45 protein-coding genes (2 of these 45 only partly in view) are annotated in these 57,671 nt (G+C 42.1%); 25 read left to right on the top strand and 20 right to left on the bottom strand.

Annotated features, from left to right (window positions below; all coding sequences use genetic code 11):
- Positions 1 to 140: the end of a nucleoside deaminase gene (locus ACUNWA_RS03430; protein ID WP_445590481.1), read on the top strand. The gene continues 301 nt to the left of window position 1, outside the view; 140 of the gene's 441 nt are visible here — the last part of the coding sequence; its start codon lies beyond the left edge, outside the window; it ends in the stop codon at positions 138 to 140.
- A 215-nt stretch (positions 141 to 355) separates the two neighbouring features.
- Here the strand turns inward: ACUNWA_RS03430 and ACUNWA_RS03435 are convergent, their stop codons facing one another.
- Positions 356 to 4,627: a two-component regulator propeller domain-containing protein gene (locus tag ACUNWA_RS03435; RefSeq protein ID WP_445590482.1), complete on the bottom strand. Its 4,272-nt coding sequence runs from the start codon at positions 4,625 to 4,627 to the stop codon at positions 356 to 358.
- Between the two features lie 458 nt (positions 4,628 to 5,085).
- Here ACUNWA_RS03435 and ACUNWA_RS03440 point away from each other — a divergent pair, with 458 nt between their 5' ends.
- From ACUNWA_RS03440 to ACUNWA_RS03465, 6 genes are all read left to right on the top strand, one after another.
- Complete coding sequence (locus tag ACUNWA_RS03440; RefSeq protein WP_445590483.1) at positions 5,086 to 8,277, top strand: SusC/RagA family TonB-linked outer membrane protein; 3,192 nt, start codon at positions 5,086 to 5,088, stop codon at positions 8,275 to 8,277.
- A gap of 13 nt (positions 8,278 to 8,290) precedes the next feature.
- Positions 8,291 to 9,838 (top strand): RagB/SusD family nutrient uptake outer membrane protein, encoded by a 1,548-nt coding sequence (locus tag ACUNWA_RS03445; RefSeq protein WP_445590484.1) that lies wholly within the window; start codon positions 8,291 to 8,293, stop codon positions 9,836 to 9,838.
- A 31-nt stretch (positions 9,839 to 9,869) separates the two neighbouring features.
- Positions 9,870 to 10,523, top strand: a complete 654-nt coding sequence (locus ACUNWA_RS03450; RefSeq protein ID WP_445590485.1) for a fasciclin domain-containing protein — start codon at positions 9,870 to 9,872, stop codon at positions 10,521 to 10,523.
- 80 nt (positions 10,524 to 10,603) lie between these two features.
- The gene (locus ACUNWA_RS03455; protein ID WP_445590486.1) at positions 10,604 to 11,698 is read left to right on the top strand and encodes a hypothetical protein; all 1,095 of its coding nucleotides are present in this window, start codon (positions 10,604 to 10,606) and stop codon (positions 11,696 to 11,698) included.
- A gap of 123 nt (positions 11,699 to 11,821) precedes the next feature.
- Positions 11,822 to 13,579, top strand: coding sequence for a hypothetical protein (locus ACUNWA_RS03460; protein WP_445590487.1), 1,758 nt, complete (start codon positions 11,822 to 11,824; stop codon positions 13,577 to 13,579).
- A 29-nt stretch (positions 13,580 to 13,608) separates the two neighbouring features.
- Complete coding sequence (locus ACUNWA_RS03465; RefSeq protein WP_445590488.1) at positions 13,609 to 15,168, top strand: arylsulfatase; 1,560 nt, start codon at positions 13,609 to 13,611, stop codon at positions 15,166 to 15,168.
- Between the two features lie 738 nt (positions 15,169 to 15,906).
- On the opposite strand, the gene nqrF is transcribed toward ACUNWA_RS03465, so the two are convergent.
- The 6 genes from nqrF to ACUNWA_RS03495 are packed head-to-tail and all read right to left on the bottom strand — an operon-like array spanning position 15,907 to position 21,744.
- Positions 15,907 to 17,169 (bottom strand): NADH:ubiquinone reductase (Na(+)-transporting) subunit F, encoded by a 1,263-nt coding sequence (gene nqrF, locus ACUNWA_RS03470; RefSeq protein ID WP_445590489.1) that lies wholly within the window; start codon positions 17,167 to 17,169, stop codon positions 15,907 to 15,909.
- Between the two features lie 21 nt (positions 17,170 to 17,190).
- On the bottom strand, positions 17,191 to 17,808 hold the full coding sequence (gene nqrE, locus ACUNWA_RS03475) for an NADH:ubiquinone reductase (Na(+)-transporting) subunit E (protein ID WP_299581371.1): 618 nt from the start codon (positions 17,806 to 17,808) through the stop codon (positions 17,191 to 17,193).
- Positions 17,809 to 17,829: 21 nt separating this feature from the next.
- On the bottom strand, positions 17,830 to 18,480 hold the full coding sequence (locus tag ACUNWA_RS03480; protein ID WP_445590490.1) for an NADH:ubiquinone reductase (Na(+)-transporting) subunit D: 651 nt from the start codon (positions 18,478 to 18,480) through the stop codon (positions 17,830 to 17,832).
- Between the two features lie 6 nt (positions 18,481 to 18,486).
- Positions 18,487 to 19,179, bottom strand: a complete 693-nt coding sequence (gene nqrC, locus ACUNWA_RS03485) for an NADH:ubiquinone reductase (Na(+)-transporting) subunit C (RefSeq protein WP_445590491.1) — start codon at positions 19,177 to 19,179, stop codon at positions 18,487 to 18,489.
- Between the two features lie 19 nt (positions 19,180 to 19,198).
- Complete coding sequence (locus tag ACUNWA_RS03490) at positions 19,199 to 20,356, bottom strand: NADH:ubiquinone reductase (Na(+)-transporting) subunit B (protein WP_445590492.1); 1,158 nt, start codon at positions 20,354 to 20,356, stop codon at positions 19,199 to 19,201.
- Positions 20,357 to 20,391: 35 nt separating this feature from the next.
- A complete protein-coding gene (locus ACUNWA_RS03495; RefSeq protein ID WP_445590493.1) occupies positions 20,392 to 21,744 on the bottom strand; it encodes a Na(+)-translocating NADH-quinone reductase subunit A in 1,353 nt (450 codons plus the stop codon).
- A gap of 196 nt (positions 21,745 to 21,940) precedes the next feature.
- Here ACUNWA_RS03495 and ACUNWA_RS03500 point away from each other — a divergent pair, with 196 nt between their 5' ends.
- Entirely contained in the window at positions 21,941 to 23,224 is a 1,284-nt protein-coding gene (locus ACUNWA_RS03500) for a type IX secretion system plug protein (RefSeq protein ID WP_445590494.1), read from the top strand.
- Here ACUNWA_RS03500 and ACUNWA_RS03505 read toward each other — a convergent pair.
- The gene (locus ACUNWA_RS03505) at positions 23,221 to 25,311 is read right to left on the bottom strand and encodes a PAS domain-containing sensor histidine kinase (protein WP_445590495.1); all 2,091 of its coding nucleotides are present in this window, start codon (positions 25,309 to 25,311) and stop codon (positions 23,221 to 23,223) included. The two genes, ACUNWA_RS03500 and ACUNWA_RS03505, sit on opposite strands and share 4 nt — an antisense overlap.
- Before the next feature lie 178 nt (positions 25,312 to 25,489).
- Here ACUNWA_RS03505 and pruA point away from each other — a divergent pair, with 178 nt between their 5' ends.
- The 3 genes from pruA to ACUNWA_RS03520 all read left to right on the top strand — a co-directional run bounded on the left by pruA (position 25,490) and on the right by ACUNWA_RS03520 (position 28,278).
- Positions 25,490 to 27,127 (top strand): L-glutamate gamma-semialdehyde dehydrogenase, encoded by a 1,638-nt coding sequence (gene pruA / locus ACUNWA_RS03510; RefSeq protein WP_445590496.1) that lies wholly within the window; start codon positions 25,490 to 25,492, stop codon positions 27,125 to 27,127.
- A 100-nt stretch (positions 27,128 to 27,227) separates the two neighbouring features.
- Positions 27,228 to 27,530, top strand: coding sequence for an FtsB family cell division protein (locus tag ACUNWA_RS03515; RefSeq protein WP_445590497.1), 303 nt, complete (start codon positions 27,228 to 27,230; stop codon positions 27,528 to 27,530).
- Positions 27,531 to 27,702: 172 nt separating this feature from the next.
- On the top strand, positions 27,703 to 28,278 hold the full coding sequence (locus tag ACUNWA_RS03520) for a YqgE/AlgH family protein (protein WP_445590498.1): 576 nt from the start codon (positions 27,703 to 27,705) through the stop codon (positions 28,276 to 28,278).
- Here the strand turns inward: ACUNWA_RS03520 and ACUNWA_RS03525 are convergent.
- The 4 genes from ACUNWA_RS03525 to ACUNWA_RS03540 all read right to left on the bottom strand — a co-directional run bounded on the left by ACUNWA_RS03525 (position 28,270) and on the right by ACUNWA_RS03540 (position 31,576).
- Positions 28,270 to 29,094 carry an aminotransferase class IV gene (locus ACUNWA_RS03525; RefSeq protein WP_445590499.1) on the bottom strand — a complete coding sequence of 275 codons (825 nt, stop codon included), beginning with the start codon at positions 29,092 to 29,094 and terminating at the stop codon, positions 28,270 to 28,272. The two genes, ACUNWA_RS03520 and ACUNWA_RS03525, sit on opposite strands and share 9 nt — an antisense overlap.
- 78 nt (positions 29,095 to 29,172) lie before the next feature.
- Complete coding sequence (locus ACUNWA_RS03530) at positions 29,173 to 29,781, bottom strand: rhomboid family intramembrane serine protease (RefSeq protein WP_445590500.1); 609 nt, start codon at positions 29,779 to 29,781, stop codon at positions 29,173 to 29,175.
- 10 nt (positions 29,782 to 29,791) lie between these two features.
- Positions 29,792 to 30,790 (bottom strand): DNA polymerase III subunit delta, encoded by a 999-nt coding sequence (gene holA, locus ACUNWA_RS03535; protein WP_445590501.1) that lies wholly within the window; start codon positions 30,788 to 30,790, stop codon positions 29,792 to 29,794.
- Between the two features lie 15 nt (positions 30,791 to 30,805).
- Positions 30,806 to 31,576 carry an AMP nucleosidase gene (locus tag ACUNWA_RS03540; protein WP_445590502.1) on the bottom strand — a complete coding sequence of 257 codons (771 nt, stop codon included), beginning with the start codon at positions 31,574 to 31,576 and terminating at the stop codon, positions 30,806 to 30,808.
- 101 nt (positions 31,577 to 31,677) lie between these two features.
- Between ACUNWA_RS03540 and ACUNWA_RS03545 the strand changes: the two genes are divergently transcribed.
- Positions 31,678 to 32,130 carry a type I restriction enzyme HsdR N-terminal domain-containing protein gene (locus tag ACUNWA_RS03545; protein WP_445590503.1) on the top strand — a complete coding sequence of 151 codons (453 nt, stop codon included), beginning with the start codon at positions 31,678 to 31,680 and terminating at the stop codon, positions 32,128 to 32,130.
- Between the two features lie 6 nt (positions 32,131 to 32,136).
- On the opposite strand, the gene ACUNWA_RS03550 is transcribed toward ACUNWA_RS03545, so the two are convergent.
- From ACUNWA_RS03550 to ACUNWA_RS03580, 7 genes are all read right to left on the bottom strand, one after another.
- Entirely contained in the window at positions 32,137 to 32,667 is a 531-nt protein-coding gene (locus ACUNWA_RS03550) for a GNAT family N-acetyltransferase (protein WP_445590504.1), read from the bottom strand.
- Positions 32,664 to 34,613 (bottom strand): glycosyltransferase, encoded by a 1,950-nt coding sequence (locus ACUNWA_RS03555; RefSeq protein WP_445590505.1) that lies wholly within the window; start codon positions 34,611 to 34,613, stop codon positions 32,664 to 32,666. The genes ACUNWA_RS03550 and ACUNWA_RS03555 overlap by 4 nt, the downstream gene beginning before the upstream one ends.
- A gap of 80 nt (positions 34,614 to 34,693) precedes the next feature.
- Entirely contained in the window at positions 34,694 to 35,320 is a 627-nt protein-coding gene (gene recR, locus ACUNWA_RS03560) for a recombination mediator RecR (protein ID WP_445590506.1), read from the bottom strand.
- Between the two features lie 65 nt (positions 35,321 to 35,385).
- Positions 35,386 to 37,722, bottom strand: a complete 2,337-nt coding sequence (locus ACUNWA_RS03565) for a PAS domain S-box protein (protein ID WP_445590507.1) — start codon at positions 37,720 to 37,722, stop codon at positions 35,386 to 35,388.
- Between the two features lie 396 nt (positions 37,723 to 38,118).
- Positions 38,119 to 40,494, bottom strand: a complete 2,376-nt coding sequence (locus ACUNWA_RS03570; protein WP_445590508.1) for a TonB-dependent receptor domain-containing protein — start codon at positions 40,492 to 40,494, stop codon at positions 38,119 to 38,121.
- A gap of 175 nt (positions 40,495 to 40,669) precedes the next feature.
- Entirely contained in the window at positions 40,670 to 41,566 is an 897-nt protein-coding gene (locus ACUNWA_RS03575) for a LytTR family transcriptional regulator DNA-binding domain-containing protein (protein WP_445590509.1), read from the bottom strand.
- A 206-nt stretch (positions 41,567 to 41,772) separates the two neighbouring features.
- Complete coding sequence (locus ACUNWA_RS03580; RefSeq protein WP_445590510.1) at positions 41,773 to 41,973, bottom strand: hypothetical protein; 201 nt, start codon at positions 41,971 to 41,973, stop codon at positions 41,773 to 41,775.
- A 193-nt stretch (positions 41,974 to 42,166) separates the two neighbouring features.
- Between ACUNWA_RS03580 and ACUNWA_RS03585 the strand changes: the two genes are divergently transcribed.
- Positions 42,167 to 42,877: a tRNA1(Val) (adenine(37)-N6)-methyltransferase gene (locus ACUNWA_RS03585; protein WP_445590511.1), complete on the top strand. Its 711-nt coding sequence runs from the start codon at positions 42,167 to 42,169 to the stop codon at positions 42,875 to 42,877.
- Positions 42,878 to 42,882: 5 nt separating this feature from the next.
- Here the strand turns inward: ACUNWA_RS03585 and ACUNWA_RS03590 are convergent, their stop codons facing one another.
- A complete protein-coding gene (locus ACUNWA_RS03590; protein WP_445590512.1) occupies positions 42,883 to 43,386 on the bottom strand; it encodes a flavodoxin domain-containing protein in 504 nt (167 codons plus the stop codon).
- 157 nt (positions 43,387 to 43,543) lie between these two features.
- On the opposite strand from ACUNWA_RS03590, the gene ACUNWA_RS03595 reads away from it, so the two are divergent.
- The 12 genes from ACUNWA_RS03595 to ACUNWA_RS03650 form a co-directional block, all read left to right on the top strand.
- A complete protein-coding gene (locus tag ACUNWA_RS03595) occupies positions 43,544 to 44,224 on the top strand; it encodes a ferredoxin--NADP reductase (protein ID WP_445590513.1) in 681 nt (226 codons plus the stop codon).
- Positions 44,225 to 44,303: 79 nt separating this feature from the next.
- Entirely contained in the window at positions 44,304 to 45,656 is a 1,353-nt protein-coding gene (miaB, locus tag ACUNWA_RS03600) for a tRNA (N6-isopentenyl adenosine(37)-C2)-methylthiotransferase MiaB (protein WP_445590514.1), read from the top strand.
- Positions 45,653 to 46,957, top strand: coding sequence for a tRNA (N(6)-L-threonylcarbamoyladenosine(37)-C(2))-methylthiotransferase MtaB (gene mtaB, locus ACUNWA_RS03605; RefSeq protein ID WP_445590515.1), 1,305 nt, complete (start codon positions 45,653 to 45,655; stop codon positions 46,955 to 46,957). The genes miaB and mtaB overlap by 4 nt, the downstream gene beginning before the upstream one ends.
- Before the next feature lie 234 nt (positions 46,958 to 47,191).
- On the top strand, positions 47,192 to 48,757 hold the full coding sequence (locus ACUNWA_RS03610; protein ID WP_445590516.1) for a carboxyl transferase domain-containing protein: 1,566 nt from the start codon (positions 47,192 to 47,194) through the stop codon (positions 48,755 to 48,757).
- Positions 48,758 to 48,769: 12 nt separating this feature from the next.
- Positions 48,770 to 49,576: an enoyl-CoA hydratase/isomerase family protein gene (locus ACUNWA_RS03615; RefSeq protein WP_445590517.1), complete on the top strand. Its 807-nt coding sequence runs from the start codon at positions 48,770 to 48,772 to the stop codon at positions 49,574 to 49,576.
- Complete coding sequence (locus ACUNWA_RS03620) at positions 49,576 to 51,549, top strand: acetyl/propionyl/methylcrotonyl-CoA carboxylase subunit alpha (RefSeq protein ID WP_445590518.1); 1,974 nt, start codon at positions 49,576 to 49,578, stop codon at positions 51,547 to 51,549. The genes ACUNWA_RS03615 and ACUNWA_RS03620 overlap by 1 nt, the downstream gene beginning before the upstream one ends.
- 17 nt (positions 51,550 to 51,566) lie before the next feature.
- A complete protein-coding gene (locus ACUNWA_RS03625; protein WP_445590519.1) occupies positions 51,567 to 52,724 on the top strand; it encodes an acyl-CoA dehydrogenase family protein in 1,158 nt (385 codons plus the stop codon).
- 1 nt (position 52,725) lies between these two features.
- Positions 52,726 to 53,739: an isopentenyl-diphosphate delta-isomerase gene (locus ACUNWA_RS03630; RefSeq protein ID WP_445590520.1), complete on the top strand. Its 1,014-nt coding sequence runs from the start codon at positions 52,726 to 52,728 to the stop codon at positions 53,737 to 53,739.
- A complete protein-coding gene (locus ACUNWA_RS03635) occupies positions 53,726 to 55,042 on the top strand; it encodes a hydroxymethylglutaryl-CoA reductase (RefSeq protein ID WP_445590521.1) in 1,317 nt (438 codons plus the stop codon). The genes ACUNWA_RS03630 and ACUNWA_RS03635 overlap by 14 nt, the downstream gene beginning before the upstream one ends.
- A complete protein-coding gene (locus ACUNWA_RS03640) occupies positions 55,032 to 55,955 on the top strand; it encodes a GYDIA family GHMP kinase (protein WP_445590522.1) in 924 nt (307 codons plus the stop codon). Before ACUNWA_RS03635 ends, ACUNWA_RS03640 begins: the two co-directional genes overlap by 11 nt.
- A gap of 6 nt (positions 55,956 to 55,961) precedes the next feature.
- Complete coding sequence (mvaD, locus tag ACUNWA_RS03645) at positions 55,962 to 57,014, top strand: diphosphomevalonate decarboxylase (RefSeq protein ID WP_445590523.1); 1,053 nt, start codon at positions 55,962 to 55,964, stop codon at positions 57,012 to 57,014.
- Positions 57,001 to 57,671, top strand: the 5' portion of a protein-coding gene (locus tag ACUNWA_RS03650) for a hypothetical protein (RefSeq protein WP_445590524.1). The gene runs 238 nt beyond the window's last position; the window shows 671 of its 909 coding nt (coding positions 1-671); it begins with the start codon at positions 57,001 to 57,003; the stop codon falls past the right edge of the window. Before mvaD ends, ACUNWA_RS03650 begins: the two co-directional genes overlap by 14 nt.

Below are 57,671 nucleotides of genomic sequence, written 5' to 3' on the forward strand. Positions count from 1 at the left end.
TTTTTGGCGCCTATGATGCCAAGCGTGGCTTCTCTAATTTTGCTCCAAATGCTTTGCATCCCAAAACCGAATTTATGGGGGGCGTGTTAGCCGACGAATGTGGCGACTTGATGACGGCCTTCTTTCAGGAAAGGCGCTAGAGAGGAGCAGCGTTTTTGAAATTTATTTTTCGCACAATCATAGTTTCCTAAAAACAAATAAGTTATTCCCAGTTTTAGCAAGTTGTCATTGATAAACGGCAACAGTATTTGCAGCTATTATATGGAATAGCTTAAAGAGAGATTCTCAACCGGTAATTCAAGGGTTTTGGACACTCATCTGAATTGGTTCGTTTTTGAAAAAGTAAGGCTTCGAATTAAAAAGTTATTTTATCAGAAGCCTTGATGTACTCGCTTGGAGTCATTCCGTAAAGCTTTGTAAAACTCTTAGTAAAATAGTTTGGATCATTAAAGCCAGTTTCGTAAGCGACCTCACTAATTTTGTATTCACCTACTTGTAATAATTTCAAAGCTTTCTTGAGTCTGGTGTTTCTAATAAACTCGGAGATATTCAGGCCAGTAATGCCTTTGATTTTACGATAACATTGGGGCTGACTTAGCTGCTGTGAAGAGCAGAACATTTCAACATTGAAAGCAGTATTTGTTAAATTTTCTTCGACACATCTTATTGCATTCCGCAAAAATCGGCGGTCTCTAGAGTTTAAAAGGTCCTCTTCAATGGCGTCCGGATCAGTCATGCTGTATCTCCTTTGAAGTCTTATCCTACCTTCAATTAAATTCTCAATGCTAAGCAAGAGATGTTGTAAATCGAATGGTTTTGTAATGAAATCATCAGCGCCGGCCTTTATTCCATTCAGCTTTGCCTCTTGATTGGCCAACGATGTAAGCAAGATTATAGGAAGATGACTGGTGCGAAAATCAGACTTGAGTTCTTTGCATAATTTAAATCCGTTGATGTCAGGCAGCATGACATCGCAAACGATTAGATCAAGATTGATTGATTTTGCCATTTGAAAAGCTTTTTCTCCGTTTTTTGCAATATTTATGCTATATCGCCCTGAGAGTATCTCTGTCATATAGGCTACCAAATTATCATCGTCTTCAATAATTAACAGTGTCAATTTTTCTCCATTAGAGTCAGCCTGTTCTACATTATCCGCTAGCGGCGTGTGCTCGCTAATACTTGCAATGAGTAATTCACTGTCCAGTTTTGAGTTTTCTACAAACTTCATGTTATCATCAAAGTGGCTAGCCCCAGTCGGGAGCAGAATCGTAATTTCACAGCCTTTGCCAAGAGTACTTTCGACGGTAATTGATCCTTTGTGCAGTTCAATATATTCTTTAACCAAGGCAAGTCCCAAGCCACTTCCTGAGCTTTGATGGGCTGATGGATTGTCCAGTTGATAGAAACGATCAAAAATCATCTCTTGTTTATCTGGGGCAATCCCTATTCCATTGTCTTTTATTGAGAGCTTGATGAACTCTTCCTTGTTCTCATTGGCAAGAGATAATTGAATATTTATAGTTCCGCCGTCTGGTGTAAATTTGAATGCATTGGAAAGCAAATTGAATATGGTCTTTTCTAGCTTATCCATGTCTCCCCATAATTTGATCGTAGAACCCATTGAATTTTTAATGCTTAATTCAATGTTTTTTTGAACTGCAAGTTCGTTGAATAGGAGTACTGCGTTTTGTACAAACGGGACCAGATCAAATTCAGCAACATGCATTCTCATATTATTGGTTTCAATTTTTCTGTAGTCGAGTAATTGATTAACTGTAACTAGAAGTTTCGATGCATTGTTGTAAATATTTTTCAATCGTCTTTTTGTCTCTTTTGTTTTTGTAATTCCGGGCTCCTCTAAAAGATCTTTAAGAGGGTTTATAATTAGAGTGAGTGGGGTTCTAAGTTCGTGCGAGACACTCGTGAAAAAGCTAAATTTTGCCTGGTTTGCTTTCTCAATCTGCTCTGCCATTTGAAGTAAATCGTTACGTTGAGTCACTAGCTGAGAATGCTGGTCGTTAAGCTGCTTATTTTTTTGCTCAATTTTTTCATTGTGCGTTTTAAGTTCTTTATTTTGAGATTCAATTTGCTCTTTTTGGATCTGAAGTGTTTCTGTTTTTCTCTCGACCAAGAGCTTAAGCTTCTTTTTTTGACGACGAATATTCCGTGTCCGTACAAATATAATGTAATGGATGACACCCCATAGAATTAGAGTCATTATCACTTTAAACCACAATGTTTGCCAAAAAGGAGGATTGATAACAATGTTAATAGAAGTTGGAGTTTCATTCCATAGGCCATCCGAATTTGAACCTTTTACTTTGAATGTATATTCTCCCGGAGGTACATTGGTATAAGTGGCAATGCGATTTTCATCCGCATTAATCCATTTATCTTCATTCCCTTTTTCTGTTAAGGAATATTGGTATTTGTTTCTATGCGGTAAACTAAAACTAAGGGCAGCAAATTTAAAATTAAATGTACTTTGCTTATAGCTTAATGTCAAGTCTTGAGTGACACTAATTTGCTGATGAAGGATGTTGGGATGTGAGCGTGGAGTTACCTCCTTGTACTGAATCTCCATTTCTGAAATAATCACAGAAGGTAAAAAATCATTGTAAGGAATTTTTGATGGGTCAAAGATATTGAGCCCTTCAATCCCTCCCATGTAAATTACACCTTCAGAATCTGCAAAATAAGCACCTTCATTGAATTCATTGCTTTGCAAACCATCTTCGTAGGTGTAGTTCTGAAAACGTTTTTCTTTGGTTTCATAGCTTGAGATTCCATTATTTGTGGAGCACCAAAGCGTATTATCTCCATCACAAACAACCCCATATACCGTATTGTTTGCGAGTCCGTCAAAATCAAGAAAACGTTCAATACTTCCATTCTGAGTGTTCAGTCGGTATAAACCTCTGTCACTGCCAATCCACACCTCGTTCCGTATTGATGCACAGAGTGAGAAAATTTTATTAAAGCTAATGAGTTTATCGTACTCTTTACCGGAAATGATCAACTCAAATTCGTTAGTATGTATATCAAATGTATAAAGTTTACCATCAATCGTTCCGATCCAAATCTTTCCTGCATGATCCTTCGTAATTGTATTGATGTAGATTTTTATGATTTCATTGTCGGGATCAATAGGATTAAATAGACTAAATTCGTTTTTATCTGGTGCGTATTGAAGCAAGCCAGTTGCAGTGCCGAGCCAGATATTTTGATAATCATCTTTTACAGAGGATGTAAAAACACTGATATTGATGCCTGTTTGTTGTTCTATCTGTTTTGAGAGAGAAGTATATTCCCCGTTCTTTTTCATTTTTAAAATTCCACCATTAACGGAGCTGCAAATTAGAAAGTCGTTGGTGGAGGTAATGGGGCCCATGAAATGATCTTCTAAGTGAATTTTTACAGAACTTTTAATAAGATTGAAATCATTTTTTTTCAGGCTAAGCTCAACAAGGCCGCTGGATGTGCCGATCCAAGTGGTTTCAGAATCGTCGACATGTACAGACCGGATGTCATTTGTTGCTCTTTTATTATGATTGAAAGACGACAAATGATTTAGTTTTGAAAAGCGATACTGGATAGGATCCATTTTATTCAGCCCCCCGGTAAAAGTCCCTATCCAAATAATTCCGGAGCGATCTTCCAAAAGGGAATAAGCTACGTTGTCATTGATTGATTCAATATCGTGGTCATCATTTTTAAATACATCAACACATCGACTTTGAGCATCATACCTATATAACCCATCATTAGTCGCAATCCAGATATTGCCATCTCTAGTTTCTTTAACACCATGAACTCTGGGCAAATCATTAAAAATAGATCGGATTTTATCGTTGAAATAATTTAATTTTTCAGAGGATGGGTGATAAACAAATAATCCTTTTTGGTAGGTTCCTATCCATAGATTTCCTTTCATATCAAACTCCAAAGCTGAAACATGCACACTTGTTGTATTTTCGGTTAAGGCAACTTGCTTCGGAAGCCCACTTTCTCGGTCATTTCTTGACCAGACAAATAATCCAGATGGTGTACCAATCCATAAGTTTCCGTGTCCATCCTTTTCCAGGCAGTTTATACTTCTGAATTTTGCCATCGAGCTAAATCCTGCTTTAACAAAACATGAGTCTGTTGGATTAAAGTAGCAGATTCCCGCATTTTGAGTGGCTGCCCAAAGTTTATTATCATCAGTTGTAATGATGTCGTTTATTTTGTTCGAGGGGATCAATTTTTGACTTTCAGAATTAAACCCAAATTTGATGAAATTATTCTGATCCCGATTATAGATGCTTATGCCAGCATCGTGGGTTCCAATCCAGAGAGTTGAATCATACGGATTTTCATAGATGCATGAAATATCATTGCCTCCAATGGAATTAGTGTTGTTTGGATCTATCCTGTAGGTCTTAAACTGGAAACCATCGTATTTATTTAAGCCATCAGCTGTGCCTATCCAAATAAATCCTTTGGAATCTTGATGGAGACACTTAACACTTGATTGGGAGAGCCCGTCCTTAATCGTAATATGAGTAAACCGTTCTTTTGCCACACACGGATAAACCAGTGCAATAAAGTAGAATAGAGTAAATGATTGGATAAACAGTTTCATTTCTCGTAATAGTTAGGTTTGGGCAAAGATAAAATAATGAACATCATTATGCGAAAATTGCATAAGAAAGGATTCAACTCTCTGCTGTATGCGTTTCAGTTACCAGTCAATCTATAACATTAGTTTCGTAAGTGCCACTCAAAGGTATAGGAGTAAGCTAGCTCCGTTTATGAGAAAAATCATAGAGAACGTAAAATGAGCAATGTAATCCGGATTATATACAAGGGTGATGTTGCATTGGTGTGACATACAGGTGCTTATCTGAGGGGGGTGGGTTTGGAGTGAATGATATGTTCTTATTGAGGAATGATAATTACTGTCAGTTTATGAATTTGACCTATATATAGTGTTATTATTACAGCCCAAAGGGAAGCTCTTCATATACTTTTAGCATCGAAACGTAGTGGTGAGAAATCAAACCTAACTTTTTGCCACGTATTAAATTAAATCTATTACGTATGAAAAAGACCTTAGTTTTTATGTGCATGGCACTTTTTCTTACTCTTTTGGGAAACGAGTCTTTTGCTCAGACTAAAACAGTTACCGGAATTGTAAGAGATGCAGAAGGAGGAACCCTTCCTGGCGCCAATGTTTTTCAAAGTGGAACGACCATCGGAACGGTAACCAACGTAAATGGGGAGTTTTCTCTCCAGGTTGCGGAGGATGCAGTTTTGGTTATTTCTTTTGTGGGGCTCGAAACTGTCGAAATTCCCGTCAAAGGGAAAACGGTACTAAATGTAAGTTTAAAAAGCGATTCGCAAGCTATTGACGAGGTTGTTGCAATTGGTTACCAAACAGTACACAAGCGTGATGTGACCGCTTCGGTTACGAGTATTCGGAGTGAAGATCTCGAGAATATTCCTGTAACCAGTGTTTCTTCCTTATTGGCGTCTCAGTCAACGGGGATCCAGAACATAACAATTAGTGGAGCGCCTGGAGCAAGGGGAGCTGTTATGATTCGCGGTAATACGAGTATTTCTGGAGACTTAAATGCTAATACTGCCTTTAGTAATCCGCTTTATGTTGTCGATGGAGTTCAAACGTCTTTGGAAGACCTTGCGGGCTACAATGTTTCCAATACCGATTTTTTAGCATCGCTTAATCCGGCTGATATCGAAAGTATTGATATTTTGAAAGATGCTTCAGCAGCGGCTATTTATGGTTCTCGTGGTGCGAATGGTGTTATTATTATTAACACCAAAAAAGGTACGGCTCTGGATAAGCCCGAATTTACCTTTACGGCAAACTATGGTATTCAGCCAAAACCTGACTTGGTTCCTATGTTGGTAGGAACGGCAGAACGCCGAGAAAAGATGAGAATGATCTCTGAATGGTGGTTGAGTGATGTTCTGCAAACGGGAGAAGTTCCAATTATGCTGACGGATAGTTTAAATCCGGCGTTTAACAACAATGTTGATTATCAGGGTATGTTTTATCAAACAGGGGTAAAACAGCAATATAGTTTGAGTATGCGTGGCGGTTCCGCTGCCTCTAATTATCGTTTGTCTCTGGGGTACGATGATAACAAGGGGGTAGTATCTGCAACTGGGTTTGACCGCTATACCTTTTCAGCCAATATAAATTCGAAAGTGGGGAAAAAATTCACGAACCAGTTAAATTCCAGGATCGTGATGACTGACCAGCAAACAGGACAAGGTAACCCTTGGAGATACGAAAATTACTCTAACCCGGCCTTGCCAGTAAATCCGGCGTCATTAAATTCTTCACTTTTCTATATAACTGATGCTAAAAGAGCCTCACTTGAAGGTGAATTGAAGGAAAAGGAAAATACGGACCAAACGGTGGCAACCACGATTTCGAATTTTGCGCGCATGGAGCTGTTTAAAGGCTTAACGCTTAATTCGCAATTAACGTTCGTGTACAGTAGTAATAAGAAGAACTTTTATGAACCTTCAACGACCCGTCCTGAAGGGGATGGTTTTGCCAGTTACTCCTTGTATACACGCCGAAATCTTTCTTCTGACTTGTATTTAAGCTATTTCAAAGATATCGGTGCGCACCAGATCACAGGTATCCTGGGACACAAAGTGGATTACAACCGCTACGAAGACATGGGGCTAAATGCCATTGGTTTTGGTAGCGATGCAATCAAAGTAATTAATGACCGTTATACACAAGATGAAATTGGAGGATATACCGATTTGGCCGCCAATGCGTTAATCTCGTATTTTGGCCGTTTTAGCTATAAGTTTAGAAAACGCTATATATTAGGTGGTAGTTACAGTATTGACGGTTCTTCCCGTTTTGGAACGGATGTACGCTGGGCACACTTTCCTTCTTTGTCAGCAGCTTGGGTATTTTCCGATGAACCTTGGTTTAAACCCATCAAAGATAGTTTTGTAGACTTTGCAAAGGTGAAATTTAGCTGGGGGATTAATGGGAAACAATTTACCGAAAATTACCTGCGATTTGGAAAATATAATCTGGGATATGGTGGAACTGGTTCTGGTTATTTTGGAGCCAATCAAATGTCTCGTTCGTCCTATGCGGGCATAACAGGTGTAATACCCAACTACAATGCCATTGGGAACAACAAACTATCTTGGGAAAATTCCCGCCAGTGGAACCTTGGACTGGAGCTGGATATGTTCAAACAGCGCTTAAGCGTTACATTCGATGCCTATAATAAGTTAACCGACAAGCTCTTTTTTGACATCCGCTTCCCGGCTTATTCTGGATACAATGCAGCCAAAGCCAATGTTGCAGGAATTTTAAACTACGGTTGGGAGTCGATGGTTAGATGGCATGTCTTCCCACGGAACAATGACCTTCGCCTGGAGTTAAGTTCCGGACTTTCTCAAAATAATAACTTTATTAGCAAGCTACCTAATGGTAATCAGGATTATACAGGAGGTAACTATGGATATGTTGTTGGGCGCCCAATCAACCTGTATAAAATGTTTTACAACGATTATATTATTGATGATCTGTCTCAACTACCCGTTAATCCATATACCGGAGATCCCCTGGCTGGGAAAAGTGCCTGGGCTGCTATTCGTCCCGGGTTTCCTATCTGGAAAGACCTGAATGGAGATTACATCTTAAATGAGACTCACGATTATCAATTAGTTCGTGATTATTCTCCAATGCCTGATCTTATGGGATCCTTTAATATCAATCTTCAATATAAGGGATGGTATTTCAGGGCTTACAGTCAGTTCTCATTCGGTGCTGATATTAAGAATACAGTACTACAAAGTTATATGGACAGATATGACAGAGGTGGAACTGGTTGGGCAAAGGCTGGACTAGCAGACCTTAGTATGCACTCTTTCTGGGAAAAGCCAGGAGACGGTGCTGCCGGAGTTCGTTTTCCTGCCCTGTATCCATCGGCTCCTGGCTTGGGGGCATTTTACGGGTTCAGAGAAAACCAAACGTTATGGTTAGAAAGTGGCGATTACTGGAAGGTCACCAATGCTTCGCTGGGATATACTTTTGAAAAAAATAGCTTCATAAAAAAGTATGGCTTAACCCGCTTACGGGTATATGCTTCTGTACTGAACCCATACCAATGGCAACGATCAAAAGCAATTGTTGATGCTTCATTGGTCGATGCTAAGGGTCACGTAGTGGGTAACGGATATCCACAGGCCTCTACTGTTTCTTTTGGTGTTGACGTAAGGTTTTAAATAATAGAAAGACATGAATCAAATGAAAAAAATAACATTATACTTATTAATCTCTTTGTGTTTAATTAGCACACAAAGTTGCAATGATCTATTGGATCAGGAACCTGTAAGTATTACTCATCCCGATGTATTCTGGGTAAATCAGAGTAATGCAGAGCAGGCTTTGGCCGGAGCTTATGGCTTATTGAAATATTCCCTAACTGTTCAATCAAATTTTCTTTTCTGGGGCGAAATTACAGGAATGACTTTTATGAATAGTCATAACTGGATCGCAAATTATATTGAAGGTAGCGGAAACTATAATTTGGCATATCGGCCTTATTCCAGAAACTGGAAAGATCTTTACCGTGCGGCGAACTGGGCAAATACTATTGAAGGCTATGTTGCTGAAATGCCCGATGATCTTTTTACTTCTTTAGATGAGAAAAACCGAATCATCGGTGAGGCGGCTTTTATCAGGGCAATATCATACTTTTACCTCACCAAGGTGTGGGGAGAAGTGCCAATTGTAACTGAGTCTGTTGAAACGTCTGATCAGTTGGTTGGTGAAGACGGCTTTATTGTTCGGATACCAAGATCTTCAGAAAAAGAGGTTCTCGATCATGCTTTAGCAGCAGTTGACAAAGCAATTGAGCATTTGGAGTATTCTTCTCCCGCTGATCCTCAGTGGGCAATTACAGCGAATAAAGCAAGTGCTGAAGCGCTAAAAGCTCATTTAACACTGTGGTATGCCAGCAGAGATGGAGACAATAACGAGATGATTCAGAAATGTATTGAGGCTGCCAGTTCTGTCATTGATAACAGTGGGGCTGAATTAATCGACTATGTTTCCGAAGGTGTTGACGGCTTTGATGATATGTGTTGGGGGCAATCAAAAACAGGGTTGTTTGAGATTAATTTTGATGCCGGAATGAATGAATCCTTTCGAATGACTTCAGGCGACAATAGTTTTACCGGACTCACTTTAAATTACCCTATCTGGAAGGATAAAAATACAAATAAGGCTCCTTATATTGATCCTGATTTTTATGGAAACGAATTTATGGCACAGGATGAAGACCGGGTTGATGATGTAAGAAAAGATCTTTTCTTTTATGAATATGAGCAACCTGACAACTCATTCCTGATGAAATATTCGCATCAATCGCAGGATCAGGATTCAGAAGATCCGTATGCACAATTCCTGGAATCCAATCTTTTGATTTTCCGCCTGGCAGACATGTACTTACTGCGAGCAGAAGCCAAGGCCAAGCTGGGGAAAGGAACAGAAGCGGTTGTGGACTTAAACTTGATCAGAAGCAAAGCTAATGTTCCAGCTTATACCGGAGCTACCGACCGTGCAAGTATGATGAAAGCTATTTTTGAAGAGCGTGCCATTGAATTTGTTGGCGAAGGGCATGCCGGATTTGATCGTATACGTATGGATTATTATTATGAAGGTGTTCCATGGATGAACCAGAACCGGATTGCTAAAAAAGGATATTTCTGGCCAATCGATCCATCTGTGATCTCTGTTAATCCTTCGATTGTTCAAACCGAATACTGGCGAGGAAAATTGTAATGAGTGCATTTAAAACACTAAAGCATAGAAAATGAAAAAGTTAATATTAATAGTAGCCGTTGTTTTTGCCTTATTCTCATGTGAGCAGAATGATTATCTGGTCGATGGAGGTGTCAGTGATGCCAAGGTTGAAATGACCACCATGGAGTTTATTAAATCTCATCCACAATTGGACACTGTAGCGATCTTAATCGATCGTGCCGGATTAGCCGATGAAGTCAATGGGAACTCAACGCTTTTTGTTGCCAACAATCTCTCTGTAAGAAGGTACGTTGACAAGGTCTTGACTGAACTCCGAAAAGAAGATCCGCTTGCCGAATACACTATAAATGATATTCCTACTGATACTTTAACGAAGTATATGGGCGGCTATATTTTTCCCGAAAGAATTACGCGTGATGACTTGGTAAAAGAGGGAGCGATCTACACAGCCATAAATGGCGAACAACGGAGAATTTCTCTTGAACCGCAGCTGGATGGTGAAACCGGATATGGTGATCAATTGAGCTCAGCCCCTGGATATGTCTATTATACCTATAAAGATGGGGATGAATGGGATGAATGGGACAATGTTACCAACGATACCCGGGTAATTGTCAGAACCTCAAATATTATTTCAACAAATGGGATTATTCATGTGCTACAGGGATCACATACCTTGTTTAATTTTGATATTGATGAATAGGTGATTTGTGATGACGTCCCTCTCTAATATTGTAACAAATTGATCGAGATGGATGACAAAATTTTTAAATGAAAACGAAAATGAAAAGAATACTATATTTTATATTTATCGCAGTGTCGGTAGCTTCCTGTACTCAGCCGGAAGTAGGCTATATTAGTGATAATATTCACGCCTTGGAGGATACCATTTTTGTTCCTCGTGGAGTGTTTATGACTTCAGCGGCTCCGGCGGCTGAAGGATCTACTTATCCATTGCACTGGGAAATTACTGATATTAAAGATGAAGATGGCAACTCAACAGATGCTCTATTTGAACCGAAAGAGATATTGATTTGGAAAGAGGCTTTTAATCCTTTTACTGATACGACGCTGGCCTTAGCAGAAGCCAAACTGGAATTAGCCAATAAGCCTAGTATCCTTATTAACGAGGTTAGTGGCGAGATGGCATTCACCCAGGCTACTAAGCATATCGAGAATACAAGTAATGAAGTTTTTTCAGTTGATGTTAATGTCTCGAATGTTAGAGGAGAACGTCAGTTAGATGATTTTGTGATCGTTAAGCTAGAGAAATTTCAGCCGGTTGAGTTTCCTGTTGAAATGCGCTCAAGAATTAATCTGGTCAAGAATGATGGAGGGTTGAATGCACTCTATACGTCATCAATTAGCAATGGTTTCGATGCAGGGGTGCCTAGTGTGCTTGATGGAACTCATCCGTATATTACTGTAGTAAAGGTAAGCGAAGAACCCAAGCTGGGGATTAAGGTAAACATGACTATTGCAGATAGCCAGGATCAGCCATTGAGCCCTTCAAAGGTTGTATTTTACCCATCAGGAGCTACATTTCTTCAAAACTTTCATGATAATTCGACGGAAACCATTGTCAGCGAGACGAGTACTACTTTTTCGCTTCCTGCACCTCCGTTTCCTCAGTTTGGTAGAAGCTACTCTGGTAACAGCTCTTATTTAATGTATTACATTACCACTCGTGATGCTTTTACGGTGGACAAAGAAGCGTATGAAGCAGATAAAGGCGCGCATGACTGGACTCAATACCAAACAAACGAAGCTACTGGCAACATTCTTTGTCAGGCCTACATTCGCTGGGGTATTAAAATCAATGATTCAGGAACCTGGGATATCAAAATGAAAATTCCATATTCAAAAAAGCTGGATTAACGATAATAAGTGGGAGATTTTGGGTTAGTAGATGTATCTCTAATTTTCCAAAAGGCATAAAAAATAAAAGGCTTTCTAAATCCCATAGAAAGCCTTTATTTCAATATTTAAATCGTTGTTAAAATGAAATTGAACTGTAGAATAGCCATTTTTTTTAGTCTGATGTTAGTTGCTTTCGGATGCAACAATGCCACACAACAAACTAAGGTAATTTCAGATTCTGAGATTGACCAATCCTGGCAGGCCGGCATAACCCTCCCTGTCGAAGTATTTCAAAAGTATCCTTTGCCTATTCAGGATATTAAAAACGATAAGGGTATCAATGTAATGATCGATCTGGTTCATCAATGCAAATTCGTCACACTGTGGGGATTACCCGAAAGGTTGAATCGTTTGGGCTATCGTGCAATAGGTAGTCAGGCTTCTGTTCATTCTGTCTTGAATCCTGAAGGCAAAAGCCGAGTGAGGGTAAAATGGGATGAAGAGAATAGAATTTACCCCTTTGCCTGGCATCCTAACTTCAGCTACAATGTTATTATTACGCATCAAAGCGATCCTAATGCACAAGAATACCTCCCCGAGGAACAGGAAGCCCTTGTTGACTTTGTGAATCATGGTGGTGGATTAATTATTTTTGGAGTTCCACCTAAAACGGAGGATGTGGCAGATGGCTGGTCATTAAATCAATTATGTGAGCGGTTTGACGCCAAAATATCAGCCCAAAAAGACACTTATAGAGAAACTTCTTATGCAGTCATTGAACACAGCGATGATTGGGAGCCCAGCCAAAAAGGAGAAAATAACTTGCCAGTTGCCGTGTATCGTAAATATGGGAAAGGGCACATTGCAATTTATGGGCATGATGAACTCCTATCTACAAAGCGTCAGGAGAAAGAAGAGAATTTGCTGAAAAATGAATTGCTGAATTCGACAATATCAAAAGTGGCGCAGGGGAAAGAGCCGGTTGGAGGCGATGCCCGATACCCGATTTCCGGGGGTGGTGGCGGAGGTATTTATCCTGAATTGGAAAAGCAATTTAACGATGTTGTTTTGTTTTATGCTGCCAATCAAAAGCCTGAACTTATAAAAACAGTAGAAAACGATATCCCTAAGGCTAAAGAATTAGTCGAGGGATGGCTACCTTCGAAGCCTACCTTGGAGCCCATGTATTTAATTCTCTCTTCTGGAGGAGGTGGAGGTTGGGCTGTAAATGCATTTAAACCCAAGGAGAATGGCATAATAAGCCTTTCTGGAATGGGAATATTATCCATTTTTGCACATGAACTGGCACACACCATGCATGGTCCTGTAAATGAAGAAGGAGAAGTGGCAGGTATAACACCAATTCCTAATCGCGGAGAAGCTCATGCCGGCTGGTTTCAAGGGAAAGTTGATGCATGGTTTGAGCAGAATCTTCGTGACTATCCGGTAAAAAAATGCAATAAACTATTCGAATTTGATCCGACCGGCGACCAGCTGGATTTAGTAACGCATTATGAAAATGAGAAACTTCGCAAGGATTTTGGTAAAGGTAAAGACTGGACAAAAACCTGGTGGATTTGGCAGAAATTAGATGATCGATATGGTCCTACTTGGTATCCCCGTTGGAAATATGTTCAGCACAATCGTTGGAAGAATACTCCTGAACATCGCCTAACTTGGGATGAAATGGTGGAAGATATATCAATTGCCGTTGGCGAAGATTTATTCCCTTTTTTGAAGAAAGCAGGCTTATCACTTCAGAAAGATCAAATGGGCAGCATTACCTATGAAGGAAAAGTATGGCAGTTAAAAGAGGCTCCGATTTCTGTTTCAAAAGCAGGTAATGTGAAATTGGACAAAATTGGGAATTACAAGAATGAACTTTCGGTCAATCAATAATCCTCCGAATGAACTACAAGTAAGAAGAAATGAATCAAATAATTAAGAATATAAAGCTGCGTAAAGGAAGTTTTGTTTTGTTATCTCTTGGTTTGAGTATAGCTTCATGCTCCAATTCATCAAAAACAGTAGTAACTCAGAAACCCAATATCATCTACATCCTTGCGGATGATTTGGGATATGGAGAATTGGGATGCTTTGGACAGGAATTAATTGAAACTCCCAATATCGATGCGCTGGCCCAGAATGGGATGAAATTCACACAACACTACGCAGGAGCTCCTGTCTGTGCCCCATCACGATGTGTATTGTTAACCGGCAAACATCCCGGACATGCGCAAATCCGTGGAAATGATGAATGGAATGAGCGAGGTGATGTTTGGAATTACAGAGCTCAGTTGGCCGATTCAACACTGGAAGGACAGCGTCCTATGTTAGCAGGCACCAATACAATTGGAAGCATGTTGCAACAAGGCGGATACAAAACAGGCATGGTTGGAAAATGGGGATTGGGGGCTCCTAATACGCATAGCATTCCAACCAAAATGGGATTCGATTTCTTTGTTGGGTACAATTGTCAGCGTCAGGCACATACCTATTATCCTGTCCATTTATATAAAAATGGGTCACGATTGTATTTGGGAAATGATACGGTTGCTCCGAGTACCAAATTAGATGAAGGAGCTGATCCGTTTGATACGAATAGTTATAGGAAGTATGATTTGCAGAACTATTCATGCGATGTAATGTTTGCTGAATTAACCGGATTTATAGCCGAAAATAAGAATGATCCATTCTTTATGTATTGGGCAACACCAATTCCTCATGCTCCCTTACAAGCTCCTCAAAGATGGGTTGATTATTATGTGGAAAAGTTTGGAGATGAGGAGCCTTACCTTGGAGATAAAGGCTATTATCCACATCGCTATCCTCATGCCGCTTATGCTGCTATGGTTTCTTATTTAGATGAGAATGTAGGGAAATTGGTTAAACAGCTTAAAGATTTGGGCATTTACGACAATACACTAATCGTCTTTACCTCTGACAACGGAGCGACTTATAATGGAGGAACAGATTCTCCATGGTTTAATAGTGGAGGTCCATTTAAGAGTGAATATGGATGGGGAAAAGGATTTACCCATGAAGGAGGAATACGCACGCCAATGATTGCTTCCTGGCCAGGAACGATATTGCCAGGAATAGAGTCTGATCATGTCTCAGCTTTTTGGGATGTTTTACCAACCTTATGTGATATTGCCGGAATTGATGCCCCTGAAGATACAGATGGAATCAGTTTTCTACCTGAACTAATAGGCGGAAAACAGAAATCTCATCAACATCTGTATTGGGAGTTTCCAGCCTATGGCGGACAACAAGCTGTACGGATGGGAAAATGGAAGGGCATCCGAAATAATATTAAGAAAGGAAACATGACCATTGAACTTTATAACCTGGAAGATGATATTCAGGAGCAAAATGATATTGCTTCAGAGTATCCGGATATTGTAAGAGAAATTGAAGATATTATGCACGATGAACATCAATCTCCTGAAATCGTACGTTTTAAGATGGAAGAATTAGGAGACTAAGATCGGTAATAGGGGAAACATAAAAACAATCTCTATAAAAAGACGTGTTTTATGTTTCTTTGTTTTTATAACGAGTTGTTTATGATCGATTCAGTGGATTAATGTTAAACACACAAGCTAAGAGTAGCTTCAAATTAGTTTTTAGTTCGTTAATGATTGTTTTGCTTTTCGGAAGAACTATAATCGCGGGTGCTGCTGGCAAGCATCCTCATCCAAGGAATACACCGCAATGTGATGATCTGGATCTTTCTGTTTGGTTGCAGGGAGCTAAGTTTAGGGTGGTTGTTTTGTGAAAACAACTATATACTAAATAATCAAAGGCCTCTGGATTTCATTAAAGTGTATTCAATCCTTTCGTTATACAAAAGCTATAAATAGAGTGAGTAGGAAGTATAAACTTAATTCTGATGTTGGTGATAAATAGGCTGAAATATTTTCTGGTGAAGAGAAAGCTTGAAGGTTATTCATACAGCTCGGCATCGAATTGTGCCAGCAGAACAGGATTGGTGACTGTTAACATTGGAGTCCTGTGTGATTTGCTCAAGCCTCGTGAGTGCGGCACTCAAATATCGAGGGTAACAAATTCCTGGAGATCCCAAGCAGATGACAGGATTCCTCCTCAAGTGAAACTTAGATGACTCAACCTAATTTTCATTTTGCCTCTGCTAGCAACAGTCCCAAAGAAAAAGAGCTTTCAACTAGGGTTGAAAGCTCTTTTGTATTTTATGCGATCGTGAATTAGCTACCGAAATCGTCAAACATGATGTTTTCATCTGGAACGCCTAAATCGTAAAGCATTTTCTGAACGGCGTCGTTCATCATCGGTGGTCCGCACAGATAGTAATCAATTTCTTCGGGTTCTTCATGTTTCCCCAAGTACATATCGTGAATAACCTGGTGGATAAATCCGGTAGGTCCCTCCCAGTTATCCTCGGGTTGTGGATCAGATAAGGCCAAGTGGAAGGAGAAATTCGGGAACTTCTCTTCGATAGCTTTAAACTGGTCGTAATAGAAAACTTCTCTCCAGGAGCGTGCACCGTACCAGAATGTGATTTTCTTATTCGATTCTTTAAGGGTATGGAACAGGTGGAACAGGTGAGAACGCATAGGAGCCATACCGGCACCACCACCAATAAACATCATCTCATTGTCATTCTTTTTCAGGAAGAATTCTCCGTAAGGACCTGAAATGGTTACTTTGTCACCTGGTTTGCGTGAGAAAATATAAGAAGAACAAATTCCTGGATTTACTTTCTGGAATCCACCATTCACACGGTCAAACGGAGGTGTTGCAATCCGTATGTTCAGCATGACGATGTTTCCTTCGGCAGGGTGGTTGGCCATAGAATAGGCACGGAATGTTGGTTCCGGATTCTTCATTTTCAGGTCGAACAGGTTGAATTGTTCCCATTCGGGGCGGAATTTATCATCCACATCCATGTCTTTGAAATCCACATCGATTTTAGGAACATCAATCTGAATATAACCACCTGATTTGAAATCCAGGGTTTCACCTTCCGGCAAACGGACCACAAACTCTTTGATGTAAGTCGCCACATTCTTGTTCGAGATCACTTCGCATTCCCATTTCTTGATTCCCATAATTTCCTGAGGAATCTGTAGCTCCATGTCTTCTTTTACTTTTACCTGACAAGCCAGACGCCAATTGTCGTTTTGCTCTTTACGGGTAAAGTAGCCGGTTTCTGTTGGCAGGATTGAACCACCGCCATCAACAACCTGACAACGGCACATGGCACAAGTACCACCACCACCACAGGCTGACGGAAGGAAAATTTTGTTGTTCCCCAGCGTGGTCAGCAAGGTGTCTCCTGGATTGGTTTCCAATACGGTGTCGCCTTCGTTTATGTTAACCTTGACAACTCCGGAGGGAGTCAGCTTTTTCTTCGCATACAGCAAGATCGATACTAAGAGAATCACCATCAACAGGAAGACAGCGATACTGGTAATAACGACTGTAGTTTGAGTTGCTAAAAATATCATTGTTCTGAATTTTTTATCTGATTATAGTTTTATTCCCATGAATCCCATGAATGCCAATCCCATCAATCCGGTAACGATAAACGTAATTCCAAGACCTTTCAAGGGAGCCGGAACATGAGAATATTCTATTTTTTCACGAATGGCTGCAATACCAACAATAGCCAGGAACCAGCCCACGCCAGAGCCTAAACCATAAACAGAGGCTTCGCCAATATTGAGGAAAGCTTTTTGCTGCATGAACAGAGAACCTCCCAAAATAGCACAGTTTACAGCAATTAGTGGTAAGAAAATACCAAGCTGCGTGTACAATACGGGAGCAAATTTTTCAACAACCATCTCTACCAGCTGTACCATGGATGCAATTACAGCAATAAACATGATAAAGCTAAGGAAGCTTAGGTCGACAGCAGCGAAAGTCGGGCTCAACCAAGTCAGTGCGCCTTCTTTCAAAACATAGTTTTCCAATAAGTAATCAACAGGAACGGTAATTCCCAAAACAAAGATGACAGCCAGCCCAAGACCGGTAGCTGTTTTTACTGATTTGGATACCGCCAGGTAAGAACACATGCCCAGGAAATAGGCAAATACCATGTTCTCAATAAAGATGGATTTGATAAATAAATTAATCAGGTTTTCCATAATTTCTTTTCTTTTTGCGGATTATTCTTCAATCAGTTTACGGTTACGACTACGCTGAACCCAGATAATAATTCCTACGGTAATCAACGCCATCGGGGGCAAAATCATCATTCCGTTGTTGGCATAAAAGCCACCGTTTTCGATGTACCAATTGGCCGGGATTATTTTGAAACCCCAGATACTTCCAGAGCCAAATAATTCGCGTACAAAACCAACAATAATCAGAATGGCGCCATAACCTGCTGCGTTGCCAAGTCCGTCGAGGAAAGAAGGCCAGGGTTTGTTACCCAGCGCAAAAGCTTCCAAACGTCCCATTATAATACAGTTGGTGATAATTAATCCGACAAAAACTGATAATTGTTTGCTAACATCGTAAACAAAGGCTTTCAGAATCTGGTCAACGACGATTACTAAGGCAGCAATAACAACCAGCTGTACAATAATCCGGATCCGGTTGGGAATGGTGTTTCTCAGTAAGGAGATAATAACGTTGGCAAATGCCAACACCGCCATTACTGATAAAGACATCACAACCGAAGGCTTCAATTGAGCTGTAACAGCCAAGGCTGAACAGATCCCAAGCACCTGAACGGTAATTGGATTACTGCTGTTTAGCGGATCGCTGAGCAGTTTCAGGTTTTTCTTTGAAAATAAAGGGTCTCTATCACTCATTTTCTTTTATTTTTTCTGGTTGAAAAAGGCAGTATAGGAGCTCAAGTCATCCAATAGCATTTTCTCTAACCCTTTGGATGTAATCGTTCCTCCTGATATTGCGTCTACTTTGTGCTGTTCTGGAGCTGATTCATTAGACTTAGCAACGGTAATGGATACCAGTTTGCCATTCTCATAAATCTCTTTGTGTTTGAATTGAACTTCAAACGCATCGGTTGATATTTCGGCTCCCAATCCCGGAGTTTCTCCTTGATGATCAAAGGATGCTCCGTAGATAGTCGACATGTCAGACTCTAGCGATAAGTAACCCCAAATAGGCCCCCAGAGTCCTGCTCCACGTAAGGGAACAATGTACTTTACGCCTCCATCGATCTGGCATTCAAATACTGGAAGCTCTTGCTTCTCAACGGGCTTCGAACGTTCTTTTTTCAGATCAACGGTAAAGGCATCTCCGTCTACTTTCTCACCCTTGGAATTAACGATATAGCTGTTGACAATCTTCTCTGCATAAATATCTTCAGCATTGGTAGCATCGGCTTCAATATTAATAGAAGCCAGGATATTTTGCTTTTTCTCTATTTCAATATTCCTATCCTGAAATGGTTTTAAGTTGATTGCAGCAATTGAAAGGATTGCAGCAACCACGATCACCATTCCGGAGGCATATATAAATGTATAAACATTACTGTTTCTATCCATTTCTTTTTACTTTAAGGGATTAAGCGCTCTGTTGAACACGTTTAAAACGACGTTTGATATTGCCTTGCACAACATAGTGGTCGATCAGTGGAGCAAAGGTATTCATCAGTAAGATGGCTAACATCATTCCTTCCGGATAGGCGGGGTTAACTACACGGATCAGTATGGCAAGTACTCCAATTAAGAACCCGTAAATCCATTTACCACGATCTGTTTGAGCGGCTGATACCGGATCGGTTGCCATGAAGACGGCACCAAAGGCAAAGCCTCCAATGATCAGGTGTTCCCAGAAAGGCATGGCCATATAGGCGTTTACTGCAAAAATGTTGAGTAAAATACCCATAAACAGACCTCCCAATACTGTTGAGAGCATGATTTTCCAGTTACCAATTCCGGTGATAATCAATATTGCTGCTCCAATCAAAATGGCTAGCGTAGATGTTTCTCCGATTGATCCGGGAATTAGTCCGACAAAGGCATTCCAAACATTTAAGTCTGTATTACCCAATACGGCTTCAGCCATGGGCGTAGCGCCGGTAAAGCCGTCAGCCATTTTGTCGATCCCACTGGCCGAAATCCAAACGGAGTCACCAGACATTTGTGCCGGGTAAGCAAAGAATAGGAAAGCCCTTGCAATTAATGCAGGGTTCCAGATATTCATTCCTGTTCCGCCAAATACTTCTTTACCGATAATGACGGCAAAGGCAGTAGCGACTCCAATCATCCACAACGGAGTGTTGATTGGCATAACCAATGGAATTAACATCCCGGAAACCAGAAAGCCTTCGTTGACTTCGTGTCCTCGGATTTGAGCAAAAATGAACTCGATTCCCAGTCCAACAACATAGGAGACGATGATCACGGGCAATACTTTCAACAGTCCGAAAAGGAAAATGTCGAAAAAGCCAGTTGTTCCCAGTTGGCCCAGAGCACCGAAATGTTGGTATCCTACATTGAACATTCCCATCAATAAAGCTGGGACAAGAGCGAGAACCACGATTCCCATGGTTCTTTTCAAATCAATATAATCATGAATATGAGTTCCTGATTTGGATGTATTTTTCTGAACGAAGGCCAATGTAAAGAAAGAATCGTGGGTCGAATGCAGCCAATGGAATTTGGCGCCTTTCTGTACATGTGGTTTCGTCTTTTCAAAAAAGTTTCTTAACGCTTTCATTGAATTATCTGTTTTGTTTCAAGCAACCAGAATGGTTATCCTAATTCTTTAATCATCGAATTAATTCCTTCGCGCAGAATGTCCTGTACTTTAATTTTCGAGGTACATGCATATTCGCATAAGGCAAGGTCTTCTTCAATCACCTCGTAAATCCCGAGTTGTTCCATCTTGTCAATATCATTAACCAAAATGGCTTTCAACAGGTGCACTGGAAGGACATCCATCGGAAGGAACTTTTCATATTGTCCGGAAATAACAAAAGCGCGTTCACCTCCATGCAGATTCGCATTCAGTACATATTCTTTCTTGGGAAGGAGTTTTGAGAAGAAGGCTTTGCTGGCAGAGAATTTATCAACGCCGGGGGCAGCCCATCCCAAAAACTCGTATTCATCGCCTTCAGGGATAACCGTAATTTGCTGGTCGAAATAACCCAGGTAACTGTCGGCTTCAACCTTGGAACCCGTTAATACATTTCCGCTGATGATTCTTTCATTTACCTCACCTTTGGTTTGGCCTTTCAAAAGATCTTCCATGCGTGTTCCTTGGATTGTTTTGACATACTTGGGAGCTTTTACCTCGGAACCTGTTATGGCAATGGTTTTGCTGAAATCAACTTTGCCATTCTCAAACAAGCGACCAATAAAGACAAGCGTCTGTGGTGTCATCGTCCAGATGAGGTCTGATTTTCCAATCGGACAAACTTTACTGATTTGAACGCCAACATTACCTGCCGGGTGCGGACCACTAAAGGTGTTTGTCTCTACATTTTTCAGTGAGGCAAAAACACCCGAGGCTTGTTCGGGAGCAAGTCCCAAATAAACGCTACCATCCGTCAGCTTGCTGACCGCATCAATTCCTGTTTGAAGTGCAGCTTTCTCTTTCGAAAACAAGAACTCGTAATCCGGAGCGAGTGGCGCCGAGTCGAAGGCCGAAATAACAATGTTATTCGGTACATCCGATGGTTTTGCCAAAACGCCATACGGACGCTGCTTGATGAATGGCCACAAACCACTTTTTAGAAGTTGATCACGAATCTCTTCACGAGATAGTTTGGACGGATCAGCTTTAGTGAATTCACAGTGCTCATTTTTTCCATCAGGTTCAACGACAATCTCTAAAATCTTACGGCGTTCTCCACGGTTCACCGCCTGAACGGTGCCACTGACAGGAGAAGTAAATAAAATCTCAGGATTGTATTTGTCGAAGAAGAGGGCATCACCAGCTTTAACCTGGGCATCAGCTTTCACACTTAATTTTGGCGTTAAGCCTGGAAAATCAGTGGGCTTTAAAGCGATTGATTTCGGTGCGGGAGCATCCTCCAGAACCGCTTGGGCAGCTCCTTTCAACCGGATGTTGAATCCGCGTTTCAATTTAAAATGCTTTGACATTGTAATCCCTTGTTGTAGTTATTATTTAGGGTGGCAAAAGTACGTATTTAAAAAACTTTTCACAATCTTTGCTACATAAAGTTAGATGAATTGAAATATTTAAATACGTTTGTTCGTTCACCGTTTTGAGCGATTAGAGTGATATGGGATGTTTTCGGCCTGTAATGTTGAATATAGCCTGAAAAAGATAAAACAAATGAGAGCTTTCTTCCGAATTATCATCATAAAAGCATGCGTTATTTTTACATTAAATTCTTGGGCTCAAGACGGGAGTGAGTACTACTACCAGAACGCTGTTTTTAGTGATGAAATCAAGACAGTGCAAGCCTTTCGCGAGGGGTTTGAATTGAGTCACCCCATCTATGAGCTTGGAGCTGAAGCCAATCTCATCTTCAAGTTTGATGACCTTCAGGGTGAAGCTCAAAACTATTATTACACCATCGTTCATTGTGATGCCGATTGGCATGAATCGTTCCTGCTGCAGAATGATTATTTGAATGGTTTTTATGAGAATCAGGTAGATGATTATGCTTTCAGTTTTAATACCACGATGACATATATCAATTACTTGATTCGAATACCAAATGAGCAGGTTCAGATTACCCAATCGGGAAATTATGCCTTAGTCGTTTATGAAGATCAGGATAAGGAGAAACTTGTTTTAACGCGTCGCTTTCAGGTTCTACAGCCCAAAGTTCGGATAAGTGGGCGTGTAAAACGAGCCACTTTCGATCCCTTTAAAGGCGATAATCAGGAAGTTGATTTTACAATTTATCATGAGAATTTGAACTTGATTAATCCGCGTGAAGAGGTGAAAGTGGTGGTGATGAAAAATCGGCGATGGGATACGGCTATCCGGGACCTGAAGCCTTTGTTTATTCGAGAGAATGAATTGGTCTACGATTACGATCAGGAAAACGTATTCCCGGGAGGAAATGAGTACCGGTACTTTGATATCCGAACCAGAAAGTATAATGGCGAAAACGTGGAAGCGTTTAGTTTCTTCCGGCCCTATTATCACGTGACCTTGCTTACAGATCAGCTACGCTCCAATCAAAAGTATTTTGGCTACAAGGAAATGAATGGGAATTTTGTGGTTGAAAGTCAGGATCGGGTGGATGATTATGATACGGAATGCGACTATTTCTTTGTGCACTTCACCTTGCCGCTGGAGACTCAGCTCGTTGGTGGAACAGTTAATGTTATGGGTGCCTTAACGGACTGGAATGCTAATAAGAGCAATGAAATGAGCTGGAATTATGACCAGACTGCCTATGAACTTACTTTGTTGCTTAAGCAGGGCTATTACAATTACCAATATGTTTATGTTTCTGAAGGTTCACAAATGGCTGATGCCTCTGTGATTGAAGGAAGTCATTACGAAACAGAGAATGAGTATCAGGTTTTTGTTTATTACCGGGGAATGTCCGGTCGATTTGATCAGTTGGTAGGCTATCAGCTACTGAAAGCTGACTTTTAGCGAACGATTTGTAAGGTTCCATCCCCATTTTTAAAGGGAATGCTGAAATGAAAAATCGACCCTTTGTCAATTTCTGATTTTACCTCAATTTTTCCGCCTAGTAAAACGGTGTAGTGCTGAGCAATGGCCAGTCCGAGCCCCGACCCTTCGTATTTTCGGGTTGTCTTATTATCTATTTGGTGAAAGCGTTCGAAGATGCGAATAATCTGTTCTTCGTTAATCCCGATGCCCGTGTCTCTCACAAAAAACTGGATGGTGTCTTTACTCTCCATTTTGTAGCCAAATTCAATTTCTCCTTCATTGGTGAACTTCACTGCGTTATCCAGCAGTTTTCGTAAAATTTCGTTGAGCAGGTATTTGTCGGTGGTAACCCCAAATTTAGGGTTGGCATTTTGGTTGCTTAGTTTGATCCGGGTAGGTTTTGATGCCAGGTCAAAACTGTATTCGCGGTAGAGCTCAACCATTAGATCATTGATTTTACAAAAGCCTTCCTTGACTGTTACCTGGTGACTTTCAATTTTTGACAAGCTGATCATATCATTGATCATTTCCATCAATAGTTTTCCATTGCTTGTAATGATTTCGATAAAGCGATTTTTCTCTTCCATGTCAAAATCAGGCGAGCCGATCATTTTTGAAAAACCGATGATAGCGTTCATCGGCGTCCGTATTTCGTGTGAGATATTGGCCAGAAAAGCCGACTTTAGTTGATCTGCTTCTTCTGCCTTTAGCTTCGCCTCTTCCAGTCTGATTTCTGCAATCTTTCGTTTCGTAATATCGCGAGCAATGGAGATGACCGAGTTATCATCTAGCCGGGCAATGCGCATTTCAAACATGGCGGTGCCTTTCTCTACTTCCAGTGCATATTCGATGGTTTCAATGGTGTCGCGATTGATGGCATCCTGGACACATTGAAAAATTTTGCGGGACATTTTTTCTGAAAAACCAACTTCGAAAATGGAGTTTCCTACAATGTCATCTGGGCTAATCTGGATGAGCTCAGATTCTTTAATTACAAAATCAACATAAATTCCATCTTTGTCGATTATGAAAAAGATATCAGGAATAGCCTCTAGCAGAACCTTGTAGCGTTTTCGGCTTTCTTGCAGCGAGCCAATAATTTGCCGCTGATGGGTGATATCGTAAAAAATACTGGCAATTTGGTTATTCGCTGGTTGTAGGGAGAAAATTTCAAACCACTTATCCAGATGTTCAATGTAAATTTCTGTTCGCTGCCTGTTTTTGGTATGCAGGTAGTACTTGTTCCAGTCAAAAGAGTCGCGAAAAACTTTAGGGAAAACCACATCCGCATCAATCTGGTGCAGTTCACGTGCGCTCACGTTAAACATTTTTTGAAATGCCGGATTTGTTTTCAGGATTTTTAATCCGGAGGGATTGTCCATCTCATCTCGTCTGAGCTCTAAAAGCAGTACTCCTTGTTGAAATGATTTTACCGTTTTATTAATTTGCTGATCGGTCTCCAATACTTTTGTTCGTAATTCTTTGATGTTGAGCTCGAAGTTGATAGAGGCCAGGAAGGCGGCTGTGAACGCCAGTAAAATAATGATGAGTGGGTTTAGAATCAATTCCTCTGTTGGCCAATAAATTCCGGTAGCCTCTCCCAATCTTTCGGCCCGGTATAGATGAAAAACGACCGTGATTATGCTGATCCCAAAATAGAAGAGTAGTTTCTGCTCGCTTTTACGACTGAGAAGCAGCAGGAAAAGGAAGCCGGGGATTAATGACCAAACGGTATAAGGGATGGTGCTTTTGATTGGAAGAATGGCGTATTGTAAGGATATGAAAAAGAAATAAATCGCAACCGGGAATAAGAAAAATGTGTTTATCGCACACTGAGGACGAGCATTGCGCAGGCAATACAAGCCAATTAGGCCGAGGGTGATCAGAGTTGCATCTCCTGGTATACATGCATTGATTTGATAGCCGGTTAAGGATAGCATTAGGTCGGCAAACGCATAAATCAACCCAAGCGTGAGAAGAATATGAAGTCCGATTGCCTTGCGTTTATCTTCTCCTGATTCAAGGAGATAGGGTTTGGTGATGAAGTGATAAATTGCTTTAAGCATGAGAAATCGCTACCGTTTAAAAATCGCACTAAATATAGTAATTTTTAAGTGCTAATAAGATTTAGGGCCGATATAGTGGCTCTTTTTTTAAAACTGATTTTTATTAGTAAAAAGGTCTTTCTGATTCTATAGATTTGTTTGAGAAGCGAATACACGACGAATTTAAAAATAGAAAGTTATGCCAAAAGGTTTTTTTAATGTGCCGGTAGCAAAAAATGAGCCGGTGAAGAGTTATGCTCCGGGCTCTCCGGAAAGAGCTTCGTTGAAAGCAAGAGTTGCTGAGCTGCGAAATGTAGAAGTTGACCTTCCGATGGTGATTGGTGGAAGAGAAGTAACCACTGATCGTCGAATACGAATTGCACCGCCACATGATATAAAACATACCTTGGGGTATTATTATCAAGGCGATGAGTCGCATGTGCAGATGGCCATCGATTCAGCCTTGGATGCCAAAGCGGATTGGGCTTCGCTGGGATGGCAGCACCGAGCGTCTATTTTTTTGAAGGCAGCAGATCTGGTTGCCGGTCCGTACCGCGACAAACTGAATGCAGCCACCATGCTTGGGCAATCGAAAAATGCCTTTCAAGCTGAGATTGATGCCGCTTGCGAGTTCGCTGATTTCTTGCGTTTTGGCGTAAAATGTATGACCGATATATATAAAATGCAACCCGAGTCAGCTCCGGGAATCTGGAATTACAATGAGTTCCGTCCGTTGGAAGGCTTTGTCTTCGCCTTAACACCGTTCAACTTTACTGCTATTGCTGGGAATTTGCCGGCAGCTCCAGCCATGATGGGGAACGTTGTGGTATGGAAGCCATCTAAAACAGCGGTGTATTCTGCGGCAGTAATTATGGAAGTTTTCAAAGAGGCCGGCTTACCCGACGGGGTTATTAATTTAGTATATGTGTCAGGACCTACGGCTGCAAAAATCGTGTTCGAGCATCCTGAGTTTGCCGGAATTCACTTCACCGGATCAACGGGTGTTTTTCAAAGTATCTGGAAAACCATTGGCGAGAACATCTATAAATATAAATCGTACCCACGCATTGTAGGAGAGACAGGCGGAAAAGATTTCATCTTTGCAGATCATACCGTTGACCGTCAGGCGCTGGCTATTGCTATGGTGCGTGGTGCATTTGAGTACCAAGGGCAAAAATGTTCTGCGGCATCACGTTGCTACGTTCCCCGAAGCATCTGGAAAGATGTAAAAGAACGGGTTGGCAAGGCATTGGCAACGGTGAAAATGGGGCCACCAGAAGATTTTACCAACTTTGTGAATGCGGTTATTGATGAATCGTCATTTGATAAATTGGCTGGTTTTATCGATCGCGCTAAAGCCGATGAAGATGCGGAAGTCATCTTTGGCGGAAATCATGATAAGTCGGTGGGCTATTTCATTGAACCGACCATCATTTTAGCCAAAACACCAGATTATACGACCATGGTTGAAGAGTTGTTTGGCCCTGTATTAACGGTCTATGTTTACGAAGATGAAAAGATGGATGAGACCTTAACTATTTTGGATAACACATCGATATATGCTTTGACTGGTGCAGTCATGTCGCAAGACCGATACAATATCGAGAAAATTACCAAGCGATTGGAAAATGCAGCGGGTAATTTCTATATCAATGATAAGCCAACCGGAGCGGTTGTGGGGCAGCAACCATTTGGAGGAGCACGAGGATCAGGTACCGACGACAAAGCCGGATCGATCTTTAACTTCTTGCGCTGGACTTCTATTCGGACCATTAAGGAGAATTTCGTACCACCACACGACTATATGTATCCAAGCTTTTTGCCGGATAACGACTAAAAAACGATGGCTTCAACAATATAAAGGGGATGATTTTTTTCATCTCCTTTTTTTTTGGGTGAATATCGGTTACTTTTGTTAGAAGAAAAATTGAAGATTAATGAAGAAAATGTTGTCACTCATATGGGCTAAATTGCCGACAAAATATTGGATCGCTGTTTCCGTATTCGTTTTATGGGTTAGTCTTTTTACCGAGAATAGTTTGTTGCAACATTTCCAAAATAAGCGTAAATTGTTTAGCCTAACCGAGCAGGAATCGTATTTAAGAAGCAAGATTATTTCGGATAAGCGAAAAATAGAAGAGCTCCAAACCAATTTGACGAATCTGGAGAAGTTTGCCCGCGAAGAGTTTTTAATGAAGAAGGAGAAGGAAGACGTTTTTCTGATTGTTGAAGGAGAATGAATTTTCACTGCTATTAAGAGACCAGAGAATCATCTGCTTCTAATCCTGCTGCTTAAGGAGAGCCTATGAAAATTGGCCTATTTTCAGGTCAATCCCCTAAACGTGTTTGATTAGTGATTGTTTTTTTATAAATTGAATAATAATTGAAACAATTATGAACTTGGATACCAATATGTTTCGAATAGAAACCAATCACGTAGCTCCGGAGAAAGGGCGGATTTTAATTGCTGAACCTTTTTTGCCCGGCAGTTACTTTAACCGTGCCATCGTGCTTTTGGTAGCGCATAGCGATAAGGGGGCGATTGGTTTTATTTTGAATAAAAAGATAGATTTTCCCGTTGGCGAAATTTTAGGCGACCTGCCTGATTTTGATGCAGAAGTATATGTCGGCGGACCGGTAAGTACCGATACCGTTTATTTTATTCATTCTTTAGGAGAGCTTATTCCGGGAAGTATTCATGTGAAAGATAACATATACTGGGGGGGCGATTTTGAAGAACTTAAAAGATTGATTCATGATGGATTGATTTTGCCAGACCAGATCCGCTTCTTTTTAGGTTATTCGGGGTGGGATAATGGTCAGTTAGAGGAAGAGCTAGCCGAAAACTCCTGGCTGGTCTCTGAAGTAGAAGAAAAAACAATCATGATTGATCGTAAAACCAAAGATATGTGGGTGCAGGCTGTTCGTGATATTGGCGGTAAATACATGCTTTGGGAGCATTTTCCGGAAAATCCGTCCTTAAACTAATAGTTGTTTGTTGAATTCCTGATGAATTTGTTTGGTGGCTTTGTTGAAGTAGCGTTTGTGTCGGAATGCTTTAATCCACTCGACACCCTGAATGGTGCTAACCAAAAATAGCTCTTCTGCCTGGAAGAGTATTTCTTTCTTCATTCTTTCGATCGATAGTAGTTCGAGCCCTAATTTATCACAGATGAATGGGAGGAGCTGTTGGCTTGGGTCGAGGTAAGCTCCTGACTTGGGGGCGGGTGTTAACAGTGTATTTCCAATTAATGCGTAGATGTTTTTTCCTGGAGCTTCCAGAATTGAATCTTCGGCGTTGAGTAGCAGTAGTTCGTCAATGCCTGAGTTGCTACGCTCAGCCCTAACTATTTCCCAGAAAGGAGCTGAGCCCAAATCGAGTACCGAGAGTATTGAATGCGATTTCCTAATTTTGTCGTAGAGTTCAATTTTTAGTCCGCTTGAATTTAGGTTTTCATCTTGTTTGTTTGATGGTTCTGTTCGGATTAGGTAGGAGATGCTCTTGTTTTTTCGAAAAAAGTAAATGTGAATGAGGGCACTCCGGAATAATTTATTTTTGACTAAAGTACGCTCCAGCTGCCTTTTTAGCTCTTTGCCATCCTCTTTGAGAATTTCTGGAAGCGGCTGGTTGAGTAGTTTGAACTTCAAGAGAATCAATTCTAGTTGCTTAGTCCAGAATGGGAGGTGGTTGCGAATGGCACGAATGTGTTCCGTAAATAACCGGTTTTCAAGCATGTTAAGCGTGAGTTGCTGCTCTGAAACCAGCGAGAATTGGTTGTCAATTAAAACGAATTGGCTTGACATGGCTTGAGTTTTATTGAATAAGCATTCGCTCGGATGTTAAAAAGTTGTGTATTTCAAAAATTCACGAGTGATCTGGAATTAGATCAGCATAAATAATTTGTCCATGAAGCGTTGAAATAAGCCGCTGTTGAGTAGAATTGGGTAGATAAATCCAAAGGCAGCACCCAGGAAATGGGCGTCGTGAGCCACGTTGTCGTTTTGTTTGCGCCCCATGTAATAGGAGTAGGCCAAGTAAAGCAGGGCAAAAACGATGCCTGGGATAGGTATAATTCCGAAGAAGTAAATTTTGTCCCATGGCTCGAAAAAGATGGCTGCAAATAAAACGGCAGAAACAGCTCCTGAGGCTCCTACTGCATTATAATAGTAGTTATTTCGGTGCTTGTAAATAGCATACAGGTTGGAAACAATCATTCCACCAAAATAGAGGATGAGGTAGTACGCGGTGGCCATTCGTCCGAACCCGTATTCAAAATAAGCTTCAATGACTCGTCCAAACGACAGCAATACGATCATGTTAACAATTAAGTGTTCCCAGTTCGCGTGCACAAAGCCGTGCGAGATGAGCCGGTAATATTCATGTTTGTGGACCACCTTGCTGGCATTGAACTGGAGTTTATCCATCAGGTCGGTCCGGCTAAATGCCAGGATAGATATGAGTGCGGTTACAGCGATGATGATAATAGTCATAGGGATTGGTCTAGTGTAAAATTTTATAAATTAGTTCTTTTTGAAGATCAGCAGCTGAAGAGGATACGTTGCCGAACCCTTTTGATTTCATGTCATATTCGCGGAGGATACCCATGATGGCAACGAGCTTCTTGGGATTGTAAATTTTAGCCGCGTCGATGTATCCGCGAACAAAATATGGAGCAACTTGAAGCGATGAAGCTACGGCATTGGGCGATTTGTCAGGTAGGAAATGATAGGTCAGTATTTTCATAAAGTAATAATACAGACTGGAGATCGTGCGTGTAATCGGATTGCTGGACGGGTTGGCCGCAAAGTAGTTGATGATTTGGTTGCTTTTCAATACATTCCTTTGTGATAACGCATTCTGAAGCTCGAAGATGTTGTAATCTTTGCTGATCCCAATGTTTTTTTCAATGTGGTCAGGAGCTATTTTGGTTCCTTCGGGCAAGGTAATGATCAGTTTGTTGAGCTCGTTGGATACCTTGCTCAGGTCAGTTCCTAAATACTCGGCCATCATAGCTGATGCCTGCGGCGTAATGCTGTAGTTGTGGGCCGACAAGTACCCATTGATCCATGCGGGCAATTTGTTATCGTAGATCTTTTTTGACTCAAAGAGCACATTGCTCTTGGCTAGCTGCTTAGCGAAGCTTTTTCGCTTGTCAATGCTTTTGTATTTGTAGTTGATAACCAGGATGGTTGATTTTAGTGGCGCCTTGACATAAGTTTCCAGTTCCTCAATTTTTTTGATGTTTTGAGCTTCCTTTACCACAATTACCTGATGGTTGGCCATCATAGGGAATCGGCGCGCATGGGTGATGATGGTGTTTACATCCGTGTCTTTCCCATACAAAATATGTTGGTTGAAACTTTTCTCGGCTTCCGTCAGCACGTTTTTGCTGATGTAATCTGTAATCTGATCAATAAAATAGCTTTCTTCGCCCATCAAAAAATAGATGGGGTGATAGATTTTTTTCTTCAGATTGACTAAAATATCTTGGTAATCCATAATACTAAGCAACGTTTAAAATCGTAAGTGTTTCACCGATCGGCCATTGTTTTTTATTTCTAAAAGAGCTTCAATCCCAATTTGAACATGTTTCTTGACAAAATTTGTTGTCACTTTTTTGTCACTAGCCTCGGTTTTTATACCTGTTGAAATCATGGGTTGATCCGACACTAACAACAGCGCGCCGGTTGGAATATGGTTGGCAAAACCAACTGTGAAAATGGTGGCTGTCTCCATGTCGATAGCCATTGCCCGTGTTTTGTAAAGGTATTTCTTAAATCGGGCATCGTATTCCCAAACCCGCTTGTTTGTGGTATAAACCACTCCCGTCCAATAATCCATCCTATTTTCGCGGATGGCTGATGAAACGGCACGCTGCAGGCTAAAAGCAGGAAGCGCCGGAATTTCAGGAGGTAAATAATCATCCGAAGTTCCATCGCTTCGGATGGCGGCAATCGGCAAAATTAAGTCACCTAACTTATTTTTGCGTTTCAAGCCTCCGCATTTTCCCAGGAACAAGACTGCTTCGGGTTTGATGGCGCTGAGCAAATCCATGATAGTTGCTGCATTGGGGCTGCCCATTCCGAAATTAATAATGGTAATGGTGCCATTAGAGGCATTGGGCATATTCTGATTGATCCCCAAAATCGGAACGTTAAATTGCTTTGCAAACATTTCAACATAGAGTTGAAAGTTAGTCAGCAGAATATATTCTGAAAAGTCCTCTAAATCTCGTCCCGTATAGCGGGGAAGCCAATTGTCAACAATTTCTTTTTTCGTTTTCATCAGGTGAAGATTTTTTTTCGCACTTTTGAACGAAAATCAGTCTGTGTGATTTTCATTCTGGCGAGACATTATACAAAAATACAACTTTGTTGCGGCTAACTATGTTTACCGAATTAAATTTACCAACATATTCTTTTCGTATTCAACAGCAAAATGGCAAAAGGCTCATCTTTGATGAAATTCGGAAGAAATCCGTGGTGCTAACCCCCGAAGAATGGGTGCGCCAGAACTTCATTAAATATTTAATTGATGGAAAAAAATTTCCAGCTTCGTTGATGGCTATCGAAACAGGCTTGAAAATTAATCAAAATCAATTTCGGGCTGATTTGTTGGTTTACAGCCGCTCAGGGAACCCCTTAATGTTGGTTGAGTTTAAAGCGCCATCGGTGAAAATAACGCAGCAAACGTTTGACCAGATTGCCCGTTATAATATGACTTTTCAGGTGCCTTACCTGATTGTTTCCAACGGCCTGAATCACTATTGCTGCATGGTTGATTTGGAAAAGCAGAGCTATGCTTTTTTGAAGGAAATTCCACTTTTCTCGCAGCTTTGATTTTTCTTATTTCAGAATGAGCTGGTAAAGTTCTTCGTCCAGCCAGCCTTCCGGCGTTTTGATCCAGTCTTTTTTATTGCCGGCATACTGAAATCCAACTTTTTTGAACAGGTGAATACTAGCCTGATTATCGACCGTAATATTGGCATAAAGTTGGTGTAGCCCCAGAATATCGGTTGCGTAAAGTGCCATCAATCGCAAAGCATCAGTGGCCAGCCCTTTGCCCTGTTCATCCTTGTTGTAGATTAAAATTCCAATACCGGCTCGCTGATGATAGGGATCAAAATCGAATAAATCAATGGCGCCAACTGCTTGACCCGACTTGATTTCGATGATCAGCCGAAGTTGTTTGGTTTCATAAATATCCCTGTGCGACTCCGCAATGTACTGTTTTAATATGTATCGCGAAAAGGGTACTAAGGTGTTGCTAACCTGCCATATTTCAGGATCATTTTCCCACTGATAAATGAGTTCCAGGTCTTCTGGCTCCAATGGCCGAAACCGGATTTGACCGTGTGCTAGTTTATTTAAAGTCATCTTCCTAAATTTTTCCAAGCGTTTAAAATGATCTCAACATCCTGCAAGATGCTGTAATTTTGGGCATAAACCATATCAATCTCTAGTTTTTTTTCTTCGGAAAGGTCTTCTTCAAACTTATCTACGGGGGTGAGGATGCCAGGTTTTATTTTTGGAAGATTCGATTGTGTTTCGGAATTTCCCGCAAAGCCAACCCAGCTTTTAGAAGCCCAAAGGACCTCCAGAATGTTGGAAAAGAAGCCTTTTTTGTGATCAACACTCCACCAGCTTGCCGGATAGCTAATTAGAAATAATATGCTAAGTATAAAGTCAAGCAGGCGTTTGTTTTGCCGGTTGCGTTCCTTGGTGATAGCATTCAGATGAATTACGTATAAATCGCCGGCCGTATCGATGGAGTTGCTGCCAATAATTGATAAACTTTTGGGTGGGGCTATTTTGTAGTCCAGGTTCAGCTTGCTTAAATCGAGCATGATGCTGATGATTTGCTGCGAAGACAAGTCCACGGCACTAAAAATAAGTTCTTCGATTTTATGGATGCGGATAATCTCTGATAGCTGGCTTAGGTTCCCCAGCTCGCTTTTTGTTGCATGCTGCTCGCTGGGGGGAACGATGCCTATGACTTTGATTTTGATATGCGACTGCTCAATCAGCTGACCGATGCGTTTTGCTTCATCCTCATGGGCTAGAATAACCACTCGCTTTTTTTGGTTGCGCTCGAATAAAGCGATTTTCGACTGGCTTTGGCTAAGTAGGTATCGGTAGCCCAGCAAGCTGAAGTAGGTCCAGGCTGCTCCAATCAGAATGAGTGCACGTGAAAAACGCAGGCTTTCGTTCACTAGCGAGTGAAAAATCAGGATGCCGATACTTCCCCACAGGATCCCTTTAATGAGTTTGATAAGTTTGATGGGTTTGTGATAAGCTCCCGCCAGCCATATGCCGGTTAGCCATATCAGTATGTAGATTGGAACCACCATTTTAAGGAATTCGGGCGGATAATGATCGGGTGTGTATTTGTATTGCTCCCAGTGCGGGAGAAGCCATAAGAAACCGCCATAAATAACCAAGGCATCAGCAACCGGAAAGGCAATGGTTTTAATAATTCGGTTTGAAAGGGCAAGCAACGCCCTGAAATAGATAGCCAGGTTAATCAGTAGCGAAAATGTTCCGGCACGGCCTTTGGAGAAATGCTTGCGTGCAAAAATGATCATTGCCTGGTAAAAGATCTTCACGTAGTTGATGCTCCCTTTTTTGGTGCTTTCTCCTTTATAATGAATGATTGTGGTGCCTGCAAAATAGTAGTTTTTAAAGCCAGCCTTTGTAATTCGGTACGAAAGATCAATATCTTCACCGTACATGAAATAATCTTCATCCAGCCAACCGACTTCATATAAAACAGAACGACGAAGTAACATGAATGCTCCGGCTAAAACATCGACCTCATGGGTTTGTTTTTTGTCGAGATGTCCGAGGTAGTAGCGGGCAAAACGTGCGGAGTGACTGAACAGCTTGGCTAAGCCGAAAACTTTGTAAAAAGCCACTTCTGGCGTAGGCAAGCCTCGCTTGGATTCGGGAAGAAAGCGTCCTTTGCCATCAATCATTGGTACGCCCAACCCGCCGGCATCCGGATGACCATCCATAAAGTTGAGGCAGTTCACAAAACTATCTTCTTCCACAAGCGTGTCGGGGTTGAGTAATAAAATGTATTCTCCTTGGGCTTGGCGGATAGCTTGGTTGTTGGCTTTCGAAAAACCTTTGTTGTTTTTGTTTGCTATTAGACAAACAGCGGGAAATTTTTCGCGAACCATGTGGCACGAACCATCGACTGAGTTATTGTCGACAACAAAAATCTCCGCATCAATTGTAGAGCAGGCATTTTGAACGGCATGTAAGCATTGTTCTAGAAAATACCTGACATTATAATTGACGATAATAATGGAGAGTTTCATGGGCGATTACTATTGGTCATCAATGGTTGTTGGGGTGTTATTGCTGCTTGGTTACTTTGTTATCAATATGCGGGCTTGCTTTACTGAGATAAGGTGCTTTCAAAGTCGAGCCTGTTTTTGATAGACCTCCCCAAGGTAATTTCATCGGCATATTGTAATTCGTCGCCAATGGAAACGCCTCGGGCTAGAGTTGAAATCTTAACATTCAGGTCTTTCAGCTTTTTATAAATAAAGAAATTGGTGGTGTCGCCTTCCATGGTGGTGCTAAGGGCCAAAACAATTTCTTTGACTTCGCCATTTTTTACCCGCTCAATGAGTGAGTTGATTTCCAGGTCGGAGGGGCCAATGCCATCCATGGGCGAGATGATACCCCCGAGTACATGGTAAAGGCCTGAAAACTGCTGGGTATTTTCGATCGCCATGACATCCTTGATGTTTTCAACCACACAAACATCTTCCGGGTTTCGGTTTGGATTGCTGCAAATATTGCAGGTGTCAACATCGGAAATATTGTGACAAACCTGGCAGTGCTTGATTTCGTTACGGAGCTGAATGAGGCTATTGCCAAACAGGTCAACTTCCGACTTTTCCTGTTTTAAGAGATGGAGCACCAGCCGGAGCGCTGTTTTGCGACCGATACCTGGCAGCTTGGCAAATTCGTTAACGGCATTTTCCAACAAGCGGGAAGGGAATTTTTCGGTGATCATGCTTAATTCATTAGTAAGCTTCAAATTTAATAAGAGCAAATCAAATCCCACAAAAAGCCTTGGTTTTATTTCAAGTAAGTACCCAGCGTATCCAGAAATTCTTTCATTTTTATCGGTTTACTCAACACCTCATTGCAGCCAGCATCCAAACATTTTTGGTGTTCATCGCTCATGGTGTAGGCTGTTTGTGCAATGATTGGAATTTCGGTGTTGCTCTTACGAATCGTTCGGGTCGCTTCGTAGCCATCAATCTCAGGCATTTGAATATCCATCAGGATGAGGTCAACTTTATTTTTCGAAAATAGGTTTAACGCGTCAATGCCGTCTTTGGCCCAAAGCACGTTAGCTTTCGTTTCTTTTAATATTTCGGATAAGTACTCGTAGTTGTAATCAACATCTTCGGCAATTAGAATGGTGTAGTTTTCAAAGTTGTAACTGTTGGTTGTTTTTTTTGCTTTTGTTTTTGTTGGAGCGCTGATTTTATCATACGGAATAGTAAAGTAAAATATAGATCCTTTGTTGGGAGTCGATTTAACATTCATATTTCCGCCGAGTAAGTTTACTAAGCCGTTTGAGATGGCTAATCCCAGACCGGCTCCGCCATCGCGGTCTTTTAGGCTGTGGGCATGCTGAAGTGTTCGGTTGAATATTGTTTTTAACTGGTCTTTGGGAATGCCTTGGCCGGTGTCCTCGACATAAAACTGTAGTTTATTTTTTGTCAGGAGTTGGTAGCCAATTTCGATGTGCCCACTATCGGTGAATTTTAGTGCGTTATCGAACAGGTTGAACAAGATTTGCTTTAAACGCCGCGTGTCGGTAAAAATGAAATCGTGATGTTTGAGCTTAGGTTTGCGAAAATGAATCTCAATTTGATCCTTTTGCTTCCTGCTTTTCATTTGTTGAAACTGATCAGAAAGCTCCTGGAACGTGTTCTTTAGCGAGCACGCATCTTTTTTGACCTTCAGTTCGTTGGCTTCAATTTTCGAAATATCAATGATATCCTCAATGAGCAATAACAAGTAGCGACTACTTTCTTCGATAATATCAGCGTAGCGTATTTGTTGATCGGGTGTCAAATCGCCGGTTTTTAGCAGTTCCGAGAATCCAATAATCCCGTTGATTGGGGTCCGGATTTCATGACTCATGTTGGCCATGAAATTGGTACGCGATTGATTTTCTATTCTGGTTCGTTTTTGTGAGCGTTTTAAATCTTCTTCCAGTCGCTTGAATGAGGTGATTTCTTCTGATATTTTTAGGTAGTTGGTGATGATCTCGGACTCGTCTTTCAGGCTCGAGATGGAAGCGAGCTCCCAGTATGTTTTACCACTTTTCTTTCTGTTCTTGAATTCTCCAACCCATTCATTGCCACTGGTTATTGTGTTCCATAGTTCTTGGTAAAAGGCTGTTGGGTGGTAGCCTGATTTTTGGATGTTTGTTTTTTTACCCTCCAGTTCTTCTTTGCGATAACCTGTTATTTTGCAGTAGGCCGGGTTAAAAAATTCAATGTATCCTTCAAGGTCTGTAATTACAATAGGAACCGGGCTTTGCATGATTGCCTGATGCAACATTCGCAATTCTTCCTGGTGTTTCTTTTCGGTAGTGATGTCGCGATTGGTTCCTAACACACGCAAGGCATTTCCCTCGGCGTCACGCAATGATGCGGCACGGGTTCTAATCCATCGGAAGAGTCCATCTTTGTGTTTTAGGCGGTATTCTGCTTCGAAGATTAATGCAGTGCTTTTTAGGAAATTTTCAAAAGTGCGTTTTACCCGATTATAGTCGTCCGGGTGTATGAGGTCGGTCCAGGTCGAAAATTTGTCGTCCAGTTCATCTGGGTAATAGCCGAGCAAGGATTTCCATTTGCGCGACAAGTGCATGGCTTCATCAGCAACAGTCCAATCCCACACCCCGTAGTCCGACGCATCTGCGGTTAAGTTGTCTCGTTGTTTTCTGTATTTATGTTTTTGTTCGATTGTCTTTTGCTTGTTGATGTCGCGAATTACACCGATGAGCCCAGTCGCTTCGTTGTCCTCGTCTTTTTCGATGGTTAAGCCGATACTAATCCAAAATGGCTTGTTGTCAAGCGCGAAGGAAAATTCTTTGTAAAATGGTTTGGTGCTCCTCAATACAAGTTTAGCCATATAGTCTATTTCGGCTGAAAGTTCCCTTAAGTAATTGGCTTCTTCGATCGTTTTTCCAATGATTTCTGTTGGATTAGCCTGAAGTAGCGGAAGTAAATTGTCGGAGTAAAAGCGGTGCTTCCGATCTATGTCCAGACGGATAAAAGCTTCCGGATTGTTCTTCAGTTCGAAGCCTGCAGGAAGATCATTGGCTTGTGATGCTTTTTTGGGGGGCTGCTCTATTGGGTCGGATGGTGCTTGTTTTTTGTCCGTATATTTCATGGGGTTGATTTTAAGCTGTTAAAAATTAGCGAATTAATATCAAAGTTTTTGAGTCCAGGATGTGTTCTAGTGATGCTCGAAATAGTCCCTGACGAGCGCGATAAACTTAATTATTGTTTTTAGTACATCGTTTTCAACCTGTTAACGGAGCGAATTGTTCACCTCTTTTTAACGAAAGTGCGACAAGACAGTTTACCTATGAGGGGAAATAATTTATAGCAAGAGCTCCCCGAATTCTTATTGCCCTCTGAAATCAGGTCGCAGGAGAGCTATTAGGCTGATTTACAAATGTGCCAAAATAATTATTCGTTTGCTTGGAGATCAATGGAATTCAGCTTGAATGAATTCGTGTATTTGCAAATTAGTTAGCTCTATGCTCGATATGTTTCGTTTGTTTTAAAATCCTTTTTTAGGTAGTGCTTGAATGGTTTCTTGCGAGCGGTTAATTGTTTTTCCTTTTCTACCTGAATTGAACTGATATTTCAGTTTGAGGATAACCGGAGTTCTTTTCATTTGGATAATTCCTTCATAATGGCTTTTAAAATTTTCTGTTTCAATTTTATTCCCATCATAGGTGAATGATTTGGAGAAGGGGACGGCGCAGGTAATTCCTAACTTGAAACGCTGGTTAAATGTTTTGTCAAGTGATAGAAAGTACAGCGCATCACTAAACGAAACGGTTTGAATATTGGTTTTGGGGCTGTTGTATTGAAAAAGCAGTGATGCCGAGAGGTTATTTTTGAACGACACAATGGCTGATAATCCTGACTCAAATGCGAGTTTCTTTTGATTGACCATGTGATAGCTTTCTGCAAGCCGCTTCTTTTTTGGACGAATGTTGAGTAGTTTCAGATAGGGATTGAAGGAAATAGCTTCGTGTAGCTTTAAAGCTCCCGAAAACTGAATCCCAAACTGACGGATATGACCTAAATTATAAATACGCGTTTCAAAAAAGTTCGAATCGTTGATGTAAGTCAGCTTGTTTATGGCATCCGAAATGGAATGATAAAACAGGCGGAAGGCCATGTAATTATTCGCCTTACTTATGGAATATTCCAACTCAATATTGTGGTTTAGACTGGGTTTTAGTTCGGGGTTTCCAAAGCTTATCGTAAATGGGTCTTCAACCGTTTTATAAGGATTTAGTTGGTAGATGTTTGGTCTGGTTATTGAATTTCGGTACGAAAGTTTCAAGTTGTGCTTTTTCCCTGTTGGGAAGTTGACGACAACACTTGGAAGCCAGAACAAATCATGTTTTTTGAGATTGTCTGCCTGACCGTATTTCAGATACTCACCACGAATACCGGCGCTGACATCGAGCTTATTAAAACTGCCCGAAATATTTCCGTGTGCTGCAAAACTGTTATTCGAGTAGTTTAAATTCGTCGACTGCCGGTCTTTCATTTCCTGCAATTTTGCTTTTAGTCCTGTATGAAGTTTCAGGCTGCCAGGGATTGCCGCTTTGAAATCGACCCTGAGAGTGGCTTCGTTTTGCAAAGGCTTTACTGTGTTGGTGTGCTGGTTTAGCCATTGCTCTTCATTTGCTCCCGAGTAAGCTGTGGTGTTCTTCGCTTTGAAGTTGAAATGGTTTAGATCGAAGGTGATTTCTTGCTTGGGCTTGTCGAAAATGTGTTTGTAGAAAAGAGAGTAAAACCTTCCCGAATTGTTGTCGGTATCTTCTTTATTAACAGCCCAGCCTTGGTTCATTTGCTTATTGGTTATCGCCTGAAGCTCAAAAAGGCCATCGTGCTCACGCGAATACGGGTTGTAGAATCCATAAAAATTAAACTGATTTTTAGGATTCATAAAATAGTCAATTCCCAACTGAACCCGGTGAGACCAATTTTTTTGACGAACATATTGATTGGAAGTAATCTCTGTTATCTCCTTGGTGTCCCAAAGCTTCCGGTGTCGGCTTTCATTGATATTGAAATAACTCATCTCGCCGTTGTAGGAGCTGTAGATTGTAAGTTTATTGAAATTGTAGGTTAAGCCGGCTGTGGGGAAAATAAATATTTCAGATGTGGAAGTTGGCACTTCGGTGTAGAGGTGTGCACTCACTCCTGTTTTGTGGTTTTTTTTCAGAATAACACGAATGACTCCTGTAATGTCAGCATTGTATCCGGCATCGGGGGTACTGATGATTTCTATTTTGTCAATCAGTTCGGCATCCAGCTGTTTTAAAAAGTCAGGATCGCGTTCTTTTCCATCTACTTCAAGGAGGATATTTGGGCTTCCTTCCATCGAAATATTTTGAAACAAGTCAACCTGAATGCCGGGGATGTGCTTTAACATGTCGGTTCCCGAATTGGAGACATCGAGCATCTTTTTATTCATGTAGTAAATGGTTTTTCCATCTTCGGTTTTGGCTTTTATGCGCTCACCAATCACCTTGACTTCCTCCAGATCTGTTCGCTTTTCCACTAGCGACACGGTACCAATGTTCAGTTGTTCCTTATTTTCTAGGTTGATGGTCTGTGCTACAGGCTGGTAGCCTATCATGCTGATTTGTAGATTGTAACTTCCTGCATTCGACAAGGCTATCTGGAATTCTCCGTTCAGGTTGCTAATGCCTCCTGAAATAAGCGTTGAGTCTGTTGTATGATAGAGTGAGACTGTGGCAAATGGAAGCGGTTGGTTGTTTTGGTTGTCGGTTATCATTCCGTGAATAGCAGCTTGGTCTTGAGCAGATGTTCTGAGACATCCGCTTGCAATTAGAGCAATTACGAATGCGCATTTCAATGCGATTTTTGCACAATAAACTAATTTCATAATATCCAATTTTTAATGTTTGCCGATTGTTTTTCAGCAAATTGATGGATTATGAAATTGGTGTGCAATTTTTAGGGATACACAGCAAGGAATTGTTTTAGGCTGCAAGTTGTCGGCGCTTTTAGGCCCGTAAATTGGGATGAATGGCTTCTTTCTGTGACAGATGACAAGACGCTTATTGCTGAAGGAGCTTCAGTTTTTGATCGATAATTTGGGTGTTTTGACGTGAGACTGGAATCTCCGTATCTGTACCTTCTAGTTTTAGGCGATAGCCCAGAGCGTTCCCTTGTTTCTTTTGAATCTTTTGCAAATTGACGATAAAGGCCCGATGTGTTTTCACTAGGTGGGGAATTTCCGAAAGTTGTTTCTCAATCGTGCTAATCGAATTGCGAATGGTTGCCTTTATCACCTCATTGTCTTTTTTGAGGTAAAAATCAACATAGTTGCCATCCGAAACAGCATAGATAAACTGAGTCGGATAGAAGCTTAAAGATTCTTTTTTTAGTTTCGAGCTGATGTTGATTAACGCTTCAATCGAATTTGATTGCGATTCTGATAGGGTCATTTCTTCATTAACCCAGTTGCCCTGAAATGTCAAGTAGCGGTAATTAGTGATTGTGAAAATGGAGAAAGGAAGGATGCCTATTAAAAAGACACTTTGAAAGGAGTCGAGCACTGTCTCCCAGTTCCACCGATCTGCCGGTTTTTCAATGGCAAAACCCAAAAAATAGATGGTTATTGCCATCCCCAGGAGGATTAAGGTGATGGAGATAAGTTCTTTAAAGAATGTCCAGTCTTCAGCTTCTGAAAAAAAGGCAATAGATTTTAGGATTTTAACAATGAAAAGGAAGGAAAGCGCAGCCAGGATACTATAGACAGCCATGGTTGTGGGGTAATTTAAAACGCCCGACTCGTGAGCATTGAGCGGCCGGTACAAAACCATAAAGGCAAAAATGAATAGTGCCAGAAAAAGCATTCCAACCCAGGGGTGCTTAATGAGATAATTTTGAGGGTATCTCCGATTCAAAGGTTTGTAAATCTGCTTAATTGCGCTTAAAATCAATGTTCTCATTCCGACGCGTTGCTTATTGTTTCTTTCAGAAATAACCTGTTGAAGTCCTTTAGTAAATATAAGAAGTTTTAATAAACGAACCTTATTTACTTTAAGCCAGAGTTTTATATCTTTAACTATCAATCTTAAATTGACTTCTTGTAAAGAATTACGTGTGTGGCTGATTAACTTGTTCTGTGATTGTTTGCAGGAAACGAAGTGTTGGTTTACACTTCAGCTTCAATAATTTGATTTGTTGTGTGGTGCGCAGAGTCTCGTTGCATGGGGTGAATCAGCATTTCGTCATGAGGTTCCTGTATTCCTATCGAATTAATTTCGCTGTCGCTGAGCACTGTTTTTCGGTTTAAAGCCGAGTAAATAACCATGCAGGTCAATAATCCTAAAATGTAGTAATCTCTCTTCTTCATGCCTATTTGCTTGTGTTTTACGCAATCTCGTTTTGTTTAAGCGCGTGCAAAAGTAGAAAATACCTTGACCGGGGATGTCGAAAAAAATTAAATCGGATGGAAAGCAAGATTTATTAACACTAGGGTAATATATGCAATGGACTATTTTATACTTTTATTTTTGTTTTATTGACGATTGAAAACGGACTTATTGATGGGGCGGAATAATTATTTTCAGTTTAAAGAGTTTCGGGTTGAGCAACAGCTTGCTGCCATGAAAGTTGGCATCGATGGGGTATTGCTTGGAGCTTGGGCCGATCTCTCCGGGGCAGGTCGTGTTCTGGATGTTGGAACCGGAACCGGTTTGTTGGCGCTGATGGTTGCTCAGCGTTCAGATGCTTTGGTAGATGCTGTTGAGCTGGATACAGAGGCAGCGCAGGAGGCTTGTGGCAATTTTAAAAATTCCCGTTGGCCCTCACGACTACAGCTTACGGTTGGCGCCTTTCAGGATTTTCAATCGGACAAAACTTACGATCACATTATTTCAAACCCCCCATTTTTTGTGAATGGGGTGCAGTCACCGAATCAGAAAAGGTCACAGGCACGCCATTCAGCCCGTTTGAGTTTAAAGGAACTTTTGAAAAAGGCCTCAGGACTATTGACCGACAGCGGAAAAATAAGCCTGATTGTTCCGGCCGAGCAGGAAACTCGCATACTCGAATTGGCCAATCGGCTGAATTTGTACGTCAACCGATTGGTCCGCGTGGCACCAGATGAGAGCAAAAAAGCACATCGTTTATTGCTCGAGCTGTCAACAAAGCCCAAGTCCTTGAACGAATCCTGTCTTTTTATTCGGGATAAGGAAATGGGGGATTATTCTACAGCTTATCGGGAATTGACCCGCGATTTTTACCTGGCTCTTTAAGTGTTTTAAACCAGCATTAGGAATGGCGAAAAGGTTTTGTCCATCTTTTTGGTAAAATGCTGAATGGCTTCATGATCAATTCTTCGGGTCGTTTTATCTACTTTGGCAATTTTACGAACCATGAATTTCTCAAGAAAATGCATTTTCTCAAAATTGAATTCGCCTCCTAAAATAGCTTCCGCTTTAGCATATTGGTGTAGCTTCTCCGGGAAGGCATTTTCGAGTTGATGAAAAGCCTGCTCGCCTTCGTACATACAGCAAATAAATAAACCTAGCTGTTTGTTCTCCAATTGCTCCAGCTTATTTGTGCAAAACTCGCGAACTTTGCGTTGAATTTGCCCGGCATGGATTGAGCCGCCAATAATAATGCGCTCATAGGCCTTAATGTCGGGTTCGTTTTTTGCTTTCAGATTATGGGTGGTAACATCGCCATGGAGCGCTGTTGCTAATTCATTTACAACTTGTTCGGTGCATCCGTGGGTCGACATGTAAATAATCAATGTTTTCATGGTAGGACGATTTTCTTTCTAAAAATAAGATAAATGCTAAAAACAAACTATGATTTTATCGGTTAAGTTAAGATTATAATCGGCCGGCAAAGATAATTTCGGATTCGGAAGTCTTTTTATATAAAATAATTATCTTTGCAGCCCAAAATAAGATGCTATGTCGATAGAAGTTATGCAAGCAATTAAAGTAGATGAAAGTTTTTACAAAGTGAAAGAAGTCAGAAGACTAACTGACGAAACTTTCTCCCTGCGCCTGCCCAAAAGCCGTTTCCGGTTTACTGCAGGCCAGCATATTTCGCTCGGGATTCAAGGGGATTACCAAAGTCGCGAGTACTCCATTTACAGTGGAGAAAATGATGAACATTTGGAGGTTTTGGTGAAGGAAGTGAAAGAAGGTTATTTTTCACCAAAGCTGAGTCACCTCAAACCTGGTGATTGGGTTGAAGTAAACGGACCTTTCGGGAAATTCCGGATTGATGAGAAAAAGGTTAAAGACCACAAATTTGTATTTATCGCCAGCGGAACAGGTATTGCTCCTTTTCGCAGCATGGTGCGCACCCATCCCGAGCTGGACTACCAAATGGTTCATGGGGTACGGTACGGACATGAAGCTTACGATAAAGAGGAATATGCCCCTGAAAGGCATATTTTATGCACCACCGGCGATAAAACCGGACAGGTTCATGGACGATTAACAAAGTATCTGAGAAAGACCACCTTTGATAAGGATACTCAGTTCTATTTGTGCGGAAACAGTAACATGATTTTTGACGCTCTGGAGTTATTGAAGAACAAAGGATTTGATCGCGATCAGATTCACTGCGAGGTTTATTTTTAATCAGAAAAACCGAAATGGAAAAGCAAGTGCCAGCATGCTGCGCATGGCTTTATCGGGTTTGGAACTTGGAACTTAATTGATGAAATACCACTTAATTACATTGGGTTGTCAAATGAATCTGTCGGACAGTGAGCGCGTAAGTGCCGTGTTGGAACAGATGGGCTACGAGCGGACGGAGAATGAGGAGGAGGCAACACTGCTGGGGATGCTGGCTTGCTCGGTACGGCAAAAGCCAATTGATAAGGTGTACAATAAAATCGCCCAGTGGAACCGGGCAAAGAACAAACGCAACTTGATTACGTTTATTTCGGGCTGTATTTTGCCGGCTGATAAAGACAAGTTTCTGAAGCTTTTTGACCTCATCTTTCCGATGAGTGAGTTAAGCCAGTTGCCGGATATGATTCGAAATTATGGGGTGGTGAATGCCGCGTCGCTACAGGTGTCCAAGCCGGTGATGCCTAAGAATGAGCACATCGTGGATCTGTGGCACATCAAGCCCAAGTACGAATCGACTTACGAAGCTTTTGTGCCAATCCAGAATGGCTGCGATAAATTTTGCACCTTCTGTGCTGTGCCTTACACACGTGGGCGCGAAGTCTCCCGTCCTTCAGAAGATATTTTGAACGAAGTACAACATTTGGTCAATCAAGGGTATAAATCTATCACTTTGCTGGGACAAAATGTTAATTCTTACGGTCTGGACAAAAACGGAGCAGAAATCAATTTTGCGGAATTGCTCAAGCAGATTGGCGAATATGGAAAAACTTCCGGTGAAGAGTTTTGGGTTTATTTTACTTCACCGCATCCGCAGGATATGGGGCGCGATGTGATTGAAGTGATAGCTGAATATCGGTGTTTGGCCAAGCAAATTCATTTGCCCATGCAAAGCGGCGACGAGAAAGTGTTGATTAAAATGAATCGACGTCATTCGATGGACAAATACCGCAAAATTGTAGAAGATATTCGTGAGCTTATTCCGCAGGCCACTCTGTTTACCGATATCATTGTTGGTTTTACAGGTGAAAACGAAGCCGAATTTCAGAATACGGTAGCGGCAATGAATGAATTTCAGTTCAACATGGCCTACATCGCCATGTATTCTCCACGTCCGGGGGCAGCCAGCTACCGCTGGGAGGATGAAGTTTCGCAGGAAGTGAAGAAAGATCGCTTTCATCGTTTGTCCGAAGTGATGAAAATTCATACCCGCCACTATAATGAGCTGTTGGTTGGAAAGACTGTCCGCTTGCTGGTGAATGGAACAGATCGGAAAACCGGTTTCAGCACTGGTCTGACCGAAGGGAAATTAAATGTGCGACTCGATCGGAAGGCGCCTGAACTGAAAGGGCAGATCGTGAATGTTAGGATTACCTCAGCGGCTGATTTTTCGCTGAGTGGTGAGTTGGTTTTACAGGAAGAAAAGCTGGAGTCATGAGTGCGATCAAGAAGAAAGTAGCCTTTAAAACATTGGGATGTCGCTTGAATCAATATGAAACCGATGCCTTGGTTTCTGATTTTGATCAGGCCGGATACGAAATAGTTGATTTTAAGGATTCAGCTGATGTGGTGGTGGTTAACACCTGCACGGTTACTAATCAAAGTGACCAGAAATCGCGAAATATCATAAGCCAGGCGGCCCGGAATAATCAGGGGTCGATGGTGGTGGTTACCGGCTGTATGGCCAATAATTACAAGGAGAAGCTGGAAGGGCAGGATAAAATTACTTATGTGGTCGACAATGAGCGTAAGGCTAGTATCAGGCAATTAGTGGATGCTCATTTTCAAGGCGAAATTTTGCACCCCTCAAATCTGGAAGGCGATGTTTTTCAATTTAGCACGGTCGATAAGAGTTTGCACACCCGTAGTTCCATCAAAATTCAGGATGGATGCGATAATTTTTGTACTTTCTGTATCATTCCCAAAGTGCGGGGACGAGCTGTCAGTCGCCCTTTGCCACAAATTATTGAGAATGTTAGAAACACTCTGGCTAACGGTTTCAAAGAGTTGGTAATTACCGGCGTTAATATTGGGCGTTACGAGTGGGAAGACAAACGCTTCGAAGATGTGTTGGAGGCGATTTTGGATGTGCCCGGCGACTTTCGGGTTCGGATTTCTTCGCTCGAACCGGATGGTTTTGGCGACCGCTTTTACGACTTGTTTAAGCATCCCAAGTTGGCTCCACACCTGCATTTGTGCTTGCAAAGTGGCTCCGATAAAGTGTTGCTTCGGATGCGCCGGATGTACGCCTACAGCCGCTTTGCCGAAATTGTGGATCGTTTCCGAAGTCAGTGGCCCGACTTTAATTTTACTTCCGACTTGATTGTTGGTTTCCCCGGCGAAACCGAGGAGGACTTCCAGGAAAGTGTAGATTCCATTCAGCGTTTTCAGTTTAGCCATGTGCATACCTTTAAGTATTCGGTTCGAAAAGGGACTCGGGCCGAGCGGATGGATGATCAGGTTTCGGAATCGGTAAAAACGGCCCGTTCAGCCGAGCTTCGTGAAGCATCGGAGCAGATGCGGGCGGATTATTTAAAGCGGTTCATCGGTGGTGAACAGATCGTTTTGGTTGAGAAAATTGATTCGAAAGGCTTTGCCTCGGGCTATGGCAAACACTACGTGCCCGTTCGGTTTAAAGCGAAAAACATTCAGAAAAATACGTTTCAGAAGGTACGGATAGAAAGCGTGGAGGGCGAAGGCGAAAACCTTGGGCTACTTGGTCAACTGGATGAAAACTAACTTGTCCGATGCTTTCTTGAGTCTGTTTCAATTGGTCGGTCTCATTTCCCATGTTTTTGTGTTAGCTTTCTTGGTTTTTTATGTCTGAGATAGTTCAATTCCTGTTGGCTATTTATTTCTTAATGGTCATAAATTATGAAGTGATGTGAAAAAATTAGACCTGTTGAGTGAACTTATAGCCGCGTATTTTGTCATAGTAAGAGATTTTCCATTTGTAATTTGTTTAACGGATATATGGATAAAGCTCAACAAAATAGAAATCAAAATAGCTCCACTTTGGAGGAGGTTAAGGGGGTTGGATATCAGGGTGTAGTGTCTTATTTTCGAAAGCTTTTGAAGCTTGTTTCTTCTCATGGGCCCAAAAAATCCGTCGAAAAACATCGCGGACGTGGAAAATTACTGGCCCGCGAACGAATTGATCTTTTGATCGATCCCCGGACTCCATTTCTGGAACTTTCAAGTTTTGCGGCTTATGGTCAGTATGATAATGCTTTCCCCTCGGCTGGAATTATAACTGGCATTGGTTTGGTGCAAGGGCGTGAATGCCTCGTGGTTGCCAACGACGCTACGGTGAAAGGCGGAACTTACATTCGGGAAACTATCAAAAAACATGTTCGGGCTCAGGAGATAGCCTTGAAAAATCACTTGACTTGTATTTATTTGGTCGATTCGGGTGGAATTTATCTGCCGGAGCAAGCCCATGTATTTCCCGACCGCTTCGATTTTGGACGCGTCTTTTATAATCAGTCTAAATTATCAGCAGCCGGTATTCCTCAATTAGCAGTCGTGATGGGATCGTGTACCGCAGGTGGAGCATACGTTCCGGCTATGTGCGACGAAACCATTATTGTTAAAGGACAAGGGACTATTTTTATTGGCGGACCACCTTTGGTTAAAGCTGCCACGGGCGAGGAAGTTACTGCGGAAGAATTGGGGGGTGGCGATGTGCATACCTCTATATCCGGTGTTGCTGACCACTTGGCTAAAGATGATGTGGATGCCATTCGGATGTGTCGGAAAATTGTTAACACGTTGACGGTAATAAAAAAACGCGACGTTCCGCTTCGTTCGGTGGTTGCGCCAGAATATCCTGCTGAAGAACTTTATAATTACCTGTCAATTGACTTGAAAAAGCCCATTGATGTGCGGGCAATTATCGATCGTTTGGTGGATGGAAGCGAATTTCAGGAATTCAAACAAAATTATGGGAAGACTTTGGTGACCGGGTTTGCCTGGTTAAAGGGGATTCCGGTAGGCATTGTCGGGAATCAAAGTTTTTTGACGGCAGAAAGTGCCCGAAAAGGAGCTCATTTTATACAATTATGTAATCAGCGGCAGATTCCATTATTATTTTTACAAAATATTACCGGATTTGTAGTTGGTAAAAAATACGAACATGAAGGCATTGCGCGCGATGGGGCAAAGCTGATCCACGCAGTTGCTAATTCAGTTGTTCCGAAAATAACGCTGGTGATCGGCGGATCTTTTGGAGCAGGTAATTATGCGATGGCCGGACGTGCTTACGAGCCCGATTTTTTGTTTATGTGGCCTCATTCGCGTATTGGCGTGATGGGAGGTGAGCAGGCTTCGGGCGTTTTGCAAACCATTGGTCAAAATGGGAGTAGCGCCAGTTTGGTAGAGCAGTTTGAACAAGAAAGTACAGCTTACTATAGTTCTTCCCGCTTGTGGGATGACGGTATTATCGATCCTCTGGAAACCCGGGATATTTTGGCATTGGCTTTTACAGTCACCCTTAATCAACCGATTCTGAGCCCCAATTATGGTGTTTTCAGAATGTAAAGAGACAACAATATGAAAAACTGGAAAAATATAAAAGTAAAAATAGCGGGTCATCGGGCAAATCTGGTGCTGAACAGACCGGAGGTGCACAATGCGTTGAATCCGGAAATGATTGAGGAAATGCATGAAGCCTTGGCTAAAGTGGCTGCCAATAATGAAGTGCATTTTTTGGTAATCTCCGGAGCCGGCAAGTCTTTCTGTGCGGGAGCCGATATTAACTGGTTTGCTGAAGCAATTAATAAAGCCAAGTCAGACAACTGGCAAGAGTATTTGCGGATGGCTGAACTGATGAAAGTGATTTACCATTTTCCTAAAATTACGGTTGCTGTTGTTCATCGCAATGTGCTGGGGGGGGGCAATGGCATCGTTGCAGCTTGCGATTTTGCCGTGGCTGAACATTCGGCTGCTTTTGCTTTTGGCGAGATTAAACTGGGTATAATTCCAGCCATTATTACTCCTTTTTTATCCAAGCGGGTATCTACGCAGAACCTGAAAAAGTTGATGTATTCCGGCGATCGTTTTGGGGCACCCCATGCACATTTGATCGGACTAATTGACTTTTTGGCTGATGATGGCAAGTTGGAGCAGGTCGTTAATGAGTTGATTGACGGATTAAAGACATCATCACCCAACGCTTTACGCGCATGCAAACAACTGTTGCTAAAAGCAGGATCAGAAGAATTGAAGATTGAAGATAGCGAATATACAGCGGCCGTGTTAGCCGAATTGATCCACTCAAATGAAGGGCAGGAAGGGCTTCGGGCTTTTCTTGATAAGCGAGAGCCAGACTGGCAGAAATTAAATGTAGTCGAAAATTGATGAGTCTCTTTCAAAAAATATTAATTGCTAATCGGGGCGAAATTGCAGTACGTATTATTAAAACAGCAAAGCGTTTGGGCATCGAAACAGTCGCTGTTTATGCAGCGGATGACATCGGTTCTTTGCACGTCAAATTGGCTGATAAAGCTGTTTTGCTCACAGGTGCGCAATTGCATGAAACCTATCTGAATCAGGACAAAATAATTAAAATAGCCTTGGATTATGGGGCTCAGGCCGTTCATCCGGGGTATGGTTTCTTTTCGGAGAAGGCGGAGTTTGCAGCCAAGGTAGAGCAGGCTGGTCTGGTGTTTATCGGTGCTACAGCAGCACAAATTAGTTTGATGGGCGAAAAGACCCAAGCCATTTCTTTTGTGACGAAACTGGGTATTCCGGTTATTCCGGGAATAGTTGGTGCTGTCAGCGATATTCTTAGTCGGGCTGAGGAGTTAGAATTTCCTCTACTGGTGAAAGCATCTGGTGGCGGCGGCGGAAAAGGTATGGAAGTGGTGCACAGCTTGGAACATTTGCCTATGGCCTTGAAGCAAGCTCAACGACAAGCGCAGCAATATTTTGGAAATGACGAATTGTTTGTCGAGAAATTTCTGCCCAAAGCACGGCATATCGAGGTGCAACTATTGGGAGATGGACGCGGGAATGCGGTACACCTTTTTGAGCGAGAATGCAGCATTCAGCGGCGTTATCAAAAACTGATTGAGGAAGCACCTGCACAGGTCCTTTCAACACCAACGAAAGAAAAACTTTATCGGGCTGCTCTTCAAATTGCGCGGGCTACAAAATACAGAGGTGCAGGGACCATCGAGTACTTAGTGGATGAACAGGAAAATTTCTATTTTTTGGAGATGAATACCCGCCTGCAGGTGGAACATCCGGTAACGGAGTTTATCACCGGAATTGACCTGGTGGAGTGGCAATTGAGAATTGCTGCCGGAGAAGAACTTGCTTTGCAGCAGCATGCCTTGACAGTTAAAGGGCATGCCATTGAATTGCGAATCTGTGCTGAAGATCCCGAGCAAGAATTTAGACCCACTTCAGGTATCGTTGGCGAAATTCATCTGCCGGACACTTGCCGTTGGGATAGTTTTTTACAGCCCGAAATGCTTTTGTCATCCAGCTACGACTCGCTCGTTGGTAAGTTAGTTGTGGAGGCCGAAACGCGAGAACTGGCCCTGTCGAAATTAAAAGAGGCGATGAAAGGTCTATTCCTCGCAGGTATAAAAACGAATCAGGAATTTTTGATTGAATTGTTGAGTCAGGATGATTTTAAGCAAAACAATATTCATACACGATGGGCTGAAGAACGCTTGTCCGAAAGTCTTCACACGATTGAATCATCGAAATTGGAGCAGCCTGCTATTGTTGTGTTAGCTGGTTATTTGCTTCATCATTTTTACCGGCCGTCCGGAAGTGATAATCCATGGATTCAGTTAGGATACTGGCGCATGCATTCTTCGTTCGATGTGAATCTGGAAGGTAATTGGCACGAAATAGCGGTTAGTCGAAAAGCAGATACGCTGAAGTTGAACTGGGCTGGAGAAATTTATGATCTGAAAAATTGTCAATTTTTTGGCTCAAAGCTTGATTTTCAGCTAAACAATAAGGATATTGCTATCTTTATTTCCGAAGAAAAGCAACTGACCAGCATCCAGTGGGAGGCCAAGCAGTTGGCGTTGTGGAGTAATCAGGTGTTGAATCAGGTTCGATTAAACAAGGATACGGAAAAGACAAAGGAAGTTAGGACAGATCAGGTTGTGGCTGATTTGTTTGGGACGGTGATTGATATTTTGGTGAAGCCGGGTGATGTGCTTCAGAAAGGACAGAATCTGTTGGTCATTGAGTCGATGAAGTCGGAATTTACAATACAAAGCCCGGCTGATGCCGTGGTAAAAAACATACATGTTACCAAAGGTCATTTGGTGCAAGACAAACAAATATTGGTGGATCTAGAATCGTAAGAATTTAAAAAAACGATATGAGCGCATTTTTAAACGAAACTCATCATGCTTTACGGACAAAAGTCAGAGACTTTGCAGAGAAATGCATTAAGCCCGTTATTGGCGAGTTTGAAGCTAATGAGGAGTTTCCCATGGACTTGATCCGATCTCTGAAAAGTTTAAACCTTTTTGGAATGCATGCGCCCAAAAAGTATGGGGGGCAAGACAGCGATTATTTGTCGTATATTATTGCTGTTGAGGAACTGGCCCGTGTGGATAGCTCGGTGGCGGCAACTTTGGCGGCACATAACTCACTTGGAGTAGGGCCAATTATGGCATTTGGAACGGAAGAACAAAAGGCTAAATATCTGCCACCCTTGTGTACTGCAGAAAGCCTGTGGGCTTTTGGCTTGACGGAAGAAAATGCCGGATCAGATGCCCAGGGAGTAGAAACAATTGCCGAAGAAAAAGACGGTGGCTGGCTGGTGAATGGGCATAAAAAGTACATTACCAATGGTGCGTCCGACATGTCGGCAGGCATTAGTTTTGTAGCCAAAACCGGCTTGCGTCCCGATGGACGTAAGGAATTTACTGCTTTTTTGGTTTCGAAAGGTACGCCGGGATACACCCGCGAGTTCATGAAAAACAAACTGTTGTGGCGTGCTGCCGATAATGGGATGGTTTACCTGAACGACTGCTATATTCCTGCTGAAGATCAGCTGGGTGAGCGAGGTGAGGGCATTAAGATTATGCTGAAAACCATTGATTCGGGGCGGCTATCCATTGCTGCCATGGGACTTGGATTGGCACAGGGTGCTTTTGAAATGGCCGTGAGCTTTGCAAAAAAACGGAAACAATTTGGGAATGCCTTGGCTAATTTCCAGGTAATTTCTTTTAAATTGGCCGACATGGCAATGAAAATTGAAAATGCCCGGAATACACTGTATAATGCCTGCTGGCTGAAAGACAACGGACAGCCTTTTGGCACACAGGCGGCCATGGCCAAATTGTATTGTTCGCAGGTGGCCAGTGATGTGGCCAGCGAAGCCTTACAGATTTTTGGCGGTGCCGGTTTATTCCGAAATGATGAATATCCAATTGAACGTTTTTTCCGTGATCAGCGCTTGCTCTCTATTGGTGAGGGCACTTCAGAAGTGTTGCGCATGGTCATTTCGCGTTCGGTTTTAAAGGAATAATATGACTAAAGATCGCAAACTAGACCACATTCAACTCGCTTTCGACTCGCAAACCGGTTTTGCAGAGCAGGATCAACGCTTTATTTACGAGCCCATGCTGGCCGCTCATCCTACCGATGAGGATGAGGCTTTCCTGTTTTTAGGGAAAATGGTTCGGGCACCGTTCTGGGTGTCCAGTATGACCGGAGGAACGGGCGTGGCGGAGAAAATCAACAAAAATATTGCACAGGCTTGCCGTGAGTTTGGATTTGGAATGGGCTTAGGGTCGTGTCGGAAAATATTGTTTGACAAAACCCACTGGGCCGATTTCGACATGCGCGAAACCATTGGCCCGGATCAGCCACTATGGGCAAACCTGGGAATTGCTCAAATTGAAAAATTGCTGAAAGAGAAGAACGAAAAAGCCATTGTGGATCTGGTTGGCGGACTTCGTGCTGACGGGTTGATTGTACATGTTAATCCCTTGCAGGAATGGTTTCAGCCGGAAGGCGATCAGATTGAGCGCCCACCACTGGAAACCATCGAGCGCCTGATGGAACGCATTCATATTCCATTGATTGTAAAAGAAGTGGGGCAGGGTATGGGTGAGGAAAGCTTGAAGCGCTTGTTGCAATTGCCCTTGGCTGCTATTGAGTTTGCGGCTTATGGTGGCACTAACTTTTCCAATCTGGAACTGATGCGGGAAGACCCGGCTACTCAGGAAATGTACCAGCCTTTTGCTTTTGTTGGGCAATCAGCCTACCAAATGGTAAAAACCGTTAATCGTTTGTTGCAGCAAATGGGCGAACCTCGTTGCCGGCAGTTGATTATATCGGGTGGACTGAAAAGTTATTTAGATGGTTATCATCTGACTTCCCTGAGCCAGTTGCCTGCGGTTTACGGAATGGCTTCGGCCGTGCTGAAACATGCTACCGGCGATTATCAGGAACTTCAGGCTTATCTCAAAAATCAGTTAAAGGCTTTTCGTCTCGCGCAGCAATATTTGAAGTTAAACCCGGAATATGACGGAGCATAAAATCATAAATGGATTCTCAAAACTCGATCGGTTACAGAAAATTGAATGGCTGGTAGAGCAACTGAATTTGGATGAGGTAACCGCTGATTTCCTGAATTCATTTCAACTTGCAGAGCAATCAGTGCAGAATATCATCGCCGATTTAAGTGAGAATCACCTGTCCAATTACCATTTGCCTTTTTCGGTGGCACCCAATTTTGTGGTTGATGATAAAGTGATCACTTTCCCCTTGGTTACAGAAGAAAGTTCGGTGGTCGCCGCCTTGGCCAAAGCTGCCGGATATTGGGCCAAACGAGGAGGTTTTCATTCTAAAATTATCGGTACGGAAAAAAAGGGACAGGTTCATTTTAGTTGGAGTGGAAAACCTGAAAAGATATTCCGATCCTTCCCTGAATTAAAAAAACAGCTTGAACAGGAAGCTGCGCCACTGACCCAAAATATGGAAAAACGAGGTGGTGGAATAACAGCCATTACCTTGAAGCATTTGCCTGAAATCATTCCAAATTATTACCAGTTGGATGTTTCGTTTGAAACCTGTGAGGCGATGGGAGCCAACTTTATCAATTCGTGCCTGGAGCAGTTTGGCAAAACGCTGAAAAGCTGGGTGCAGACAAATGATGAATTTCAAGCTGAAGAAAAGGAAACAGACGTGATCATGGCCATTTTATCCAACTATGTCCCCAACAGTCGGGTAAAGGTTTGGGTTGAATGTCCGGTTGAGGAGCTGGAAAGCGATGCAGAAAAGGCACACGCTTTTGCCCTGAAATTGGTGCAGGCAGTTCATATTTCCAGACACGATGTGTCGCGTGCGGTTACCCACAACAAAGGCATATTCAATGGAATTGATGCCTTGGCCATTGCTACCGGCAATGATTTTCGTGCCATTGAAGCTGGCGGACATGCCTATGCTGCCAGTTCCGGCCAGTATCGGGGGTTAAGTGATGCCGGAATAACCAACGGAAAGTTTTGGTTTAGCCTGGAATTGCCGCTTGCTGTAGGCGTGGTTGGCGGCGTAACCAGTTTGCACCCCTTAGCGAAACTGACGATGGCTATTTTAGGGCAGCCCACTGCCAGTCAATTGATGGGCTATCTGGCTGTTGCAGGGCTGGCATCCAACTGGTCGGCCGTGCGAGCACTGGTGACAAGTGGCATTCAACAGGGGCATATGAAAATGCACTTGAGTAATATTTTAAACAGTTTGCATGTTTCGGATGAACAAAAACGGGCTGCCAGGCTTTATTTTCAAGATCGGGGAGTATCATATTCCGAAGTGCAGAATTATTTAAATGAACATGCCAAATAGTCAAAAAATATATTACGCTCACGGAAAGCTGTTGCTGACGGCCGAATACTTTGTGTTGCAGGGAGCCAAAGCCATTGCCTTGCCTTTGCAATATGGGCAGTACATGGAGGTGACCGAGGGCAAGAAGCAAGGAGTGGTGAATTGGAAAGCCCTTATGCAGGAAGGTTTGTGGTTCTCCTGCGATTACGGCTTGCCCGATTTGAAAATTATTCATAGTTCGGATTTAGAAAAGGCTGTGATTTTGCAGGATGCGCTGAAAGCCATTTTGGAAATGAACCCCCGTTTTCATCTCAATGGTGGATTGGACATTCAGACTAAAATTGATTTTCATAACCAATGGGGGCTGGGTAGCAGCAGTACGCTGATTGCCAATCTGGCTTCCTGGGCCGGTGTTGATCCTTACCAGCTCAACGAAAAAATTTTTAACGGTTCTGGTTTTGATATTGCTTGTGCTTCGGCTGATGGGCCCATTTTCTATGTGAAAAATGAAAAGCCGGAGCCGGTTACTTTAAATTATCCGTTTTTAGACAACCTCTACTTCATTTACTCCGGATCGAAGAAAAGCACACGGAATGAGGTTCGGCGGTTCCTGAACGAAGGGAGTATTTCTCAAAAACAACTTGAAGAGGTTAACCTTCTTTCAGAACAAATTGCCGGCGTGCAAAGCCTGAAGGAGTTTCAGGAATTGATCAGGCGGCATGAGGATTTGGTTTCGGGATTGCTGAAGATTCCAACAGTTAAGGCAAGCTATTTCGGCGATTTTCAGGGTGAGATAAAATCGCTTGGAGCGTGGGGTGGCGATTTTTACCTGGTGGCTACCCCGATGGATGATCGTTGTGTGTTGCAGTATTTCAAAGAAAAAGGCTTAAGTGTGGTCTTTCCCTGGAAAGAGTTGGTCTTGAATAATCGTTGATTTATTATGGTGAAAAAAGAAATTTACCGGGCAGCATGGGAATGCCCGTCAAATATTGCATTGGTAAAGTACTGGGGCAAAAAAGAGGCGCAGTTGCCGATGAATCCGTCCTTGAGTTTTAGTCTGAAAAAGGCCCGAACCCAAACAAGGATCCGCATGGAAGCTTCTTCGCGGCGAAAAGTTGAGTTTTTGTTTGAAGGCCAACCTTCGGTTTTTGCTGAGCGGATTGAAAGATACCTTGCCAGCATGTCGCTGGAACATGATTGGCTGAACGATTATTCCTTCTATATTGAAAGCAGCAATACCTTTCCGCATTCTGCCGGAATTGCCTCTTCTGCATCGGCTTTTGGCGCGCTGGCGCTTTGTTTGGTCGATTTGAAAGAACAGGTGACTAAAAAGAATTTTACCGAGCAGCAGTTTTTTCAGAAAGCTTCGCGCTGGGCGCGTTTGGGAAGTGGAAGTGCCTGCCGCTCTGTTTTTCCATCCTTTGCTTTGTGGGGGCGAATGGGCGGTTTTCTTAATTCTACCGACTGCAATGCCATTCCGGTGACCGAGAAATTTCATTCGGACTATCAGTCTTTGCGGGATGCGGTTTTACTGGTTGATTCTGCTCAAAAACAAGTGTCCAGTTCTGCCGGACACCAGTTGATGAATCAGCATGAGTTTAAGCACGTGCGCATTGCGCAGGCCAATAAGCATTTAAGTGAACTGGTGCAGGTGATGAAAGAGGGCAATCACGCTCGTTTTTTTGAGTTGGTTGAAAAGGAATCACTGAGTCTGCATGCCATGATGATGACTTCCGATCCTTCTTTTATTTTATTGCAGCCCAATAGCCTTTTGCTGATTCAGAAAATACGGGAATACCGCCAAAAAAGCGGCTTGGCTCTCGGTTTTACAATTGACGCAGGGCCAAATATTCATTTGATCTATTTTGAAAAGGATAAACAGGAAGTGCACGCGTTTATCGAATCGGAGTTGTTGGCTTTAACAGAGAATGGCCAGTGGCTGGATGATCGTATCGGGAGCGGTCCCCTGAAATTAGCAAATGATGAAGTTTAATGCCAAATTATTGTTGTTTGGGGAATATGGTTTGATGTTTGGAGCCGAAGCATTGGCTGTTCCGTTTTCCCATTTTACCGGAGAACTTGCCTTTGCTGGTCAAAAGAAAGTGGCCGAGGTGGAGCAGAGTCAGCTGGATTTGGAGCATTTTGTCGTGTTCTTTGAGCAAGAAGGATTGAACGAACAAATGAATTTTCCCATCAGGCTCGATGATATTCGCCGGGATTTAAGGCAAGGACTTTATTTTGGTTCTGATATTCCGTTGCAGTACGGCGTAGGTAGCTCCGGAGCACTGTGTGCGGCACTCTATCAACAATATGGGAACCATCAGTTGGACTTGAAAGAGCTGAAGGGGCCACATTCGCTGAGCATGTTAAAGCATGATTTTTCGGTGATGGAGTCTTATTTTCATGGTCAAAGTTCAGGCTTCGATCCGTTGGTTTCATACATCAATCAGCCGGTCATGCTGGTGGGTGACCAAATCAGTCTGCCTTCAACAGAAATTCAAACACCTGGATATTCTGTTGTGCTGGTTGATACGGAAATGAAAAGTCCAACGGCACCACTTGTCCAATGGTTTGTGGGTAAAATGACTGATCCCGAATTCAAAACCAAGTTTGAGAATATATTTCTACCCGCAAATTCGCAGGCTATTCA

The organism is Sunxiuqinia sp. sy24 (assembly GCF_052677165.1).

Excerpts from the sequence above, each read along its gene's own strand:
- ACUNWA_RS03435 (WP_445590482.1), bottom strand. The coding sequence starts at position 4,627 with ATGAAACTGTTTATCCAATCATTTACTCTATTCTACTTTATTGCACTG.
- ACUNWA_RS03440 (WP_445590483.1), top strand. The coding sequence starts at position 5,086 with ATGAAAAAGACCTTAGTTTTTATGTGCATGGCACTTTTTCTTACTCTT.
- ACUNWA_RS03445 (WP_445590484.1), top strand. The coding sequence starts at position 8,291 with ATGAATCAAATGAAAAAAATAACATTATACTTATTAATCTCTTTGTGT.
- ACUNWA_RS03450 (WP_445590485.1), top strand. The coding sequence starts at position 9,870 with ATGAAAAAGTTAATATTAATAGTAGCCGTTGTTTTTGCCTTATTCTCA.
- ACUNWA_RS03455 (WP_445590486.1), top strand. The coding sequence starts at position 10,604 with ATGAAAAGAATACTATATTTTATATTTATCGCAGTGTCGGTAGCTTCC.
- ACUNWA_RS03460 (WP_445590487.1), top strand. The coding sequence starts at position 11,822 with ATGAAATTGAACTGTAGAATAGCCATTTTTTTTAGTCTGATGTTAGTT.
- ACUNWA_RS03465 (WP_445590488.1), top strand. The coding sequence starts at position 13,609 with ATGAATCAAATAATTAAGAATATAAAGCTGCGTAAAGGAAGTTTTGTT.
- nqrF (WP_445590489.1), bottom strand. The coding sequence starts at position 17,169 with ATGATATTTTTAGCAACTCAAACTACAGTCGTTATTACCAGTATCGCT.
- nqrE (WP_299581371.1), bottom strand. The coding sequence starts at position 17,808 with ATGGAAAACCTGATTAATTTATTTATCAAATCCATCTTTATTGAGAAC.
- ACUNWA_RS03480 (WP_445590490.1), bottom strand. The coding sequence starts at position 18,480 with ATGAGTGATAGAGACCCTTTATTTTCAAAGAAAAACCTGAAACTGCTC.
- nqrC (WP_445590491.1), bottom strand. The coding sequence starts at position 19,179 with ATGGATAGAAACAGTAATGTTTATACATTTATATATGCCTCCGGAATG.
- ACUNWA_RS03490 (WP_445590492.1), bottom strand. The coding sequence starts at position 20,356 with ATGAAAGCGTTAAGAAACTTTTTTGAAAAGACGAAACCACATGTACAG.
- ACUNWA_RS03495 (WP_445590493.1), bottom strand. The coding sequence starts at position 21,744 with ATGTCAAAGCATTTTAAATTGAAACGCGGATTCAACATCCGGTTGAAA.
- ACUNWA_RS03500 (WP_445590494.1), top strand. The coding sequence starts at position 21,941 with ATGAGAGCTTTCTTCCGAATTATCATCATAAAAGCATGCGTTATTTTT.
- ACUNWA_RS03505 (WP_445590495.1), bottom strand. The coding sequence starts at position 25,311 with ATGCTTAAAGCAATTTATCACTTCATCACCAAACCCTATCTCCTTGAA.
- pruA (WP_445590496.1), top strand. The coding sequence starts at position 25,490 with ATGCCAAAAGGTTTTTTTAATGTGCCGGTAGCAAAAAATGAGCCGGTG.
- ACUNWA_RS03515 (WP_445590497.1), top strand. The coding sequence starts at position 27,228 with ATGAAGAAAATGTTGTCACTCATATGGGCTAAATTGCCGACAAAATAT.
- ACUNWA_RS03520 (WP_445590498.1), top strand. The coding sequence starts at position 27,703 with ATGTTTCGAATAGAAACCAATCACGTAGCTCCGGAGAAAGGGCGGATT.
- ACUNWA_RS03525 (WP_445590499.1), bottom strand. The coding sequence starts at position 29,094 with ATGTCAAGCCAATTCGTTTTAATTGACAACCAATTCTCGCTGGTTTCA.
- ACUNWA_RS03530 (WP_445590500.1), bottom strand. The coding sequence starts at position 29,781 with ATGACTATTATCATCATCGCTGTAACCGCACTCATATCTATCCTGGCA.
- holA (WP_445590501.1), bottom strand. The coding sequence starts at position 30,790 with ATGGATTACCAAGATATTTTAGTCAATCTGAAGAAAAAAATCTATCAC.
- ACUNWA_RS03540 (WP_445590502.1), bottom strand. The coding sequence starts at position 31,576 with ATGAAAACGAAAAAAGAAATTGTTGACAATTGGCTTCCCCGCTATACG.
- ACUNWA_RS03545 (WP_445590503.1), top strand. The coding sequence starts at position 31,678 with ATGTTTACCGAATTAAATTTACCAACATATTCTTTTCGTATTCAACAG.
- ACUNWA_RS03550 (WP_445590504.1), bottom strand. The coding sequence starts at position 32,667 with ATGACTTTAAATAAACTAGCACACGGTCAAATCCGGTTTCGGCCATTG.
- ACUNWA_RS03555 (WP_445590505.1), bottom strand. The coding sequence starts at position 34,613 with ATGAAACTCTCCATTATTATCGTCAATTATAATGTCAGGTATTTTCTA.
- recR (WP_445590506.1), bottom strand. The coding sequence starts at position 35,320 with ATGATCACCGAAAAATTCCCTTCCCGCTTGTTGGAAAATGCCGTTAAC.
- ACUNWA_RS03565 (WP_445590507.1), bottom strand. The coding sequence starts at position 37,722 with ATGAAATATACGGACAAAAAACAAGCACCATCCGACCCAATAGAGCAG.
- ACUNWA_RS03570 (WP_445590508.1), bottom strand. The coding sequence starts at position 40,494 with ATGAAATTAGTTTATTGTGCAAAAATCGCATTGAAATGCGCATTCGTA.
- ACUNWA_RS03575 (WP_445590509.1), bottom strand. The coding sequence starts at position 41,566 with ATGAGAACATTGATTTTAAGCGCAATTAAGCAGATTTACAAACCTTTG.
- ACUNWA_RS03580 (WP_445590510.1), bottom strand. The coding sequence starts at position 41,973 with ATGAAGAAGAGAGATTACTACATTTTAGGATTATTGACCTGCATGGTT.
- ACUNWA_RS03585 (WP_445590511.1), top strand. The coding sequence starts at position 42,167 with ATGGGGCGGAATAATTATTTTCAGTTTAAAGAGTTTCGGGTTGAGCAA.
- ACUNWA_RS03590 (WP_445590512.1), bottom strand. The coding sequence starts at position 43,386 with ATGAAAACATTGATTATTTACATGTCGACCCACGGATGCACCGAACAA.
- ACUNWA_RS03595 (WP_445590513.1), top strand. The coding sequence starts at position 43,544 with ATGTCGATAGAAGTTATGCAAGCAATTAAAGTAGATGAAAGTTTTTAC.
- miaB (WP_445590514.1), top strand. The coding sequence starts at position 44,304 with ATGAAATACCACTTAATTACATTGGGTTGTCAAATGAATCTGTCGGAC.
- mtaB (WP_445590515.1), top strand. The coding sequence starts at position 45,653 with ATGAGTGCGATCAAGAAGAAAGTAGCCTTTAAAACATTGGGATGTCGC.
- ACUNWA_RS03610 (WP_445590516.1), top strand. The coding sequence starts at position 47,192 with ATGGATAAAGCTCAACAAAATAGAAATCAAAATAGCTCCACTTTGGAG.
- ACUNWA_RS03615 (WP_445590517.1), top strand. The coding sequence starts at position 48,770 with ATGAAAAACTGGAAAAATATAAAAGTAAAAATAGCGGGTCATCGGGCA.
- ACUNWA_RS03620 (WP_445590518.1), top strand. The coding sequence starts at position 49,576 with ATGAGTCTCTTTCAAAAAATATTAATTGCTAATCGGGGCGAAATTGCA.
- ACUNWA_RS03625 (WP_445590519.1), top strand. The coding sequence starts at position 51,567 with ATGAGCGCATTTTTAAACGAAACTCATCATGCTTTACGGACAAAAGTC.
- ACUNWA_RS03630 (WP_445590520.1), top strand. The coding sequence starts at position 52,726 with ATGACTAAAGATCGCAAACTAGACCACATTCAACTCGCTTTCGACTCG.
- ACUNWA_RS03635 (WP_445590521.1), top strand. The coding sequence starts at position 53,726 with ATGACGGAGCATAAAATCATAAATGGATTCTCAAAACTCGATCGGTTA.
- ACUNWA_RS03640 (WP_445590522.1), top strand. The coding sequence starts at position 55,032 with ATGCCAAATAGTCAAAAAATATATTACGCTCACGGAAAGCTGTTGCTG.
- mvaD (WP_445590523.1), top strand. The coding sequence starts at position 55,962 with ATGGTGAAAAAAGAAATTTACCGGGCAGCATGGGAATGCCCGTCAAAT.